The organism is Candidatus Bipolaricaulota bacterium, assembly GCA_035528115.1.
Lineage (GTDB): Bacteria > Patescibacteriota > Patescibacteriia > UBA11705 > DATKZF01 > DATKZF01.
Genome location: DATKZF010000003.1, coordinates 461,374 through 519,044, shown reverse-complemented (window position 1 = coordinate 519,044; position 57,671 = coordinate 461,374). Strand labels below are relative to the sequence as shown.

Sequence of the window (57,671 nt, the reverse complement as noted above, 5' to 3'; positions counted from 1 at the left end):
GACTTTTATGTCCGTTATTTCATGCAAATTGTTTGAAATATCCCAATAAATCACATATTCCGTCTTCTTATTGGCTTGCGGCGGCAGAGGCCCTGAGCCCAAGGCATTGCCCTCGGCGTCATAATACAAAGCCTTGATGCCCAATTTCAAATCGCTGTTCAAACCTATTTCGAGCGCTGAGCTGTCGATTGTTCGAGCTTCATCCGGAAAGGACAGGGTCGAATGGAATTTAAGCTTTTGCGCGGAAAGACTGTCATTTGAAAAATCGCTCAAAGCGCTCAGCTTGGCCACCGGGATTTTAAAATCAATGACTTTTTCGCTGTTGGCCTGCAAGCCGGAAAGGCTCCATTTTATTTCTTTGCCGTTTTCGATATTCGCCTTAACGCCGCCGGCGAAATTGGAATTTTGCCAATCCAGCACGTCCACGGGTGATTGCTCGATGATCAATTTCGCGGTCAAATTTTCAAATGACTTATCGCCCGTGTTTTTGAAAATAATACTGCCGGTTAAATCATTGCCGAAACAAGTGTTGCTGTTTTCCGTTTTGCCGTTGATGATCAAATAGGTGAAAATTTCTTCATCCGAAAGCCTGATGGAAAATCCCTCTTCTTTTTGCAAAAACTTATTATCGAGCTTGCCCGGATACAAAACCTGCAAAGAAAATTTTTGCTCAATTTCGACTTCGGCCAAATTCAAGTCTTCGCCGAATTTGCCCTCGACCGATATTTCTTGCTTGTCCGATTCGGCGCCGATGTTTTCTATCAGCCATTCGTTATTCGTCGCCTGGGGCTGACTGGACAGCATTTGAAAATCAGCCGGCGCCGATAGTTTCAAAATGAATTTATCGTAATCGTTCTCCGAATTGTTTTGATAAGAAATAACCAAATTGATTTTTTGCCCGGGCGCGGCCGTTTCCGGACTGGAAACCTCAGTGTCTATTTCCGCGGGCAGAAGCTGGGTGTAAAAATTTTCACCCGTGGAAAATTCGGAGCTGAAATTCTCCGGCTGATAGCTCAAAGTCACGGCCATTTTTTGTTCGGAATCAGCTCGATCAATAAGCTTACCCGTTAATTTTATTTGCCCGGATTCCCCCACTTTCAATTTGTCAAAATGCCAATTGGTGCCATCGGTCTCAGGTATTTTTTCGATCAAATCAAAACCCTGGGGCAATTTGATAAAAACATTGACGTCATCGATATCAATATTTCCTTTATTTTCATAATTAATCAGATATGAAATTTCCTGGCCGATAATCGCCTCGGACGGACCGAGAATTTCAATATTTATTTTATCTTCGGAAAATTGCTGGCGCTTGTTGAAAACGAAAAATCCGAACACGCTGGCTCCGGCGATAATAGCCAATCCGCACAATGCCGAAAAAATTATCATTCTTTTCCTTCTGATTTTTCTTTTTTCCATGATCTGCGCCAGGATTTGCTCTTCTTCCTTAACCTCACCGTCAATCGGCGCATTATTTTTAAACAATTCGTCCGTTTGCTTGTAAATCGAGGCTATCGATTCAATGGCTTTCGAAGGTTTGGAAAAAAAACTGAACCCATGCCTTTTTTTAGACTGTTTTTTTTCTTTTCTGCTGAATCTTCCCGATTTATCGGCCGACTCAACGGCTTCTTTGCCTTTGTCTTTTTTTTCTTCTTGATTGTACGATTTTTTATCGATCATAATTTAGTTTTTTTGAGGTTCGAATACCAAACCGATCATTTGATCGGTGTCCAGATCCGCGTTTAACGTTCCTTTTGATTTACCGTCCAAAATAAAATCCTGAGGGTATGTCCAAGTTATTTGTTGTTTGCCCGGCAATATCACCGAAGCGCTGAGCCGGCTTTTCGCGCCCGATTGTTTTTGAATCAGCAAAGAATAATAATTCGCTTCTTGATCTTTTTTGAAAAGCGAATTGAAAATCGCGCCGAGGCCCTCGGACTTTTCCGGCATGGTTAATTGCCAAGGCAGCATGTACGAAATTTCAATTTGCGACTCCTCGCCGACTTTAGTTTCCACCCAATCAGCGAACACGGTTTTGCCTTCTTCTTCGTAAATTTGCAAGCCGGATAATTTGTCCACGCCGATCAATCTTTCTTCATCGGACAAAAACTCGTCTTGCTTCGCGCCCGCGGCCAATGGAAAAAATTCTCCGGCATCAATTTTGGAAAAACCTGAGGAATTAATGATTTGACTGCCCTGAGGCACGTAAATTTTCAAATACACTCTGTTGGTCGCGTTCTCAAAAACATTGTCCGGCGAGCCGTTATGGCGTCTTTTAACGGTCAAATGATTGATAATGAATCCGCGATTGTCGATTGACGAAACCAATTCCATGTCTTGTTTGATCGCCCCGTCGGTTTTCTGACCGCCGATATTGGCGGCCACCACGGCCAGATAATCCATGGACGTTTCCTTTACCTCGCCCGCCCAATTGTAATCCATGACCGCCGTTTCCATCTCGGGATCGTCCAAATACATCATGATGTCCTTTTTCGCGAAACTCCGGTTCAAGGTTTGAGCGATGTTCATCAAATTATTTTCTTTGGCCTCAAAAATGGCTTCAAGAAATTTCGGCGCCATGTCGGACAAAATCTGCTTTGGCCTGTTTATCGACCGATCGTATTCGAGTTCCACTGATTTTTGAATCTCGTCAATAAAATTGTCGGCATTGATTGATTTGCCATATTCCGATAAATCGATCGGCGGCAAATACGCCAATAATTCCTCGATCAATCCGGCGTTGATCGCGATGACTCCGTCCACGGTCTGTCCGCCGGCCGCTTCGTAAAACCAGGCCATTTTTCGCGCGGAAGAAGGAAAATCGAAAAACCAATTCGAATCCTGAAATTCCCAACGATTATTGATCAATAAAAGGGGCTTTGGCGGGATGATTTTTTCCAGCAAGCCGCCTTGCAAATCATACGAACCGCCGCCGGGCATGTCGATATTCTTAATTTCGCCTTGATATATGTCCACCATCGCGTAACTGCCTATAAATCCTCCGGTCGGTCTGAGCTCGCGATCGTTTTGGAAAACCACCAAATATCTTTTTTTCTGCGAATCGCCGAGAACTTCCAGCAAAAAATCGGATAATGAATCTATCGTTTTCAAATCGGCGACGAATTTTTCAATCAATTCTTTGGCCTGTTCGAATTGTTCTTTGTTTTCTTCCGGCACCGCGTTCGGATTTATTTTTTTTATTTTTTCCGCGGTCTCCTCGGCGATCGGCAAAAGATTCGCGCTATCTTCCTTAATGCGGGCGATTTTTACCGTGATTGACGACGAGTCATTGTAAAAAAAATCGAATATTTCCGAGATCGATCGGCCCAAAACCGATAAATTTTCTCCCACGATCAATAAATTCTCGGCGTCTCCGAGAGTCTTGCCTTCGACGGGAATCATTTTCAAAATCGGTTGGAGCAAAACATTGATATCGTCCAATTGCTCTTTTGCAGAACTGAAATTGCCGCCGGCGCTACTGAAATATTGTCCCGCTTTCGCCAAATTTTTCCCGGCCGCGCTGTCCTGAGCCGTTTTCAGATCATTCAAACCGCCCGTGGCCAAGCCGATCACGCTTTCTTTAGTTTTATTCAATTTATAATAATTGCCGAAAGCTTGAATGGGACCGGCCACGATCAATGAAAAAACAATAAATCCGGCCAAAGCCTTTACCCAGCCGAGCGGCAAAATGAAAAGCTTGGGTTTGGTGAATTGCTCGCTTAATTCTTCTTTTAATAATTTGACCGGCGCGAAATCGTCGCAAGTATCGCGAGAAATCGTGAAAGAATCCGTCTCTTCCTCGATAATTTCTATTCTGTTTTTCAAATCAAGCAAATGCGCTGATACTTTCGGTTGAGGTTTATTGTAAACGAAAACATTCGGCCTGTCTTTTTTCTCCAAAGAAGCTTTATTTAAAATAAAATCAGCGCCGATGTCAGACATCGCTTCGCCGGCGATCAATTTGGCCAATTCTTTCGACGAATCTTTTTTGGCCAGCTCTGTCCGCTTGCTTGCTTTAATCGGCGAGACAGTCCTTTTTTTTGTCACAACCCTTTTTTTGGATTTGACCGGTTTTGTTTTGGCCGCGATTTTTTTCTTAACCGTTTTTTTCGCCGAATTTTTTTTGGCCGAAGCTTTTTCAACCGGTTTTTTTATTTTAGCTTTTTTGACTCCGGTTGTTTTTTTTATTTTGGCCGACTTTGCCATAATTATTTATTTTTATAAATCCGTTCGTAAACGTCCAGCGTCTTTCGAGCGCAATCTTCCCACGAATATTTTTTTATTTGTTCAAACCCTTTGGCAACCATTTTTGAACGCTTGTCATTGTCCGTTAAAACTTCGAATATTTTTCGCGCCATTTCATTTTCGTCTTCGGGATTGAAATATTCGGCCACGTCTCCCAAAACTTCGGGCAAACTGCTGGTGTTTGAAGAAACGACCGGCGCGCCGCAGGCCATGGCTTCAATGCCGATCAGACCGAATCCTTCGATGAACGAAGGAATGACATAAGCGGCCGCGGCATTGTAAAAAAGAGGCAATTCCTTTTCCGGAATGAATCCGGGCAAAACAATGTCCTTGGCCAGACCCAATTTTTCCCAAGTCTGGCGAACCTCCGGATAATGAGGATCTTCATTGCCGCCCAGCACCAATTGATAGTCCAATTTGTATCGCGTTTTAAGCAATTGAAAAGCTTTCAGCAGGCCCGGCAAATTTTTATGGTTTCTCCACACGCCAACGTAAAAAATGAAGGGCTTTTTTATCCCGTATTTTTCTTTCAACTTATTTATTATACCATGATTTTCAATTTTTCGAAAATGCTTTTTTACCCCCAGGTGAGTTACCAACAGCTTATCCTCAGGAACGTGAAAATACTTGATCACATCGTTTTTTGTGCTTTGCGACACGCAGATGACTTGGCGGGCTCTTTTGACCGAATTCTTGAAAATCAGCCGAAATCCGGCTCGCCGAAGCCATGACGACATGCGATGTCCCGGGAAGTGATAAGGGGTCACATCATGAATGGTGACCACGGACGGTTTGAAATAAAAAAGCGGAGAATTAAAATGCGGGAAATGGATGATATCGATTTTTTCCCTCATCAATTGAAAAGGCAAAATCAGCTGTTCTCCATAACCGTACCAACGCGGGGTGACTTTGGCTTTTTTAACGTTCGCATAAGGGATTTGATATTCGGAAAATTGCGGTTCTCTCAAAAACAAAACGTATTCGTTCTTTCGATCGATTTCAAAAAGCGCCTCGGTCAGATTTTTAATGTAATTGCCGATGCCGGTCTGCTGACTGCCGTACATTCGAGCGTCAATGCCTATGCGCATAATTTATTTAACAATAATGGGTAATAAGAAACCGGAAATTAGAAATTGGGGATGGAGAAATCTATTCCGAAGAATTAGGAAAAGATCTCTCCGCTTCGGTCGAGATGACAACAGCGTCGGCCTTGTTTCTCTGTTTTTCCGTCTCATGTTCTTTTGTTTCATGATAGGTGATCCCCGCCTTCGCTCTTAAGCTACGGCGGGCAGGCATGATACGTGCTATGTGCTCCATGATATGTGATCCATGAATTTGTCAATCCCGCCGTCCTATGCTAATTTTATCATATCAACCAAGGAGGACGCCATGCCAAGCGACATTATCCGAGACAGAACTCCGATCGACAAGTTGCGGGAGAGGCTCCCCCAACACTGCCGACCGGAAGCGCCCATCAGCTTCATCTGCGAAAACGGCCGCGAAGTGGCTGTTATCATGGGCATCAACAAATACAACGCCCTGGCCAACGGCAAGGAGAACGCTCATGCCGCGCAAACCTGAATTCAGTCATTCCCTGGCGGATCTCAGGCGTGGGTAGAACGAATCACGCCGGACTCATCTCCGCACATCTTCGCTGACGCGGACGACAACGGCGATACTTACCACCGCATGGTCGTCATGGGATTCAACACATACGAAGAATTCGCGCGCATCGCCGCGCAGGCCGAGCGCCCGCGACAATAGCTTCAGCCATGCTGTCGCTATTTTAAATTTATTCGCATAGCCAAGCTATTTGGAAGTTCATATCCGTAGCAAACGATTACACCCAAACATAGCTTGTCCTATTAGAATTAACTATCCGTAGCATTAATTTATCAATTTTAAAAATTTCTCCGCCGCTTCCGGCCACGAAAATTTCGAAGATTGCACGAACCCTTTGCCGATCAGACTGACTCTCAAATTTTTGTCTCGCAAAACTTCCTTCATGGCGAAAAACAAATCCACTATGCTGTAAGGATCGATCAACAGCGCCGCGTTCTCGCAAATTTCCGGCAACGAGGCCACATGGCTGGAAATAACCGGACATCTCGAAGCCATGGCTTCAATGGGCGGAAAACCGAAACCTTCGTAAAAAGACGGATAAACGAAAACATCGGCCAGCGCCAAAATATTGGGTTTGTCCGACGCCGGAATGTAGCCGATAAAAATTATATCTTTGGCCAAATCTGTTTTCGCGGCCAGCTCGAAAATCTTTTTGTACTTCCAGCCTTTGCCGCCGGCGATAATCAATTTGTGAGGCGCCTCGGTTTGCTTTTTGAGCATGGCAAACGCTTGGATGAGCGTTTCAATATTCTTTCTGGGCTCCAGAGTGCCCAAGCTCAAAATGTAGCGCTCGGGCAAATCGTATTTTCTTTTTATTTCTCCGTTTTTTGACTTGTCCAAATTAATATCAATGCCCGAATGAATAACCTCTATTTTATTGGGGTTCAAATTGTATTCTTGAATCAAATCTTTTTTAGTGTTGGCGGAAACCGAAATTATTTTTTCCGCGCGCTCGAAGATTCTTTTTGGCCTGACCGCCTTGTGCCATAATTTTTGTCTGGTTGAAAAAAAATACGGAAAAATTTCAAAAGATAAATCATGGCAAGTGACCATATATTTGCATAGCGGGGATACCGACAAAAAATTGATGTTGGGGAAAAAAAACTGATGAATTTTAGTCTTGCATTGAGTCTCGACCAGCGAATCCAAAAAAGGCCGGCCGAACACCCCTAGCGACAAATTCAAAAATTTATTGGGAATCTTGAATCCGCAGAGCGTGACGTTTTCAGCTTCCAGCTTTTTAATATGCCCCAAAAACGGCTCGCTTTGATTGTAAAATAAAAAATATTGATTATTGCGATCAATATCGAAAATCGACTTTAAAAGATTAAAAGTGTATTCTCCGACGCCGGTCAGCCGCTCCTCCAGGAGGCACCGAACGTCGATGGCGATGTTTTTCATATCGGATCGTTAATCCATTAGCGGCTGGCTGGAAATCAATTCTTTCATTTTATTCCTGAATATTTCCAAATCGAAATTTTGAGCGTGCGCTCTGATCGTTTCAGGGTCAAACGATTTTTCGTCAAAGCTCAGGACGCGATAAGCGAGATCTTCCCAATTTTGCCTGTCGAAAAAAATTCCGGTTTCATTGTCAATGACCGTGTCGAGCGCGCCGCCGGCTCGAAAAGCGATTACTGGACGGCCGCTGGCCATGGCCTCGATGCTGGTGATGCCGAAATCTTCTTCCTGCGGATTGATGAACGCTTTGCTGTCCGCGAAAAGTTCAGCCTTTTTAGAATCCGAAACTTTACCTAAAAATTCAATGTTGTTTTTGGCCAGTTTCATCAAATTCTTTTTTTCCGAACCGTCGCCGAATATTTTCAGCGGCATATTGAGTCGATTGAACGCGGTAATGGCCAAGTCAAACCTTTTGTACGGCACCAACCGGCCACCGGCCAAAAAATATTTTTTGGGCCGAGAGCTGATGAAAAATTTGGAGGTTTCCACCGGAGGAAAAATAACTCGACTGTCTTGTCCGTAATATTTTTTTATTCTTTGCGCGACCACATTGGAATTGGCCACGAAGACATCCACTCTGTCAGCGGCCATTCTGTCCCATAAGCGCAATTTGCTCAAGGCAATGGGCAGGAATTTTTTCACCAAGCTATTTTTTCTCAAAGTGTCCACGTATTTCTGGCTTTCAATCCACAAATACCTGGTGGGCGTGTGGCAATAACAGATGTGCTTGGCGGTCGGCTTGGTAATGACGCCCTTGGCGAAATCCGAACAGCTGGAGATGATCAAATCAAACTCGCTCAAATCGTGCTTTTCCGTAGCCGCGGGCATCCACATTAAAAACCATTGAAATTTGCTGACGCCAAAAGGCAATTTTTGAAGAAAAGACGTCCTGATTTCTTTATTGCCCCAAAAAGACTGAGTCTTATTTTTATTATGTACCAAGGTAAAAACCGGACTTTCCGGAAACATCTCGCACAAGGCGGCCAGCACCTTTTCAGCTCCGCCTTCCTGCACCAAATTGTCGTGAATAAGCGCTATTTTCATAATATTCAGAAAGTTTTTAGCACAAACATTATACCGCAATTACTCCAAAAATAAAAACAACTCCCAATGAGCATTTTTTTGCGAATTTTTACGCTTTTTTATGTTATAATAATACAGACACGTGCGCCCAGATCGACAGGAGGATTCAAGTGAGCTCCGAGGTCCTGAGGGTCTAGGAATGGACCCAGAAAAATCCGTTGTGCCGGGCAAAGTTGCCAATCGCACAACCGAAGCCGGAAAGGAGGCCTTAACCGGTACGCCGGAGAGACAATCTCTCTCCCGCTACGTGGCCGCCGAGTCGTCGCCCAAGGGCGGCTTTAGAGCGGGCAGCGCCGGCTTGTCCGGCGGAGGCTGGGAAAGGACCGCCATGGACATCCGCAAACGCGAAATCGCAAAGCGCGTGGCGATCGTCTATTGGTTGTGCGTGCTGCTGGCATTCAAAAACCGGTAGCCACCAGGGCTAAAACCCCAACCGATCTGGTGCCCGAAAGGTTCCAAGTACCGGCACTGAAAGGGGGCGGGAAAGGAATCTTTCACTGCGGCCTTTACCGAAATCGCAAATTCGGCGCGCGTCAATTCCGGGGATCGCCAAAGACGATTCCCGGACATTTATTTTAAATCGCTCCACATATTTTCAAACATGGTTTTCATGTTTTGCGCCACCAGTTCGTTTTGAATTAAAACGAATCTTTGCTCATCTTCAATATCGCCGAAAGCGACGTAATCTCCAAAAATCAAAACCTCCGATTTATCCGGCCACATGGCGTCAGGCGCGAGTTTGATTTTTAATTTGGAATTTTTACCGGTTAAGCCGTCCAATTCCTTCAAATATTTTTCATCGCGCTGGGGCACAATGGCCAAATAAGATTCATTGACGTTCTCCAGCATGGATTCCACATGCGCTCTGGGCAAATATTGGTGAAGCGACGTGATGTTGTAAATATTCTGGTGTTTTTTTTCAAAAATCTTTTTTCTGATTTCCAGCACGCCTTCGTAACCTTGATAAACTCCGGCCGCTTTTTCTTTCTTGCCTCCGGATTGAGTATAAAGCCAATTCAAATTAAGCATCACCTTGTCGATTTTATCGCGGCTTAATTCGGCTCTGGCCTTTTTCTCTTGAAGACTGGCCAGCACATGTTCCGGGTCTTTGGCTTGATAATAAAAAACATCTCCGACTTTATTTTTTAAGATCAATTCTCTGTCGGCCAATGAATCCAAAGCCACCAAAAAACTCCCGAGAACATCCGGCGAAGCGGCCAATTCGCTGATTTTCGCTTCTCCGGCCGACAACAATTTCAAATAAGCTTCGGCTTCTTTTTCGAAAAGTCCGAATTCCATCAATTGTGTTTTCAATTTGTGCATGTTATTCGCAGCCCATATTAATTATATTTTTTAGCGCCCTCCCAGGCCAGCGAAAAAAGAAGTTTGAAGCTTTCCGCAATTTTCGCGTTATTTATAATTATACCGTGCAATGTGTTTTTTAACGAAGCGATCGCGATTTTATTACCGTAAATGGTCACGTCGCTTTGAAACGGAAAATAATCGTAAGGCACGAACCTGCGCTCACGCAGGCGCGTGACATCGTCTTCGAAATACATTTGCCCCGCCTTTTTGGTGTAAATGATTTTAGACCTGATGCCTTCTTTAACTCTGAGCTTGGAATAATTTTTGTAAATATCGGGAAAAACGTCGAAGACTAAATCCAAACAATAAAAACCGAACATGACTTGCTCGCGACTGTATAAAATGTCCCTTTGCATTTCTTCCAAGCCTTCCAGTCCTTCAAAAAGTCTGATTTTGGGTTTTTCCAGAGAAATATTATACAAGGCCTTCAGCTCGGGCAGCATGTCGAAAAAGACTTGCTGCTGCTTTTTGATTTCTTCTTCTTTGGCCTCAATCAATTTGTAAAAATTTTCAGGCTTTTCCGCCACGAAAAAAATCTTGCCTTGCTTTTCATGGGAAACAATCATACCCCGCTCAATCAAATTGCGCACATGATTATAAGTGGTGGTTCTGTTGATTTCCGCGCTTTCGGCCAGATCTTGAACCGTGGCAAGTCCGAGCTGCAAAGCGGATACGTAGACTCTGGCCTCCTTGTCATTTAACCCCAGAGCTTGCAAATCTTGAATCAGTTGCATAATTTTCTAAAAACTTACAAAATATCAGTCAACTTTATTTTATCATAAATTTACGAAAACAAAGAACCGCCATGCAGAGACGCGCCATGACGCGTCTCTGCATGGCGGTTCCACCCAAAAACGGTTTTTTAAAAACCGTTTTTCAATTATTGAATAATAAATTTCAAAATCAAACCACGAAATTGATCAACCTATCCTTAACGAAAATCGTTTTCTTTATTTTTTTATCTTTAAGCGCCTGCTTGACCTTTTCCAATCCCAAAGCGTCTTCCTTGGCCTCATCTTCGGAGATGCCGGCCTCGGCCTCAAAACTCACTTTAAGCTTGCCATTGATCTGAACCACGATTTTCACTTTTTCTTCCACGATCTTATCCTTGTCATACTCCGGCCAAGCCACGGAACAAATCGATCTTTTCTCACCCATTTCACTCCACAGCTCTTCGGCCAGATGAGGGGCGAACGGCGAGAGCAAAATCAGATATTTTTTCCAAGTGTCTTTGGACACGACTTTTTTCTCTTCAAAATCATTGAGCAAAATCATCAGAGCGGAAACGCAAGTATTGAATCTCATTTTATCGATGTCCTCGGTGACCTTTTTTATGGTCTGATGCAAAAGCATCAAAGTGTTCGGATCATCTTCATGACCGTTGTTTTTGAACGCTTTGAAATTATAGACCCGATCCAAAAATCGGCGCGCGCCGTTAAGACCGCTGGTTGACCAGGAAATGGCCTGGCCGTACGGCCCCATAAACATTTCATAAACGCGCAAAACATCAGCTCCGTATTCTTTGATAATTCCATCAGGATTAATGACATTGCCCCTGGATTTGGACATTTTCTGGCCGTCTTCGCCCAAAATCATGCCGTGCGAGCGACGCGCCGCGTACGGTTCTGCAGTCGGCACTTGGCCAATATCGTATAAAAATTTGTGCCAAAATCGAGAATACAGCAAATGCAAAGTGGTGTGCTCCATGCCGCCGTTGTACAAATCAACGGGCAGCCAATATTTCAATTTGTCCGGATCGGCAAAAGCTTTATCGTTTTTCGGATCGCAATAGCGTAAAAAATACCAGGAACTGCCCGCCCAATTCGGCATGGTGTCAGTTTCCCTTCTGGCTGGGCCGCCGCATTTCGGACATTTGACGTTCACCCATTCTTTAATATTCGCCAAGGGAGACTCGCCGGTCTCAGTCGGTTTGTAATTATCGACTTTGGGCAAAACCACGGGCAAATCTTTTTCCGGGATTGGCACTTCCCCGCATTTTTTGCAAAAAACGATCGGGATGGGCTCGCCCCAATAATGTTGACGCGAAAAAACCCAATCTCTCAATTTATAATTGACCGCGTACTTGCCGGCCTCGTTTTTTTCCAACCAAGCGATCATTTTGTCTTTGGCTTCCTCGACCGTCAGACCGTTTAGAAAGTCGGAATTGATTAATTCACCCTCTCCCGTGTATGCTTGCTCGGTTATATTTCCACCTGTAATCACTTCCACAATCGGCAATTTATAAGCGGTCGCGAATTCAAAATCCCGCTCATCATGAGCCGGCACGGCCATGATCGCGCCCGTGCCGTAATTGGCTAAAACATAATCGGCGATCCAAATCGGCAATTCTTCTCCATTGACCGGATTGATGGCAAAAGCGCCGGTGAAAACGCCCGTCTTTTCCTTGCCGGTTTCGGTTCTTTCCAAATCGGATTTCTTTCTGGCCGCCAATTGGTATTTTTCGACCTTGGCTTTTTGAGCCTTGGCCGTTATTTTTGAAACCAATTCATGCTCCGGCGAAAGCACCACGTAGGTGGCGCCGAAAAGCGTGTCCGGCCTGGTCGTGAACACCGTTATTTTCTTATCCGAATCTTTGATTTTAAAATCCACTTCCGCGCCATAGCTCCTGCCGATCCAATTGATCTGCGCGGATCTGACGCTCTCGGGATAATCCACGGTGGACAAATCTTCAATCAAACGATCGGCGTATTCGGTGATCTTCAAAAGCCATTGCTCCATGTCTCGTCTTTCCACCTGATGGCCGCAACGCTCGCATTTGTTGTCTATCACTTCTTCATTGGCCAAACCGATTTTGCATGACGGGCACCAATTGATGGCTATTTTCTTTTTATAAGCCAAACCGTTTTCGTAAAGTTTCAAAAAAATCCACTGCGTCCATTTGTAATATTTGGGATCGGTGGTGTTTATTTCCCTTGACCAGTCAAAACTCAAGCCCAGACTTTTGATTTGCTGAGTGAATCTTTTAATGTTTTGCGAGGTGGCCAGCTTCGGATGAATGCCCGTCTTGATGGCGTAATTTTCCGTGGGCAAACCAAAAGCGTCCCAGCCGATGGGAAATAAAACATTATAGCCTTCCATTCTTTTCTTTCTGACAATGACATCCATGGCCGTGTAGCTTCTCGGATGACCCACGTGAAGTCCCTGGCCTGACGGATAAGGAAATTCTATCAGACAATAATATTTGGGCTTGTCGGTTTTATCAAAATCCAAAGCCTGAAAGACCTCTTTTTCTTCCCATAAGTCTTGCCATTTTTTTTCGATTTTTTGATGATTATACTTTTTCATAAGGTTACAAATTACAAATCCGTACAAATGTTACAAATGAATACAAATTTGTATTCATTGTTTAATAAAAATTAATACTCGTTTAGTATTCTTCTGAATTTTACTTTTGTGTCCGAAAATATCGCCAAGATGCCCAATTTCAAACCGGTTGACTGCAAATAATCATGTATTTGATCAAAATCTTTATTTGCGAATCGAAAGCCCTTTTTTATTTCCAGCACAATTTTCCCCTCTATTAAGAAATCAAGAAAATAATATCCAATCTGCTTTCCTTTGTAGAAAACGGGGACCTGTATTTCTTTTTCATACTTGAGATGACAGTTATCCAAATCCGACGCGATTGCCCGCGAAATAACTTTCTCGCTCACTTTGCCTCCAATCTCATTGTGCACGTCGAACAAAATTCCGACTATTTGATAACTCAATTCCGGATATATGACCTTATCATTAGGCATATTTGTAACCATTTGTGTTATTCGTCTTCATTTGTAATTTGTAACCCAACATTAACATTCTATCCCAATCAACCCTTTTTTTCAAGGCTTAAAACAATTTTAAAAGGACCCGATTTCGAGTCCTTGAGAGGCTAACAACTGTGCTTGCTAGCCCACGGCTTCTTCTTCGATGTCGACAACTGCGCGGAGATCGCGCCGGGATTTCGCCAAAAGCTCAAGCACTCGGCGACGAGCTTCGGCTTGATTCTTCTGGCAGGGATGGCGGGGATTCCTCAACGACTTCTGCTCGATCAATTCCACGCGCCGTCGAGTTTCCTCCGACATGTCCTTGTCCTTCAGCGGAGACTCATCGTCCTCGCCGATGCCGAACCGCATGCGCAGGATCTTTTCCTCCCGCGGCGTCAGCCTTCTGACCAGTTCATCACCGATCATGTCAAGGCGAAGCTCTCGGCCGCCCTGAAGCAGCATGGACTCGGGATCCGAACCTTGGCTCGGAATCTCCTCATCGAGCTGCGAGTGTCCATAGCTTCCCGGGAAAGCCTCCTCGAATTTTCTGTCATCGGACATCTGCCACCTCCACGCAAATTGTGAGATGTGAAATGACGTCGATATATTAACACCGGTTTTGTTTCTTGTCAAGTCCAAGCAACAGCAAATCATTAAAACAACTGCATTTTTTTATCTATTTCCTTAATCGGGGAAAACAAGCGTCGATGAAGGTCGCACAAGCCGAATTTGGCTATTTCGTCCATGTGCTCTCCTGTGCCATAACCTTTATGCTCTTTAAAATGATAATTGGGATATTTATTTTCCAGCTCGCTCATTTCAGCGTCTCTTTCCACCTTGGCCATAATCGAAGCCGCGCCCACGGAAATGAATTTATCATCGCCTTTAATCACGTTTTCAAAAGGCATGGGAAATTTCACTTTGGCGATGCGGTCAACCAACACATAATCGGGCATGATGCCCAGCCCCAATACCGCTCTTTCGACCGCCAGCAAATGAGCGTTTTGAAGTCCCAATGAATCGATTTCACCGGACTCGACCCTGCCGATCGCCCAGGCCACGCAATATTTTTTTATTGTTTTGGCGCAAATTTCTCTTTTTTCCGCGGTCAATTTTTTCGAATCCCCGACGCCTTTGAATTTTTTCAATTCGCCCAGCGGCAAAATCACGGCGCCGACAAACAAGGGGCCCGCCCAGGCCCCTCGTCCGGCTTCATCAATGCCGGCGATGAAGTGATATCCTTTTTTTTGAAGTATTAGTTCGTAATGCATTTAATGAAATTAGTGATTTGTTACGAATTACAAAATTCTATTTAGCTTTTAGGTTATTTGTTACGTATTACAATCGACTATTTAGCTTTCAAGCGATTGTTACGAATCACAAGATTCTCAGGCTTAAAACTATTGATGAATGTAATTTGTAACATATATTAATCGGCCTACTAGATAATTGTAATTCGTAACTATGCTTCATGATTCATGTTACAGGATTCTTGCAGCCTCTCCAGCGCCAAAACAAACGCCGCTCTTCTATAATCAATTTGATATTTTTCCGATCGCTCGATAACTTGCGTGAAATTATCAATCATCTTCGGTTTCAATTTTTCAAAAACCTCTTCGCGCGTCCATTTTTCATTATGCGTGTTCTGATACCATTCGAAATAGGAAACGGTCACTCCGCCGGCGTTGGCCAGGACATCGGGAATGACCTTAATGCCTCTTTCGAATAAGGCCACGTCAGCCTCGGGCGCGATCGGTCCGTTGGCTAATTCCAAAATCGCTTTGGCTTTTATCCTATCGACATTGTCTTTGGTGATTTGATTTTCCAAAGCGGCCGGAATTAAAAATTGGACATCAAGTTCAAGCAATTCTTCATTTGAAATATTTTGCGCGCCTTCGAAATTTTGGACCGAACCGTTTTTCCCTTTATGTTCAATGACTTTTGAAATATCCAAGCCGTCGGCTTTGAAAATTCCGCCTTGAGAGTCGGAAACCGCCACCACTTTTAAGCCGTCTTTTTCGCATAACTGAGTCATGACCGAACCGGCATTGCCGAAGCCTTGAATGGCCACGGTCTGATTTTGCGGCTCTCTTTGTTCCATTTCCATAAAATGCTTCAAGAGATAATAGCCGCCTTGAGCCGTGGCCGTGTCGCGTCCGGCCGAGCCGCCGGCTTCAATGGGTTTTCCGGTAATTACACCGGGAGTCGCTTCGCCTTTTATTTTCGAAAATTCATCAGTCATCCAAGCCATGATTTGCGGGGTGGTGTAAACATCGGGCGCGGGCACGTCTTTGTCCGGACCCACGTCATTATAAATCGCTCTTATATATGCTCGGCTTAAACTTTCCAATTCTTTTTCTGACAATTTCTTGGGGTCAACGGTCACGCCGCCTTTGCCGCCGCCAAATGGTATGTCCAAAACCGCGCATTTTATGGTCATCCAAAAAGACAAAGCTTTCACTTCATTCAAATCAACCTGTGGAAAATATCTGATGCCGCCTTTGTAAGGTCCGCGCCAATTATTGTATTGCACGCGATAACCGTCAAAAAACTTCAACGAACTGTCATCCATTCTCACGGGCAAATTCACCTCAATGGTCTTTTGCGGTCTTTTCAGCATTTCGTGAACATCTTTGTCCAAATTTATCGTTTGCGCGGCGTTATCGAGCTGCTTCATGGCGTTCTCAAAAGCGTTCATATTTAGTTACAAGATTTACAAGATTTTGCGTACGGATTGTACGAGATAAAATTTGTAATCTTTTCAATTAATTTTTTATTTAATATTTTAATCCACGCTTCCCATCAATTATCCCGGTTTTTTGAAGCCGTGTATTTCTACGTCTTTTTTGTTGATTCAATTAAACCAAATATTCCACCTGCGCTGCTTAATATGCCGGCAGTGATTCCACCGAAAATACCCCCGCCTTTTAACTCAAAAAGTATGATTAATCCCATGACTAGTGCTGCCACTGACCAATGAAATAGTTTTTCGGGCTTTTTCATTTTCTTTGAAGCTATCACCAAAACAATGCCTAAAACCATGGTTAGTAATAAAATTACTATTTGAAATGGATGTTTTAATGCGTCCATAAGGGCCTCTAAAATTGGTATGAGGAATTGCGGGGGTGTTTTTATTGATTGAATTACATTGAATAGAATAATCCAGGCCAGGATATTAAGTCCTCCCAGAACAAGGATGATTACTCCGGAAAGAAAAACCAATGATTGACTTACTGTTTTTTTCATATGAGTTTGGTGAATGAATAAAATGTTTCACAATTTCAGCTGACGTTTGCGTATAGCTGAAGTGCGAGGCGGTATAATATAGAGCGACAGCGACTCACCGCCGAAGCATTTACGCGAACGTTGGTATTACAATTTTTCGTCAGAACAGCACCAAGAGTGAGCCAGTTATATGCTGTTATATCGTGTTATAAAAACTACTAGAAAGAAAGGGAATTTAATATTTCTACTAGATCTTGTTCTTCCTGTTGGTTCAACCAATATTCTCGACGAAACATGACGTGTTTTTCATCAATTTTTATTATGTATTTGACTGACTCGAATCCTTGATACATTCTAGCTGGATAGTTTGGGTTGTCTGCGAAATACATCTCTTCTGCTAATTTCTCCGTGAAGTTTACCAGGTAGTCTTCCGTGTAATCCTCTGCTTTTGGTGGTTTACCGACATTGCCCCTCCTCTCGTATTCGTCAAAACTTTCGGATTGATAATCAAAGATTATAGTTCTATTGTAATCACCCTCAGGCTCAAAATAAACAGTGTGTTCCTCGTTTTCTTGTGTATATATTTCCCAATTTAATGGAAATTCAAAAGAAATATTTAATTCTTCGTCATTGTATGTGTTTGGTGCCTTTGTTTCATCCAAAACGACTCTTTGGACATCGGGGGTTTCATCCACTTGCATGACATTTTCATTATTCTGACTACAGCCGGTTAAGAGGAAGATTATGGTGATAAGTAGTATTGTCGCTTTCATAATAGTGAATTAGGTGTTTTTATAATGCCATATAACTCGTAATCATCCGTATTTCCATGACCTCTATTTTTTCTTCATCTTATAATCCCTCAACGATCCCTCATGTCCGCCTTTGGCCTTTCGCAAATAAGCGTAAGCGGACAAAGCCGCTTTGGCGCCTTCTCCCGCTGAAGTAACCAGTTGTTTGTATGGACTGCAGGTGACGTCGCCGGCCGCGAAAATGCCGGGCGCGCTGGTTTGGCAAGCTTGGTCAATGACAATCTGACCGCGCTCGTCCAAATCAACCAAACCTTCAATGGCCTTTGTCTGCGGGATCATGCCGACCTCCACGAATATTCCATTGATCGGCAGTTCTTCGACTTGGCCGCTCTTGGTATTTTCAAGCATGATTGATTTGACCGTTTTATCGCCCTTGATTTCTTTGACGTCCGTATTCCATCTCATTTCGATTTTACCTTGTTTTTCCAATTCAGCGATTGTGTCAGCCGCGACGGTTTCCGCTCGCTCACTGAAGCTGTCCTTTCTGATGATAATGTAAACCTTCTCCGCCAACCTGGCCAAATATTCGGCCGCGTCCAAGGCGGAATTGCCGCCGCCGGCTATGGCCACCGTCTTGTTTCGAAAAAGCGGGCCGTCGCAGGTGGCGCAAAAAGACACTCCCTTACCGACAAACTCCTTTTCTCCGGGAATACCCAGCCGCCGATGAGACAAACCAAAACACAGGATCACCGCGGTTCCTAAAAATTCTCCTCTGCCGGTTTTAACGGTGAAAAATTCTCCGGTTTTTTCTATTTTCGAAACTTCGTCAAATTCAATTTTAGCTCCCCATTTTTCAGCCTGGTTTTTAATTTTCTCCATCAGCGCCGGGCCCAAAATGGACATCTCTCCCGGCCAATTTTCAATCTCATCGGTAATCGCGGCTTGGCCGCCGATGTCTTTGGTCAAAACAAGGGTTTTCAGCTCTCTTCTGCCCGCGTAAATCGCCGCGGTCAGACCGGCCGCGCCCGCGCCGATTATTATGACATCGTATTGTTCGTTTTCCATATTTTATTTAAGCAAACTCTGCAATTTACCTTTTAAATCTTCTTTATTGTGCACTCCGTTCATGGTTTCTTTGACTTCGCCGTTCACAAAAATCATCAAAGTCGGAATGCTCATAATTCCGTATTTTTCCGCGGTTTTGGGATTGGCGTCCACGTCCATTTTGCCTATTTTAACGGCCTTGCCATCCATTTCTTGTTCCAATTCATCGATTATCGGGCCTTGCATCTTGCACGGGCCGCACCATTCAGCGAAAAAATCGACTAAAACCGGGCCTTCGTATTTCAAAACTTCATCTTCGAAATTGACGTCAGTAAAATGTTTTTCCATAAATTTTAGGTGATGAATAAAGCCATTTCATTATAGCAAACAGCGGCCTTGGCGAGCAAGTGCCGACTATAAGGCGAACAGAGCGGAAAGGCAAGCTTTCCGCTGGTTTAGGGAATAAAATGACCTAAACCAAAACAAAATTCAAATCCAACGAAAAACTCGCCTGTTGCCAGGCAAAACGCTCCGCTCTCAATTTTTTTAATGGACAAAAAAGCGGAAAGGTAAACTTTCCGCTATGGAGGAAATTAAATAACTTTCTTTTTCTCTATTTCCCGATAAACATCCAGCACATCGCCAACCTCGATTGGAGTTTGACCTTCAAATTGAATACCCGCTTCCTGGCCGGCCGGCACGTCCGCAACCTCTTGTTTACCCGCCTGCAACTGGGAAATTTTACCCAAGCCGACGAATTCATCTTTTCTGAAAACGGCAGCTGAGCTGCCGGCTTCGATTTTGCCGGAAATCACTTTGCCGCCGACGATTTGGCCCTTATCCGTCTTTTTGAACAATGCCAACACTTCCATCTTGCCCAAATTTTCCCTGACTATTTCAGGTTTGACAATTTCATTCAATTTATTTTTAACCTCATCGATCAATTCGTAAATAATTTTATAAATTTTAATTTCCACGCCTTTGTCTCTGGCCAAAAGTTCAGCCTCGGCCGTGGGTCTGACATTGAATCCCAAAAGCATGGCGCCGCTTGCCTCGGCGGCCAGCACATCGGACTCGGTAATATTGCCCAAACCTTTTTGAACAAAATCTATTTTAATTTCCTTGTTCTCAATTTTTTGCAAAGATTCGATAACCGCTTCCTCCGAGCCCAGTACGTCGGCTTTGATCACCACGTTCAATTTGGTGACGTTCGAAGTTGAATCATCTTCTTCTTGCGAAGGCATGTGCACGAATTCTTCCTGCTTTGACAACTTGAAATAATCCGCTTTGCGTTTCGATTTTTTCAAATCCATGACCGCTTCCACGATGTCTCCGACTTTGGGAGCGACTTTGAAACCAACGATCTGAACGGGCATGGACGGACCGGCCAAATCCGCATCTTTGCCGTTATAATTTTTCATGGCTCTGACTTTGCCGAAGTACGCTCCGTCAATCGATAAATTTTCTCCTTTTTTCAAAGTGCCGTTTTTAATCAATACCGTGGCCACGGGTCCCATGTTTTTATCGATATGCGACTCAATGATACTGCCCACGAATTCACCGCTCGGATTGGCTCTGATTTTATCCGCTTCCAAGTCGGCCACGAACAAAATTTTGTCGAGCAATTCATCAATGCCGATATTATTTTTGGCCGAAACCGGCGCGACAATAATTTTGCCGCCCCATTCTTCGGGTAAAAGATTATATTTGGTCAAATCCTGTTTGACTTTTTCAACGTTGGCGCCCGGCTTGTCTATTTTATTTATGGCGACCACGATCGTCAAACCCGCTTCCTGAGCTATTTTTATGGCTTCAACCGTCTGCGGTTTAATGCCGTCATCCGCGGCGATCACCAAAATGGCGATGTCCGCTATTTTCGCGCCTCTCGATCTCATGGCTGTAAACGCCTCATGACCGGGCGTATCGATAAAAGTGATTTGCCTGCCCTTTTTATTAACCTGATAAGCGCCAATGTGCTGAGTGATGCCGCCGGCCTCGCCTTCCATCACGTGAGTTTTGCGAATGGCGTCGAGCAATTTGGTTTTGCCGTGGTCAACGTGTCCCATGACCACGATTACGGGCGCCCGACTTTCGAGCGATTCTTTTTCCTTTTCGAAAATATTTTTCAATTTCAGATCCTGATTCAATTCAACTCCCGCATCCTCATCTTTTAAAATCGGAGTGTAGCCCAATTCTTCGGCCATGATGGCCGCCGTATCGAAATCTATTCTTTGATTGACCGAAGCCATGACTCCGTTTTTCATCAATTCCGAAATCACACCGGTCACCGGCAAATTCAAAATTTTAGAAAAATCACGCACCGTTAAAACCGGCGGAATTTCCACTTCTCCCTTGGGTTCCTCGTCCTTGGCCGCGTCCTTGTCCTTGCCTTTGAGGTATTGCTCTTCCTGCCGCATTTTTCTGTCATATTCGCGCCAAGCCACGATGATCTGCTGAGCCATTTTGTCATTGACTTTAATCGACTTTTTGCCCAAATCAAAACCAAGCTTCGGCAATGTTTCCAAAAGATCTCTGGTTCCCACTTTTAATATTCTGGCCAATTCGGCTACATTCATATTTTATTGAATAACATAAATAAGTTTAACAATTTTCAACGTTTCTGTCAATCAATCGCCAAGGTCATTTCAATGCCTTTTTTGGCATCAACTTGCGCGACTTTTTTCATAATGTTAGAATAAAAGCTGAAATCACCCATAAAAGACTGCGTCATTCACCAATACAGCATTAAAAATGTTTGGGTCAAGGCATGTAACGTCATGCAGAGGCCCTAAAATCTCTCTCCTCAACTCAATGCTCAATGTATTGGGTACACATTTTAAGTGCTCAACGGCAATGGCGCAGTCTTTTATATAATCGAAAAAAGTATGGAATATTTCTTCATCTTTGGAAAAACTCCGGCGATTTCAAAAGCCGAGCTGGCGAGCGTTCTGGCCAAGGCTGCGATAAAAACCGAACTTGTCTCAGAAAAAAATGACACGCTGATTTTGTCGTCTCAAAAAAAGATCGACCGACCGCTTTTCGAGAGTTTGGGCGGCTGCGTGAAATTCGGTGAAATAATCGACCGAGAAAAAAAGCTCGAGCCGGCCAAACTCGCCGTCTTGATAGAAGATTTATCATCAAAAAATAAAATGGTTTTCGGCTTGAGCGATTACACGGGAAAATATCTGAAGCTTTATAAGCTCGGCATAGAAATCAAAAAACTGATCAAAGAAAACAGGCCTTGCCGTTTTGTGCGAGCCGTGGGCAACGCTTTGTCATCGGTCAGCGTGGCCAAAAACAAACTGATTGAAGACGGCGTCGAGCTGTGTGTTTTCTTTGACGGAACCGATTTCTTGCTCGGCCGCTCCGCGGCCGTTCAAGATTTTGAAAGATGGAACCGACTTGATTTCGGCCGGCCGGAATTCGATGCCAAAATTGGCATGTTGCCCCCGAAAGTCGCGCAGATGGCCGTCAATTTATTGCCGGTCAAACCTGAATCGATTTGGGATCCGTTTTGCGGCTTCGGCACGATCTTGCAACAAGCGGCTTTGTCCGGCGTAAAAAAAATCATCGGCAGCGACATCAATTCGGAGACCTTGAAAAAGTGCGAAAAAAACATTGATTGGTTGAAACTGAAATTCAATATATCTTCCCAAATCATTATCGAAAGATTGGACGCTTCAATCGCGACCAAAAAGGATCTGCCCTTCATTCCGGACGCCGTGATTACCGAGCCTTTTTTGGGCAAGCCGCTGTACGGCAAGGAAAAAGAAAGTGAAATACTCCTGATGATCAAGGAATTAAAAAATTTATATTTGAAAGCATTCGATTCATTGAATAATATTTTGGCGCCCGGCGCGTTCATCGTCTTTATTTTTCCCAAAATTAAAACCAAAGAAAGAATTTTCAACGTCAATATCTCGGCTGAGCTTAAAAATTCATTTGACCGCCTGAATACCTGGGAGTATTTTCGACCCGGCCAGCATATTGAGCGAGTAATCACTCTCTGGCGAAAAAAATAATGCCGTTATTTAAATTCCTCTGTCGTATACAGCACAGTCGAAAAAACAAAGGACATAAAGAGCGGAAAGCTTGCCTTTCCGCTCTCCGCATTTTTTCCCATAAAAAAATTCCAAGGATTTTTAAAAACAAAAAAGGGCCAAAGCCCTTTTTTTATTGAATATTTTATTTTTTCTTTCTATTATATGTCCGTCTGGCCAAAGGTTTGACAACCGGTTTTCTTTTCTTCGCCGGAGTTTTTTTAACCAAATTTTTCATTGAATCGAATATTCTGGCTATTTTCGATCTGCCTCTTTTCAAAGCCAGCTCCTCGAATAATATGGCCCAGCAAGAAATCTGAAAAGTCGAATACCATGAGCCGAAGAAAAAGACCATCAACACCACCAAAACCACCCAGAGCGCGGCAATGACGATAACTCCCTTGGCGGCCGCGGCCACGCCGAGAAGCAAGGTCAAAAGTATCAACGGCGCGCTTAAAATAAACAGCGCGGCGATTAAAAGAATGGACAAGATCACCACGGAGCAAAACAGGATCAAAGCCATTTCCAAGTTGATCAAAAAATTATTAAAAAACAAACTCCAAGACAGCTTGATGCTGGAAAAAATCTTTTTTCCGCGCAAAACGATAAAGGCGGTGCCGTAAATGGTCAAATAATAAATTAAAAGCGAACCGAAAACCAGAATCAAAACAAACAATGCCGTCAAGATATAATCTATGGCATTTATGGAGCAAACCTTGATCAACAAGCTAACCCCGTAAGCGATCACGGCCAAAATCCCGAACAACGCCCCTTTGGTCACGATGTTCAAGCCCAACACCGGCCAAAAATGATCAATACCGTCTCTGAGCGCTCGTTTCAATCCGTATGGCTGCTTAACGTCGCTGGCAATGGCCGCTTTGATCAAACCGGCTTGGGAAATCACCGAAATGAAAATGAAAAACAACAGAAGCGAAACAAAGGCCACGGTCAAAAGCAACAAATAAGTAAACCCGGTCGCTCCGGAAGTCCACCACGTTTTCAAAAAGCTGACATTAAAAATATCGAAGATTCCTTGGCCGAAAAAATTCTTGGTCAATAATGAAAAACTCTGGCCGGAAAACCGACTGTTAAAACCGGAAATAATCGATTCATAGATGGTTTCATTGCTTAAAAACGCGGCAAAAAAACCCAAAAACCAGAGCCACTTTCTTTTCCAACTGATCTGCCAAGCTCTCCTTAATATGATTCTGTACAATGGCATATTTATTTTTATTTAATTTTTTGTTTTTATTCAAATTTTAAAATTAACTTGACGTCAAGTTAATTTTATTATATCAAAAGTTTTGCTTTAAAAAAAATAGTTATTAACAAGCGAATCAATTTGTCGCGAAAATAATGTTGGGCACGAAAGCCGATTCCAGATTATAATTGAAATCATCAACATAAACGCTCAAACCGACCGAAGGCCCGCCATCAAGATTGATAGCGATGGACAAATCCAATTCCGAGTTCGCCAGCCAATCGGCCAATTCATACAGACTGACAAAACCTTCGACCGCGATGATGAAAAATTCTCCGTTCTTGTTTTGCGCCAAGACCTGTCGTCTGGCGGTTTTACCACTATCGACGGCAATCAAGCTCGAGCCGTTATTGATCAGCGTGGGAAAAGTCTGCAAGGCGAAATCCGATTTTTCGTTTTCGGCGTAATTATTTTCAGGCAAATAACGCAAACTCGGCCGACCGTCCTTTATGGTCAGCATGCCCGTATAGCCGTTTTGCCCGTCACGGCTCGGTCTCCCGTATTCTTGGCCGTCAATCAACAAATAGCCGGTAGAACCGTTGTTTTCGTCGAAATAGCCCCCGTTGATCGCGACCTTGGCCTTTAGCGCTTTTTGCCAATCAGCCACGGTTTTGGGCGACTCAACATCTTGCGCGATCGCCCAGTCGAAATTGTCGCCGAAATATTTCAGCGCGGTCATGGTGATTTTGTCATCAAACAAATATTGTTTGATCGCCAAACCGGGCTCGATTTCCCGCCAATCTTCGAACTCGACCGTCTTGATTATCTTGGCGTCAAAATCCGTCGAAACGTCTTCGTTAGTCACCTGAACCGAGCAGGCGCCCAGGCCAACGCATAGCGCCAGCATCATTATTAAGGCTTTGATTCTTTTCATGTCAATTGAAAAGGCCGCCAAGTCAGCGGCCTTTTTCTATTATTTGTCTTGTTTGTTTTCAACGGCTTCTTTTGGCCCCATCAATTTTTCGAATTCTTCTCTTTCGATCGTTTCCTTTTCCATAAGATGCGCCACCAGTTTGTCCAATTTATCTCTATGGTCGTTTATAATCCGCTCCGCGCTTTTGATGGCGGCAGAAATCAGACCGTCAATTTCATGATCAATCAATTCAGCCACTTTTTCGCTGTAATTTCTTTGCTCCCTGATATCTCTGCCCAAGAAAACCAATTCTTCTTTTCCTCCGTAAATTCTGGGCACCAAATGATCGCTCATGCCGAATCGCGTGATCAAGTCGTGCGCCAATTCGGTGGCCTTTTGCAAATCATTCGAAGCTCCGGTAGTCACCTCGCCGAAAATGATTTTCTCAGCCGTGTGCCCGGCCAAAAAAATGGCCAAGTCCGAAATAAATTCCGATCTTTTATGAAGATTTTTATCCGCTGTCGGCAATTTCAAAGTATAACCGGCCGCCGAACCTCTGGAAATAATGGATACCTTCTGCACCGGGTCAGTGCCGGGCAAAAGATGCGCCACGACAGCGTGTCCGGCCTCATGATAAGCCGTGACATTTTTCTCTTCATCAGAGAGCACCCGACTTTTTCTTTCCGGTCCCAAAAGCACTTTTTCAATGCTTTCCAAGACTTCATCCATGCCGATTTGGGATTTGTCCCGTCGCGCCGTTAAAATCGCGGCTTCGTTTAATAAGTTGGCCAAGTCAGCGCCTGAAAAGCCCGGAGTTCTCTCCGCTATTTTTCTTAAATTGATATCTTTATCAAACGGCTTGCCGGTGGAATGAACGTTCAAAATAGCCTGTCTGTCTTTAATGTCCGGCAAATCAAGAATGACCCGTCGGTCAAATCTGCCCGGGCGAAGCAAAGCCGGATCCAAAACATCCGGGCGATTGGTGGCGGCCATCACGATAACATTGGTATTGGCGTCAAAGCCGTCCAGCTCGACCAAAATTTGATTTAAGGTCTGCTCTCTCTCGTCGTGCGAACCGCCCAGTCCGGCGCCTCGCTGACGTCCCACCGCGTCGATTTCATCCACGAAAATAATGCACGGCGCGCTCTTTTTCGCTTTTTTAAATAAATCTCGAACGCGCGACGCTCCCACGCCCACGAACATTTCCACGAATTCCGATCCGGAAATGCTCAGGAAAGGCACATTGGCTTCACCGGCCACTGCTCTGGCCAACAAAGTCTTGCCCGTGCCCGGAGGGCCCATCAATAAAACTCCTTTTGGAATCTTCGCTCCCAGATCAAGAAATTTTTTGGGATGCTTTAAAAATTCCACCACTTCCTCCAGTTCGATTTTGGCTTCGATAACTCCGGCCACGTCTTTGAAAGTGATTTTGTTTTTGCCTTGAGCGCTGAATTCTCTGGCCTGGCTTTGGCCGAAAGACATGGCTTTGGTGTTCGCTCCCTGAAGCTGCCTCATCATGAACCAAATAAAAGCCACGATCAATAAAAACGGCAGCAGATATGGCAAAATTGCCGAAGCCCAGAAAGCCCAGCCTTCCGCTTCAACCACTTGGATGTCAATGCCCGATAATTTTGCCGGGTCAATCGCGTAGTTATTGACGATATCCGAGAAAGATTCGGTCGGCTCTTTCATCAACTTCTGCAAATGACCGTCTTGCAAAGCGATATTGATATTATCGCCTTCCACGCCTATTGTTTTCACTTGACCGCTGTCTATTTCGGAAATGAGCTGAGACACCCCGATATTTTCCACCTCTTGCGAGGAAATATTGTACAAACTGAAGATGGCGGCGATAATGAAAAACACCACGATGAAAATGATAATATTTTTGGCGATGTTATTTTTCATACGTTCGAATTAAAAATAATTATCCGCTCGAATTAATTTAACCGGCCGCGAATTAGCGGCCGGAAATCACTAAGGTTTTTTCACGTAACCTGTTCCGGCCGGAATCAACCTGCCGATGATGACGTTTTCTTTCAAGCCTTCCAATCGGTCAACCTTGCCCGTGACCGCGGCGTTGATCAGCACTCTGGCCGTTTCCTGGAAAGACGCGGCGGATAAGAAGCTCTTGGTGGTCAACGAAACCTTGGAAATGCCCAAGAATATTTCCTCGCTGACAGCCAGTTTGCCGCCTTTTCTAACCTGCTGATTCGCCTCTTCCAATTCCGCTTTTTCCACGATCTCGCCTTCCAGCAAATAAGTGTCTCCCGGATCTTTGACGTAACCCCTGGAGAACATTTGCCTGGAAATGACTTCAACGTGTTTGTCATTCAATCTTTGACCTTGCGAAGAATAAATATATTGAATTTCGTTCAAAATGTATTCTTGCACCGCTTGCTTGCCTTTGAGCGCGTACAATTCATCCAAATTGATGCTGCCTTCGGTCAATTGATCTCCTTTTTTGACCGCTTGCCCGTCTTTGATCCAAAGGGTGGTGCCGGCCGGAATTATGTATTCTTTTTCTTTGGCCATCTCATTCGAAATCAGGATTTTATTGTCTTTGAGTTCCACCTTGCCGTCTCGCACCACTTTGACTTTTTTCTTGCCGGACAAGAAAAGCACTTCGCCCACTCTGACCTTGTCGCCATCTTTGACTTTCAGTTCGACGGCTGCCGGATCTTTGAAATTATAAGTATCAACTTCTTTATCTTGATAAGAAATTTTCACCACTCTTTCGCCGAACGCGGTCTGAGCGATGATTTCGCCTTTGGGACCCTGAATGATTCTGGGTTTTTCAATGATTGTCACCGCGCCGTCCACTTCGCTGAGCAAAGCTTTTTTCTTTGGCGGACGCGCTTCGAAAATTTCTTCAACTCGAGGCAAACCTTGAGTGATATCCTGTCCGGCCACGCCGCCGGTATGGAAAGTTCTCATGGTCAGCTGAGTGCCGGGCTCGCCGATGCTCTGAGCGGCGATAATGCCGACAGCGGTGCCCATATCCACGGGTTTGTTATAAGCCAAATCATAGCCGTAGCATTTTTGGCACAAGCCTCTGCTCAATTTACAACTAAGCACGGTTCTCACTTTCACCTTGTCCAATTCAATGTTTTCCAATTCTCTGGCCACGTCATGAGTAATGACCTCGCCCTTTTTGACTATGACCTCTCCGGTCTTGGGATCTTTGATATCTTCCATGATGTATTTGCCCGTAATTCTGGCAACCAAACTCTGGCCGATAACATCGCTTTCTTCCTTGGTGAACAGAGCGCCGCCTTTATCGCCGCAATCATCGGAAACGATGATCACGTCTTGGGAAACGTCCACCAATCTTCTGGTCAAATAACCGGCATTGGCCGTGCGCAGAGCCGTATCGGACAAACCTTTTCTGGCGCCGTGAGTGGAAATATAATATTCGAGAACGGTAAACCCTTCTTTAAAATTGGCTTTGACCGGCAATTCGATAATCTGACCGGATGGATTGGTCACCAAACCCTTCATGCCCATCATTTGAGTCAATTGCCCCCAGGAACCTCTGGAACCTGAAGTGATCATGGTATAAACCGGGCCGTCGGGATTCAAACTGTTTTGGCTGAGTTTGACCACTTTCTCTTTGATGTCAGTCCAAATCTCAATGACTTTGCTGTATCTTTCATCTTCAGTCAAAAGACCGGTTTCAAATTGCATTTGCACTTCATCGACTCGGCCGTTGCCTTCGGTAATCAATTCTTTTTTACCGATAAGATCCGGCAAATCGTCCATGCCCCAGGAATATCCTGATTTCGTCAATTGATCAAAACCCAATTCCTTGATTTTATCCAGCAGTTCGGCCGTCAGCTCAAAGCCGTAAATATCCAAAGTCAAGCTGACAATTTGTCCCAACTTTTTCTTATCGATCAATTCATTATAATACGGCAATCCGTCCGGCAAAATTTCGTTGAAAATGACTCTGCCCACCGTGGTCTCAGTCACTTCTTCATTCTTGATTTTAACCGCCAAATCAGCCGAGCTTTTGACCTTGACCAGAATTTTATCTTGCAGCCCTATTTTGCCCAAGGCATGCGCGATCTTGGCTTCCTTGGTGTCGCAGAAAGCTTTCGGATGATCATTGTCTTTAAAAGACGTGAGGTAATAACAGCCCCAGATCATGTCCATGGCGGGCACCGCCACCGGCAAACCCGTGGCCGGCTTTAAAAGATTGCGCGTTGACAACATTCTTTCCCTGGCTTCTTTTTTGGCTTCTTCGGTCAGAGGCACATGCACGGCCATTTGGTCGCCGTCAAAGTCCGCGTTAAAAGCGGAACAAACGAGCGGATGCAGTTTAATGGCCTTGCCCTCGATCAAAACCGGTTGGAACGCCTGAATGCCCAATCTGTGCAAGGTCGGCGCTCTGTTCAAAAGCACGTGCGCGCCCGAGACAACTTCTTCCAAAATATCCCAGACTTCGGGACGATCGGCTTCGATGAAGCGATTGGCGCTTCTGATATTATGAACGTATTCTTGTTTGATTAATCTGGAAATGATAAACGGCTTAAACAATTCCAAGGCCATTTTCTTCGGCAGACCGCATTGATGAAGTTTCAAATTCGGCCCGACCACAATAACGCTTCGGCCGGAATAGTCGATTCTTTTACCCAAAAGATTTTGCCTGAATCGGCCTTGTTTGCCTTTCAAATAATCGGCAATGGATTTCAAACTTCTTTTCTGGCCGGTGGAAGCGGTGGTGGTTTTTGTTTTTCTGGCGGAATTGTCTATCAAAGCGTCCACGGCTTCTTGCAACATTCTTTTTTCATTGCGACAAATAACTTCCGGCGCGCGCAGTTCCAGCAAACGTTTCAAACGATTGTTTCTGCTGATCACTCGACGGTACAAGTCGTTCAAATCGGAGGTGGCGAAACGTCCGCCATCGAGCGGCACCATGGGACGCAAATCCGGAGGAATGATCGGCACCGCGGTCAGAACCATCCATTCGGGTTGAATTTTATTGCGGCGCAAACTCTTCAAAAGCTTGACGCGATTGATCGATTTTTTCTGTTTGGTCGCTTTTTCTTTTTTAATTTCGGAATCCAGCTTTTTGATCAGCTGATCGAGATCCACCTTGAGCAATAACTTTCTGACGGCCTCGGCGCCAATGCCGGCGTCGAAAATGTGGCCGTATTTCAAAGACAAATCCTGATACATGCTTTCAGCCAGTATTTGCAAAGGCACCAAATCTTTCAATTCTTTCTGTGTTTGCTCGAAATTGCTTTCCAAATCTTCCAATTCTTTTTCTTTCCATTTGTTGAGTTCAATCAACTTCTTCTTTTTCTCTTTGTCGTTTAATTGAGCGGAGTTTTTGGCCGCGTTGACTTGCTGGCTGAATTGTCCGTCAATGCCTTTTTTCCTTGATTTGTATTCTTTTTTCAAATTTTCTATTTCTTCTTTTTTGCCTTCTTCATCAACGTCAATGACAATGAAGTTGGCGAAATAAACCACCTTTTCCAATTTCTGAATGGACATATCCAGCAGTAAACCGACTTTTGACGGCACACCGCGCAAAAACCAAATATGAGTGACCGGCGTGGCCAATTCAACATGCCCCATTCTTTCTCGGCGGACAATCGAGCGAGTCACTTCCACCCCGCACTTGTCGCAAACAATGCCGCGATAACGGATTTTTTTATATTTGCCGCAATAGCATTCCCAATCTTTACTGGGACCAAAAATCTTTTCGCAAAACAAGCCGTCCTTTTCCGGTTTTTGCGTTCGGTAATTGATGGTTTCCGGCCGAGTCACTTCGCCGTGAGACCATGATTTGATTTCTTCCGGAGAGGCGAGCTTCAACTTTATGGAATCAAAGTCTCTTATTTTTAATGCTTCGCTCATAAATATAGAAGTAATTATTAAATGAAGATTAAATTACTCGACCGGCTCTTTGGCGGTCTCGACTTGTTGATGCCTCTCGCTTCTGTCCCTAAACTCTTCTTCCTTTTCCAAGTCGATGGATTTTCCGTCTTTGAGCAATTCGACATCCAAGCACAGGCCTTTCAATTCTCTGACCAAGACATTGAAGGATTCGGGCACGTTCAGCCGCTTAATCGGCTCTCCCTTGATAATTGATTCGTAAGCTTTGGCTCTGCCCACAACGTCATCGGATTTAATGGTCAAAATTTCCTGCAAAGTGTGCGCCGCGCCATAAGCTTCGAGCGCCCAGACTTCCATTTCTCCGAATCTTTGTCCGCCGAATTGCGCTTTGCCTCCGAGCGGCTGCTGAGTGATCAGCGAGTAAGGGCCGATTGATCTTTGGTGAATCTTGTCTTCCACCATGTGATTCAATTTCAAAATGTAATTGATGCCGATCGTCACCTGATGCTCGAACGCTTCGCCGGTTTTGCCGTTATATAAAGTCAATTGGCCGCTTTCCGGATAACCGGCTTTGACCAATTCTTCTTTGATGGTTTTTTCCGTAATGCCGTTGAACACGGGCGTGGCCACTTTATAACCGAGCTTTTGCGCGGCCAATCCCAAATGGGTTTCCAAAACCTGCCCCAAGTTCATACGGGAGCAAATGCCCAGCGGCGTCAAGATAACGTCAATTGTCGTGCCGTCTTCGCTAAACGGCATGTCTTCCACGGGCACGATTTTGGAAATGACGCCTTTGTTGCCGTGACGGCCGGCCAATTTATCGCCGACCTGAATTTTTCTCAAATTGGCAATGGAAACCTGAATGGATTTGAGTACTCCCGGAGACAGTTTGTCGCCGTTTTCCTGAGAAAATATTTTCACGTCCACCACTTTGCCGTGCTCGCCATGCTCCAAACGAAGCGAGGTGTCGCGCACGTCTCTGGCCTTTTCTCCGAAAATGGCTTTCAGCAATTTTTCCTCGGCCGATAATTCGGTTTCGCCTTTGGGCGTGATTTTTCCGACCAAAATGTCGCCGGAAGAAACCACCGCGCCCACGCGCACGATGCCTTCGGCGTCAAGATTCATTAATTTGTCTTCGCTGATATTGGGAATATCCGAGGTGACCTGTTCGGGTCCGAGCTTGGTGTCTCGAATATCAATAATATGATTGTCGATATGAACGGAAGAAAATCTATCGAAGTGAACCAATTTTTCCGAAATGATCATGGCGTCTTCGTAATTGTTGCCTTCCCAGGCCATGTAAGCGATCAAGACGTTTTGACCCAGCGCCAATTCACCGTTTTCCGTTGACGGTCCGTCAGCCATGATTTGTCCTTTCTTAACCTTGTCGTCGATATTGATGATGGGGCGCTGATTGATTGAAGTCGAAGCGTTGGAACAGACGAATTTTTTCAATCGATAAAGTCTGATGTTGCCGTCCTTTTCCAAAACTTCTATTTTCGATGAATCGAGACCCACGACTGTGCCGTCTTTTTCGGCAATGGCCAAATGGCCGGAATCGCGAGCGGCTTTTTCTTCGACTCCCGTGCCAACCACCGGAGACTGCGGCACCACCGTGGGCACCGCTTGACGTTGCATGTTCGTGCCCATCAAAGCGCGCACCGCGTCATCGTGTTCCAAGAAAGGAATCAATGAGGTGGCCACGCTGACGATCTGATTGGGCGCCACGTCCACGTAATCTATTAAGTAAGTATATGACACTTCCGGATGTCCGTATTTTCGGACATTCGCTCTTTTTTTCAAAAACACGCCTTTGTCATCGACCGGTATGGTGGCCGAAGTGGTAATGGCTTTTTCTTCCTTCAAAGCGTTCAAGTAAATGACTTCATCGCTTAATCTGCTTTCCACTTTTTCCAGAATTTCATCCGGATCCAAACTTATTTTTTCCAATTCCGCGCCCAGCACGGACTGTCCTTTTTTGAATAATACGGCTTTGGTTTCCGGGTCTTTCAAATCCTTCTTTATAATATGTTCAACTTTAAAAAACGGCGTTTCAATAAATCCGTATTCATTAACCTTGGCATAGCTGGCCAAATGGCCCACCAGTCCGATGTTCGGACCTTCAGGCGTGGCGATCGGACAGATTCTGCCATAGTGAGTGGTGTGAACGTCGCGAACTTCAAAGCCCGCGCGTTCTCGAGAGAGTCCGCCCGGTCCCATGGCCGAGATTCTTCTCTTATGCTCCAGCTCGGACAAGGGATTGGTCTGATCCATGAATTGCGACAATTGCGAAGACATGAAAAATTCCTTGACCACGCCGATGACCGGCCGCGCGTTGATTAATTTCGCCGGGGTCATAATGGTCGGATCCATGGTGGTCATTCTGTCTTTGACGATTCTTTCCATGCGAGCCAAACCTATTCTGAATTTATTTTGAATCAATTCGCCAATGGCCCTGATTCTTCGATTGCCCAAATGATCGATATCATCGGCTTCTTGCTGGGTAACATTCAATCTGATGATTTCTTTAATCACGTTAGCCACGTCTTCGATGCGCAAAATTCTATTGACATCAATGTTTTCCAATTGCTCGTTGAATCTTTGATTTAATTTATATCGACCGACTTTGCCGAAATCATATCTGCTGAAATTGAAAAACATGGCGTAGATAAGCGACTTGGCGTTATCGGCAGTGGCCAGATCGCCCGGCCTTATTCTTTTATAAACTTCGATCAAGCCTTCTTCGATCGTTCGAGACGCGTCTTTGTCGATCGTCGATTGGGTGTAATTGATATCAGGATGAGTTTCGACGTCTTTGGTCAAATTCAAAATCTCTTGATCGGTCCCCACGCCGAAAGCTCGAAGCAATGCCGTGGCCGCCACTTTTCTCTTTCGATCGATCTTGACCCAAATCACGTTATTGGTGTCAGTCTCGAATTCCAGCCAAGCGCCTCTGTTCGGAATTATTTTCGCTCCGTAAAATGTTTTATTTTTTTCGCGCAGAAAATTGGAAGTAAAAAACACGCCCGATGATCTGATAATCTGCGAAACTATGGCGCGCTCAATTCCATTGATGACGAAAGTTCCTCGATCGGTCATCATCGGAAAATCGCCCAAAAATATTTCCTGATCTTCTTTGGTGCCGTTCTTTTTATTTTCCAGTTTGACCTTAACTCTCAACGGCGCTTCATAGGTGATATTTTTATCTCTGCTGGTGGTCTCGTCGAACTTGGGCTCGTCCAAATAATAATCTTCAAAGGAAAGTTCAAGCTGTTTGCCGGAAACATCTTGGATGGGAGACAATTCGCCGAACAACTCTTTGAGTCCTTCTCGAACAAACCAGTTGTAAGAATTTTTCTGAATGTCAATCAAATCCGGCATTTCATACCTGTAAGGAGCGGTGAAGAACTTTCGGCCTGACATGGTATTTAGTTTTTTAGACATAAAAATATTCCCCTTCCCCATGGAACGAGTTTGTTAATTTAAAATTTAATTGTTGTATATGAGTGGCTCTCCGCCATAATAAGATTACTTTTTTGCCTAAAATAAGGCTCCAGGCGGGTTTAAACGTATTCATATAATATCAATCCCCGCGGGTATTGTCAAGGGCAAGGCGCAGGCCACTGCATTTAGCTAAATTTAGACTAATTTCCGCCCTCCTCCGATCGCCAACTCCCACCTTATCCACAAAAAATTTGACAAATGTTTTTGGCGGGAGGTATTGAGGTTTTTTAGCTAATGCAAACTAATACTTTGGATTCAAATCGAGCATTTTAGGCGGTAAATAACAAAAAAAACTCCCGCGCGGAGGCGGGAGAAAAGAGGCATATTATATATAATTATTCGCCAATTAAATTTTTAATAATTTTAATCATTGTCTCTTTATCTTTTGGAGCGCTTTCGGCAATAAGCAGCGCCAGCGCCGTCAACGCGTTGTCATTGATTTTTCGCTCGCCGGATTTTTTGAAAAGATAATTTGACCTGTCCAGAAAATAAACAAATAAAAACGAAGCGATTCTTTTATTGCCGTCAAAAAAGGGATGGTCTTTGATCATTAAGTAAAGCAAATGAGACGCTTTGTCTTCAATCGCGGGATACAGCTCCTTTCTCGCGAAAGACTGATACAACCCGGAGATAATACCTTCAAAGCTTCCTCCCCGTTCATGCCCGAACAAGTCGCCGGCCTCTTTTTTGGCGATAAGTCCGTCTTTAAGTTTAACCGCTATATTGGAGCAATCGTTGTATCGCAGAATAAATTTCGTCCTTTTGCCTTTCTTTTCCGCCAGTTTTCCGTTATCGTATTGTCCAAGCAATGAAAGTGTTTTTGAGTAATCGGCAAGTAAATTTAAAATTTCCGCTTCTTGTCCTTTCAACAATTCCTTTTTTGAATGTTTTTGCAAAAATAAAACCGTTTCTTGAAGTTCTTTGAATTTATTTTGAGCTTCCAGCAGACGTTTTTCGTTTATGGCGTAACCCTTGATTAAATATTGTTTCAAGATTTTCGTGGCCCAATGGCGAAAATGGATGGCGCGGGGTGAATTCGCGCGGTAACCCACGGCTAAAATTACATCTAGGCTGTAAAATTCCACGGGTTTATCAGAATTTGCAATGTGCATTTTTTGCACATTGCTTGCTTTATCAACTTCTTTATCAGAAAAAATCTTATTGATATGCTTGGTGATAACCGATCGTTCTCTGCCAAACAGCAACGCAATTTCACTTTGTCCAAGCCAAACAGATTCATTTTTAAAATGAACCTTCAACTCCACCTCGTTTTTCGAGGTTGTATAAATCATTATTTCGCCCTTTGAATGATTTTTTTGTTTCATAAATAATTTTAACCGGCCAATACTTCCATTTTTCGTGATTTTGGGGAATGTGTCAAATAAATAATCGCGGCCGGCATTTTAAAAAAATCTCCCGCGCGGGGCGGGGTGGATGTTTTTGGCGGCAAACATTGAGGTTTTTTAGCTAGTGCAAACTAATACATAGGATTCAAACCGACCATTTTAGGCGATAAATAACAAAAATATTGTGCATCTCCTTGAATGATTTACCTGTCAATATTTGCCGATAACGTCGCAGATAGTCCAGCTGTTTGCAGGTTATAAAAATTCGTTGCGTAATATTGTTCTGGCAAATGTACATGTTTTTCTAAAAAACATTCCTCACACATAAATGCAACTTGTTGTGCAACAAAAAAAACTAATGAGCCGCAAATGATACATGTATAATACTTATTCATAAAATTTACCTTTTTTATAATCAATACAATTTTAATTATTATTCAACTTCCTCTATTGATATAGATGCAAATTCAACTCCATGGACATCCCTTGTTTTTGTATAATTATGGATGAAAGTTTTCAAAACCTCATGGGTTATTTGTCTTATGGCGGCTATGTCAGCTCCCCTAACCTTAATCTCATTTCCATTTTTAACGAAATTCCATCCGATAGAATTTTGGCGAGAGAATTTAACAAATTTTTCTTCTGCCATAGTATCCACATGAGCGCCCCCATCTTTGTTGGTTAAAAATAAAATTATATCCTTTCGTGTAAATTCATTTTTATTTAAATCAATAAAAACAGGATTTTTACTCCACCAATTTTCAAAATCTATTGATATATTCTTATTACTCTCAGAGGAGTCATCTAAAAATGGTTGGTATTTTAAATTAGTAACATCAATAACAATTAAACTGCAAAAAGAAGTAATTCCAGGATCATAATTGAATGAGGAATCAAAAAATTTTGTATGTAATAAATTCAAATGCTGCAAAAGCGATGTAGATTTTACAGTATTATGAAGTAATGTACGTAGATGTGTTGCCATTCGCTTTGCTTCTGATTCATCGCCATTATCAAATTCAGTGGCCGATTTTTCCAAAAAATTTAGTTGTTCTTGAAAATGTCTTTTCAAGTCGTCCTCATATTGTAAAATTTGTTTTTCCATATTATTATTTTGTTATTTATAGCGAAGATATTAGCATCATAATGCCTTGATTACATAGTTACTTTACTATTGCTACTTTTTTTGCAGATTGTTCCACGTTATTGCCTTCAACACATGGAAATCGCTGCATTTTTTTATATCTTTTTCAACTAAAATTAATAATGGTTTATCTTGTCTCATGAACAAAATATTCAATTTGTTTTGTGCAGGCAATCTTTGTTTATCTACTCGTAAAAAAAATTTATATCCTCCACCCAAAAAAATTACATTAAATCTGATTTTATCTATTCTTGTCAAGAATGGTTCTAAAATGGAATTTTGACCCGCGAAATCAAGATATCGTAAAATTAAAATATTAAATTCATTTAGTTTATCAACGTTTTCCATTGTTAAGATATCCTTTATTTTAGTTTCGTATGGCCCGAGGGAAACTCGTCTAAATAATTCGTGAGTAGTGATTGATGCACGCCACAGAACAGATAAAAAAAAGAATGATAATTTATCAAAAGCATACTTATCAATTTTATAGCCCTGTCCGTCAGCTATAAAATTTCCGGGATCAAATTCACACAACAATAATCGGCTTGCATAATCATCATAAACCCCCAAGCTATTATCACATTCTTTACAAAGGATCTTTTTATCATATATGCCTTTTGGGACCCTCTTTTTCCGAACATTGTTTTTACTTGATGCAAGCGCTAAAGAATGGTCATTGGTATTTTTATAGATGTAATTATAGAAAACTTTTGGTATGATATGTGCATTAACTAATACTTTCTCTTCCCCACATAATTTACATTTCATAAATTATTTTACAGCTTGTTCAATTGTTTTTATCTCAGACTCCCCCAACCCATAAAGCTTATACACCATCTTATCAATTTCATAATCCAGCGCCTGGATTTTTGTTTTGTTTATTTCGCGGGATTCTGTAGTCTTATTTAATTTAAGCAATTGGTCTACCAAGCGAACAATTGTGTTATACAAAGCTTTTTCTTCACTAATCTCTATTATCTTAATTGGCAATTGCATAAAAGCGTTTTTAGCTACGCTCAAATTTCTAAATGTCTTGGTGTAGATAAAATTTAATAATTTTGAATTTATAACACCTAATAAATACCTTAAATCATAACCATTTTTTATTTGATGAAGGATTAAGGCATCTTTAATATAATAATGTCGTAAATCCAATGTCGCAATTATTTTTTTTGCAATGTCAGTTATAATAATTTTTGTTTCATCGAATCTTTTTGGTTCTCCTGGCCGAGCGGTGGCTTTATTTTCTTTCATTAATTCTGGTGCGTACCAAACATACTCACCTTTGTAATCTATTAGATATCGATTAAAATCACTTCTTCTTAAAAGTTGTTTATAATTATTTTTATCTTTGGGTTTGAAAGTCAAAAATTTCTCATCATCTCCGGTTTTTATTCCATAGTAAAATTTCGCGACTTTTTTTAACGGGGTCGTTGCAACCTTTATTGAAAAAACCTGTTTATCTAGTAAAGATAAATCGAAAACTTTTTTGTGTGTTTTATTGAACAGCGTTTGTTTTATTGCACCCTCGAGTTTGAATGCGTTTTGAGATAATCCCCCTACAATTATTTTATTTCCCTTAGATTCATCTTTTTCAAAAACAAAAACAATCGTCGACACTTGCGCTCCACTAAAAACCTTTGCTGGAGGGTTAATCAACATTTTTATTTTTGTATTGTTTAGGATGAAAGTTCGTAGATTTTCGAAACTCTCTAATGATAGCCATGTGTTTGAAACTATATATGAAATTAGTCCGCCTTTTTTCGTGAGTTGTATTGCATTTTCAATGAAACATACGTAGATATCGGATTTTGCCTTGAATGAATAATAATTTTCCCATAAATATCCTTTTATACTTGTGTCAATTCTATGTGGTCTAATATATGGCGGATTTCCAATCACCGCATCAAATCCACCGTCTTTGAATATTTCACAAAAAGCGATTGTGTAATTGAATGGCCTAATTCTATTCAAATTCTTGAAATATTTATACAGGCTATCATTTACTTCTTTATTAATGTATCCCTCAAATATATTAATTTCGTTCAGAATTTCTTTTTTTTCATCATTAGAGATGGATTTACGAAACCGCTCCTTAAAATCAATTAATTTTTTTATTTCATCGTCAAACTTGTCAAACAGATTCAAATTATTTTCCTTTTCTTTTAACTTCTCCCCTCCAATCAAGGAATTGCCACAACGAATATTTAGATTCAAGTTAGGTAGCAAATGATCGCCTCTTAATTCGTTTGGCGTCGCGCCTTCAAGCGCCTTAATCATTAGGTTTAGCTTGGCGATTTCCACAGCTTTGGGATCTAAATCAACGCCGAAAAGGTTGTTTTGCAATATTTTTTTCTTTATTTCAAAACCTAAAAGCCCACCTTCCTTCATTACTCTCTTGTATGCCTCAAAAAACTCATCAAAAGCACGAATTAAAAACGAACCCGAACCGCAAGCAGGGTCCAAAACTCTAATTTTCTCTATATCCTCTTTTGTTTTAGCTTTTTTCAACAATTCACCCACTGTCTTTTTGACAATATAATCAACAATGTAATCAGGAGTATAGTATATACCTTGCGATTTTCGTTTATTTTTTTGTTTTGCCTTCATTACATCTTCTTTCTTCACGTTCCCCTTGGCTATCTCTCCCAGATAATTTTCATATACTTCCCCAATAATGTGAACACTAAGTTTGCTAAAATCGATTTCGTCTAATTCTTCTATAATAGGGATTATTACATCGTTGCTAATTTTAATTTCATCAATAGTATTTTGAGCAAAAAGCTCAGTGTTGAACTTCTCGTTCATTACCTTAAATTTCTCCTTCAACTCTTCGTACTTGGGCAATTTTGAAGATAATATTGCACGAAGATGATTTTCATAAACAATGCCCTTATCATGACAAATATCAATAAAAATCATTCGATCTAATATCTTCTGCGCCATTAAATCAACTTCCTCAAGGGTATATTTAGAATAATTTTTATTTATAAATTTTCGTAAATTCTCGCGCCAATTTTTTATCTTGCTGAAAAATTCTTTTTTTATTTTTTCTTGCTCTATATCTAGCTGTTCAGGATAATATATCGGATCAGGATCAATAATTCCATTCTTTTTAATTAAATTTTCTTTTGAAATTAAATTTAGAAATTGCATCCCCTCATCGGACAATAAATCCACGTAACTGCTCTTATCTGCGTTAGGCCATAACAAATCGTAAAAAGCATATTTCTTCTCTTTGTATAATCGACTATGATGAACACTGTACAATCGCCATTCAATAAAATTAGTCAAAATACCCCAGGCCACCCCTTCCGCTTTGCAATAATTAAATAGTTGCTGCTTAAAAGTTTTGTTGCCGTATGAGCCGTCAAGCATATCTTTTTTCTTGGCATCTTTTGATTCGATAACTATCAATTTTGAAGATCCTGATTTTAAAACAATATCAGGCTTTTTGCCTGTTTTTACGTCCTGACCGGTATTTATTGCCCAATGAGAGCTGTCCCAGCCGAGAACCTCCATTAATTTAATAGTAAAGCTGGTTTGGATATCTTCTTCAGACCGTCTCTGACCATCTTGCTCTTTAAAATTTTTAACTAAATGTCTGATTTCTATTTTAAAATTTCCTGTCATATTATTAACTTATAACTTCGGCTGATATATTTTGACCTTTTTTGATAGGTTACTATTTGTTGATTTTCCTCAAAACCTCCCTCGCCGCCTCCCTCTCATCCCACGGCATCTTTTTATTATTCTTAACCACAATCGCCTGCTCCGCGCCTTCCATTATCGATTAGTATAGAGGCATATTTTCCATTTAATTACCCCCAACATACCACATCCACCCCCAAAAATCAACCAAAAAACGCGCGAAATCGCGCGTTCTGTGATTGAGATAACGTTTGCGGCTCATCGTCCACCGAAGGCGAGAAAACGACATTTACCATAGGCGCTGTTAGACCATACGTTTATTTTTTCTTACGAAATGGTTCAAATTTCAAATAAACAATAACAGCTATTGAAAACAACAATAATCCCCAACTAAGCATAAAATTTCCTAAAGCGATGATTGACTCTTTTAATCCAAAAAATGAAAAACCTATCACAGAGACTGTTAGGGCTGCGACGATTCCAATGTAAATAAGATATTTTGTGATTGGTTTTTTGACATCCTTTTGAAAGATTCTTAACAAAATTGTTGTCCATAATCCGGTTACCCCCAATAAACCCAGTATAGCAATCAGCCATAGTAAGCTGCCAAATGCGCTATTAAAAAGAGGGATCTCGCGTATAAAACTTACAGCAAACATCGCATAAAATCCGCTTATTGCCAACAATATTAAGCCAAATATATTTTTAAATATTTTCATACATAATTGGTTAATGTTTAAGTGAACCTTTTGGCCAACTACCTTTTATATTTAACTCCCTAATTAATTATTCCCCCGCCTCCTCAAACACTCCCTCGCCACCTCCCTCTCATCCCACGGCATCTTTTTATTGTTCTTCTTTGCGTAGTTATCTTGTCGCTATATCCGGTACTTATCAATTTTAACAAGTCCATTACTTAAGCAATTTAAAAATATTGCTGTAATCATCTGTCCATAGGTCAGCAGCGCTGATATCTATTTTTTCAGCGAAATCATCGGAACTGTTATTCAAGTTTTTAATCAAATTTTCATTCTTGCTTAGCAAAATCCACAGGGCAGTCGCGGTATTTTGGTCTATATCACCATTTGAAGCAATAATCTCGGCATCGAGGTGGTTATATTCGGCCAGTTTTAAAACTACCGGCGTCAAATCAATATAAAGGCTGGAAATATTCAAGGCAATCACTCCGTCATTATTAAGATGTTTTAAATATATGTCAAATGCTTCTTTAGTTAAAAGATGAACTGGAATCGAATCATTGGTAAAAGCATCAATGATTAAGATATTATAATTTTGAAAATTTTCTCGCTCAAGCGATAGCCGTGCGTCCCCCTCTGCAATATCTATAGTAGCCTCTGAATTTTCCACGTAAGTGAAATATTTTTTGCTGATGTTTGTAACTTCGGGATTAATCTCATAAAACTTGAAATAATCCCCGCTCTGTCCATAAGCTGCAATGGTGCCCGCGCCCAACCCGATTATGCCGACTCGCTTCGGCTTGTCTTGATAGCGATCAAGAAGAAGGCCGACACCGCTTTGGTGGCCATAATAGCTTGTGGGATTTTTTTGTTTACATTCTTCAGTCAATTGCGAGCCGTGAAGAATATTGCCTGATATTAACTCTCTCCTGGGCGAGCCTTCACCGGAGGAATTAAATGACTCCACCGTTAACATACCATAAAAATTCCTGGATTTTTCCAGCACCTTCGAATCGCCTTGTGGATTATCATAAATCATGGCTCCGAAACAAAAAATAGAAAAGAATACTATTAATGCAACAAAAATATAATTTTGCGGTTTCCCTGAAAATTGAAATTTTTTATCAAATTTGTAAAGAGTGAATTGTATTTGGCCTGAACCGGTTTTAACTATTTTCCAATGCCAGCTTGCCTCTTTTAAAATAACAATTAACGTGATAATCACACAAACAACAATTATTAGAGGGAGTTCCGCATAGGTATTAAAAATTAAAGGAGCAATAATGCCGGCAAAAATGCCTCCCGCAATGCCACCCGCCGCGATAAACAAATAAAATGAGGTTAAATAATCAGAGACAGGTTTTAATCTAACCAATTCGTGATTGCAAGCAAGGCAAAATAAAAATAAAATGAACAAATACGTGATTAGATGCGAAAAAAGATGATTAAGTCCAATAAAGAGGAACAGGCATATAACGCACAAAATTAAAAAATTTGGGAATAAATTATTGCGCCGCTTTTCATTCTCGGCTCTTGAAAAAGCAATAACAAAGGTTATTAAATACAAGCTAAGCGTAGCCACCCAGAGAAAAGGGATCACGGAAATATCATGTGAAATTTTCTCAGTAACGGCTAAAAGCAAAATAGAAGTGGATGTTGCCAGAATCAGCCAGTACAATTTCATTTTTATTGTCGGCTTTTCAGTATTTCGGATAGAAATGACTTTTTCAACTATTATTTTTTTCTTCCTAAATAAAAACAAACCCGAGAATAGACATAAAACTACGAACAGAATGAATCCGACTATCCAAAAGTTTGCTTGAGCGCTTATAGGCATTAAAGGCTCAAATAAAAAAGGGAAGCTCAAAAGCGCGAGTAGAGATCCGGCGTTTGATATCGCGTATAATTTATAAGGGGACTTTTCAATGTTTTGTTTGCTAAACCAGCTTTGGAGCAGGGGAGAAGTTGAAGAAAGGATAATGGCGGGTAAGGCCACGGACGCACTTAATAAAAGCAGGATGAGAAATACAGGGTTGTCGCCGACAGTCGGTTTCCATATCGCTTCCGGCAGAATTGACAATGAAATGGCGGCAATGATTAATAACGCAACGTGAACCGTTATTTGTTTTTTATTTGATAAGTATTTCGTGATTAAATGAGCATACAAATATCCCAGAAACAGTATTGCCTGAAAAAAAAGCATGCAAATCGTCCAGACAGAAGCGACGCCGCCAAACCAAGGCAAAATGTGTTTGCTGATGAGTGGCTGGATTTGAAAAAGCAAAAAAGCGCTGATAAAAATTGTCAAACCATATACTGAATAGATTAAAATATTCATTTTTGGTTTTGGTTTTGAATTTAACATTTTTATGAATCAATGCAAATTAACACCGCCTCCTCAAAACCTCCCTCGCCGCCTCCCTCTCATCCCACGGCATCTTCTTATTGTTCTTCACCACAATCGCCTGCTCCGAACCCTTGCCGGTCAAAACCACCAAATCCCCGGCGCCGGCCAAATTCATGGCCTTGGCAATGGCTTCTTTTCTGTCCAATATCTTAAAAAGATTTTCATTCAATTTTTTCCCAACCCCGATCGCGCCGGCCGCCACTTCATCAATTATTTTTTGAGGATCATCATCGTACGGATCTTCATTGGTGACAATGACAATGTCCGCCTTTTCGCCGGCCATCTTGCCCAAAATCGGCCGACGGGCCACATCGCGTCCGCCCCCGCACGAACCCAAGACGTGAATCAATTTATTTTTTTGCATCAAATCAAGCGTCTCATATAATTTCGCCAAGCTGTACGGCTCGGGCGCGTAATCGACAATGACCGAAAACGGCTGACCCTCATCTATCAATTCCATGCGTCCGGGAATGACTTTCGCGGCCTCGAGCGCGGCTTTTATTTTTTCCAAATCAAGTCCTTCGTTCAAACCGATGGCGATCGCGGGCAAACTGTTGTAAACATTGAACTTGCCCAGCAAACGCAAATTTATTTCAAGGCCTTTAACGGAAAACGAGGTGCCCAAAGTCGAGACTTTAATATTTTCCGCAAAAACGTCGCTTAATTTGTCTTGGGCGCTGAAAATCAATTTTTTGTCAGCCGGAAAAGACAGGAAATAATCGGAGTGCTCGTCGTCTCGATTGACGACCATGACTTTTTTGATTTCTTGACCGTTAATTTTCTTTCGCGGCCGCAAAGTCAGGAATTTGAAAAATTTGCCTTTGGCTTTTTTGTAATTTTCAAAACCTCCATGAGCTTCGATGTGCTCCGGAGTTAAATTCGTAAAAATAGCGTAATCGAAATTAATGCCAAAATGGCGAAATTGCTCCACGCCTTGCGAAGAAACTTCCACCACCGCGTATCGGCAACCCGCGTCAACCATTTTTTTCAAAAGTTTTTGCAATTGAAAACGGCCGAGCATGGTCATTTTCGTTTTGTTGAGCCATTCTTTGTCGCCGATTTGAAATTCCGAAGTGGAGGTGTAACCGACTTTGGCGCCTTCGCTCGCCAGGGCCTTGGCGATCAATTTTACGGTCGATGACTTGCCGTTCGTGCCGGTCACGCCGATGACAATCATTTTTTCAGAAGGATTGCCGAACGCAAAACGCGCCACAATCGCCAAAAATTTGTGGTAAAGCGATAAAACGCTTTTGGGAATGAATTTTTTTATTAGAGACTTCATATATATAAACTTATCATGGGCGATGAGGAGAGGCAATAGGCGTAGTAGCTTGTAGCTTATTAGCTTATTAGGTGGATTTAAGCCGCCGCTTATGATTCTACCGCTGCTTTGTGGATTCCCGCCTGCCTGCCGCCTGCCTGCCGGCAGGCAGGGTAGGCAGGGAGCCCCGAAGGGCGGAATGGAGAAATCCCTCATTGATTACAAAAAGGGATCTCTCCACTACGGCATGCCCCGAGCGAAGTCGAGGGGTCGAGATGACAACGATGGGTGGCCGGAGAGGCAATAGGCGGTGGTAGCTTGTAGGTTTTTAGGTTATTAGAAAGGCCAACAAGATACTAAGAACCTACCTCCCTAAAAACCTAACAACCTAAAAAAAACCCGCCTTTATCTTTATATGAAATAATGCTATTATAAATCAACGATATTAACCAACCCCTGAAAATATGCATCGAAAAGAAAAATTGGACAGTCTTTTAAGCCAAGAAATCGCGGAAATCATCTCCAGGCGCCTTGACGCCCCGCTTGACTTTTTGATTACCATTGCTAATGTTGACAGTTCCCCCGACCTGGAAAGCGCAAAAATCCATTTCAGCGTTTTGCCGGACTCCAAGGAAAATGAAGCCAAAAAATTCCTCATTTTAAGAAGCGGGGAAATTAAAAAATGGCTGGCCAAGGGAACAAGGTTTCGAAAAATCCCCAAATTGCGTTTTGTTTTCGAAAAAACGGAAAAAAAGGCGCGGGAAATCGAAGAAATTCTTAATGAAATCAAAGATGAAAATACTGGAAAAGAAAATTTTGGACAAGATTGACGAAAGCCGAGATGTTTTAATCGTCTGTCATAGAAATCCTGACGCGGACACCATCGGTGCGGCCGCGGCTTTTTTTTATCACTGCCAAACAAAGAAAAAAAACGTCGTCTGCTTTTGCGCGGATTTGACGCCCGAGTCATTGAAGGAAACACGACTGGTTTTAATCAATTCGATTCTTGAAAACGAATTAAACAAATTCCAAACCATTGTTTGTCTTGATTGCGGGGAAATCAAACAAACCGGCATTGCCGATTTAATAATGAACAGGGACAAAACCTCGACTTTGATAAATATCGATCATCATTTCACCAATAACAATTACGGCGATATCAATATCGTTAAACCCGAAAGCTCCTCCACTTCCGAAATCGTTTATCGATTATTTAAAAACAATCTAATCAAGCTGGACAAAGGATCGCTCAATTCGCTTTTGACCGGCATTATCTCGGACACCACCTTTTTTTCCAACGCGGCCACCACGCAAGCGAGCATGGAAATTTCCTCGGAATTAATGAGCCGAGGCGCCAGAATAAAAGCGGCCTTGCAAAGTTTATGGAAAAACAAAAACTTCAAGACTTTAAAATTTTGGGGCAGGGTCTTTTCCGGTTTGAAATACAATGAAAAATATAAAATCGCTTTCGCGGCCGTTACCGAAAAGGATTTGGCGGACAACTTCGTCGATGATGACTCGGTCAACGGCATTGCCAATTTCCTGATGAATTTGTATCAGCCGAACATCATAGTTGTTTTGAGAGAAACCGGGGAGGGAAAAATAAAAGGCAGTATCCGCACGACCAAAGACAATATCGACGTTTCCAAATTGGCCATGGCCCTCGGCGGCGGCGGACACAGACGCGCATCGGGATTCACCTTGGACGGAAAAATAATCAAAGAAGACGGACATTGGCGCGTGGTATAAACCGACGGCGGCGATCCGCCGCCGGTTGGTAGAGACGCGCCGTGGCGCGTCTCTACCATGACACGCGCCAAACAAAAAAATCGGCCGGGCGGCCGATTTTTTATTTATTAAAAATTATTTTTCCTCAATCGGCATTTGCACGAACGCGATATTGGCCACGCTGTCCCCGGCCGCCTTAAATCGCATAATGCGAACGCCCTGCGTGTCGCGACCAAGGCTCGGAATGGAAGTGAACGGGATTCTGATCACCTGACCTTTTTGAGAAATGATAATAATGTCTCGTTCTTTGCGATCTTTGGGATCAACCACTTTGCCGAATATCGCTTTGCCGTTCTTTGAAGTGACCTTAGCCGTTCTGATACCCGAACCGCCTCTGTTTTGAACTTTATATTGCTTGATTGACGTTCTCTTGCCATAACCCAGTTCCGTGGCCACCATCAATTCATAACCGGCTGACAACTTGGCGTCCATAACGTCCATACCGATCACTTTGTCCTCGCCTTTGAGACGAATACCGCGCACGCCGGCCGCGGAACGCCCCATGGCTCTGACGTTTTTCTCATCGAATCGAATGGACTGGCCGTTTGAGGTCACCAAGAAAACTTGGTCCGCGCCGGAAGTCGGCTTGACCCATTTCAATCTGTCTTCGTCTTTCAATTTGATGGCGATCAATCCGGATCTTCTGACATTGGCGAAATCGGAAAGCGGAGTTTTTTTAATCAAACCTTTTTTGGTCACCATCATCAAATATTTGGTGCTCGCCAACTTTTCCATGACCAAGACAGAAGAAATTTTTTCTTGCGGCGCCAATTGCAGGAAATTAACAATGGCCTGGCCTTTGGTGGTTCGGGCGCTTGGCGGCACGTCGTATGACTTGAGCTGAAACACTCGTCCGCGAGTGGTGAAGAACAATAAATTATTGTGCGTCATGGTGGTGAAGAATTGCTCGACCACGTCCTCTTCTTTGGTGGCCAAACCGATCACGCCCTTGCCTCCTCTTTTTTGAGACTTGAACGTTTCCGGCGGCACTCTTTTTATATAACCGTCTCTGGTGATCACCACGATCGTCGATTCATTGGGCACCAAATCTTCTTGCGCGAATTCACCCACCCCGCCCGGCACGATTTGCGTGCGCCTCTCGTCCCCGTATTTTTCTTTAATTTCCAACAGTTCGTCTTTGATAATGCCCGAAATCCTCTTATCGGAACTTAAAATGGCTTTCAATTCTTTAATCAAGGCCATTTTTTCCTTCAATTCTTCCAAAACCCTCAAACTCTCCAAATTGGCGAGATTTTGCAATCTCATTTCCAAAATGGCAATGGCCTGGCGTTCGCTGAGTTTGAATTTTTTAATCAAACCGATTTTCGCTTCTTCCTTATCTTTGGACTGTTTGATCAATTTGATGACCGCGTCGATATTATCAAGGGCGATTTTCAATCCTTCCAAGATATGCGCTCGATCTTCCGCCTTGCGCAACTCGAATTCCGTTCTTTTTCTGATCACGATCCGGCGGTGAGAAAGATATTCGCCCAAAATATCTTTGAGCGTCAACACCTTCGGCTGAATGCCGTCAACCAACGCCAACATATTGACGTTGAAGGCGCTTTGCAATTGTGTCAATTGAAACAAACGATTCAATATTTTTTTCGGATAAGTGTCTTTTTTCAATTCGATAACGATTCGAACGCCTTCTTTCGACGATTCGTCTCGTAAATCCTTGATGCCTTCCAATTTTTTGTCCTTGACCAAATCCGCGATTTTTTCCAAAAGAGTGGCTTTATTGACTTGAAACGGCATTTCGGTCACCAAGATTCGAAATTGACCGCTTTTTTCTTCGACGATTTCGGTCTTGGCGCGCATCACGATTTTGCCTCTGCCCGTGGCATAGGCCTGCTTGATTTCACTGCTGTCGAATATCAAACCGCCGGTCGGAAAATCCGGTCCGGGAATGAATTTAATAAGGTCTTCAACGTAAGCGTCGGGATTTTCAATCAAATACACCAAACCGTTGCATAATTCCGTTAAATTGTGAGGCGGAATATTGGTGGCCATGCCCACGGCAATGCCCATCATGCCGTTTAAAAGCAAATTCGGCAGCTTGGCCGGCAAAACCAAAGGTTCTTTTTGCGTGCCGTCGTAATTTGGCACGAATTCCACGGTTTCCTTATCAATATCAAACAGCAATTCTTCGGCCACCGCGTCCAATTTGGCTTCCGTGTACCTCATGGCCGCCGCGCGATCTCCATCCATTGAGCCGAAATTACCTTGGCCTTTGACCAACGTATATCTCATGGAAAAATACTGAGCCAGACGAACCATTGATTCGTACACGGCCACGTCGCCGTGCGGATGGTATTTACCCAGCACTTCGCCGACCACGGTCGCGGATTTTCTGAATTTGCCCGAGTATTTCAACCCCAACGTCCACATGGCGTATAAAATTCTTCGATGAACCGGTTTCAATCCGTCGCGCACATCCGGCAATGCTCTGGAAACGATGACTGACATCGCGTAATCCAAATAGCATTTTTGCATTTCTTCAACCAATGATTGAGGGATCAATTTGCCCGCGACAGGTTCGCTCTGGCCACCCTCGTCAACCGGTTTGATTTTCATGTCTTTCTTTGGCATAAATAAAAAAATTATTGCCTAACCGTTTTTTTATTATTGATTATTCGGCTCGAGCGGTTGCGGCAAACTTTTTATGTCCGACTCGCTCTCCAGTTTGTTTTTCAATTCATCGATCGCCTGCTGTTGACTCTGTTCCTTCTTTATATAATCCGTAAAAATTTGATAATCCGACACGTTGGTTTTTATCTGATCGAAATCTTCCTTGAATTTATCGGAAATGCTATCGATGCTTTTTTGATTGTCGCTCTCGCTCAATTTCACGGCGATATCGTTGAAACTGATACGCGTATTGATCAGCCAAACCGCCAAAAAAGCCAAGCTGAATATGGCCACGAAGAACCACAAAAACAATTCACGCTTGTTTTTTCGACTGATTTTTTTGGACGGGGTTTCTTCCTGATGTTCTATCAATCCTTGCATGATATTATTATCCAAGTCTTCCTCGGACACTGGCTCCTCCGGCGTTTCCCGCTCAACGCGATCCGAAGACTCGTCGATTATCGAGTCTGTTTTTTCTTGCTCGGCCTCTTCAAAATAATCCGCTCCATCGGCCGGCTGTCTTTTCTCTTCCGCATTCACGTGAATGTTTACTGGAATTTTACGCTCCCCCCTGTTCATATTATTTTTCCAAAATTATAATTTTGATCTCTTCTACCGGCAAAGCCTTTTTGGATAATTTTATCTTTTTCTCAGTCTCGGCCGCGCCGCCCATTTCTTTTCGAAAAGCGTTGACGCTGTCCAAATCATAATTCAAGTTTTCTTCGCGATAATGCATGGGAATAACGATTCTCGGGTCTATTTCGCGCACCACTTTGGCCGCGCCCGCCGCGTCCAGCGTATAAGTGCCGCCCACGGGAATAAACAATACATCAACATCTCCCAATTGATCCAATTGCTCTTCGGTCAGCTGGCATCCCAGATCTCCCAGATGCGCCACGGTCATGCCTTCGACGTCATATCTATAAATAATGTTTGATCCGCGCTTTGCGCCCTCTTCATTGTCATGCCAAGAATTAAAACCGGTGATGAATACCTTTTTTATTTCATATTCTCCCGGCTGAGTGATGACAAACGGGATATTTTCGAGATTTCCGGAAACAGCCGCGCTGTTTGAATGATCTTTATGATCGTGGCTGACCGTGACGATATCCGCCGACATTTTCGGCACCCGAAGTCCGATACTTTTATCGTACGGGTCGGTGATAATCACCAATTCCTTACCCTCGAATTTGCAGGTCAATTTGAAGCAGGAATGCCCGAAAGATGAAATATTCATAAAATCTTTGAGTGAATTAACTGGGTTTAATTTATCATATTTTTTCAAGAAAGTAAATATTTGGAGTGAGCTTGTAGGTGGCTTTATGCTTTAATTTCACCTAATAAGCTAACAAGCTACAAGCTACCTCCTTTGCCTCAAAACAGCCCTTCTTGACACCCCCTAAAAATCTGCTAAACTATTACCATCTTATATTTGAAAGGAGACATTTACATGTCTATCGCAACAGAAGCCAGCGAATTCGACAATTTGCTGCAAGACAACAAAGCGTTCACCCAGATTCCCAGCGTCGGGGATTTGATTAAAGGAGTGGTTATAAATTCGTCTCACAAGGAAGTCCTGGTGGACGTAGCCGGCCTGACCACGGGCGTTATTCGAGGCCGAGAATTATACGGCGGATTCGAAACCTTAAGCGAGCTTCAGCCGGGCACTGAGATCGAGGCCACGGTCATGGAACTCGAAAACGAACATGGCCAGATGGAGCTTTCACTGCGCCATGCCGGTTTTCAAAAAGCTTGGGAAACATTGAAAGAATTCATGCGCGAAGGCAAGATAGTGCCCGTGAAAATCACGGACGCCAATAAAGGCGGTTTGCTCGCCACATTGAATCACGTTTCCGGGTTTTTGCCCGTTTCGCAATTGGCGCCGGAACATTATCCGAGAATTCAAGGCGGAGATAAAACGAAAATTCTGGAAAAACTGAAAACTTACGTGGGTTCAAAATTCGAAGTTAAAGTTTTAACCGTTGACGAGAAGCAAGAGAAACTGATCGTTTCGGAAAAAGCGGCTTGGGAAGAAACCCAAAAAGACACTTTGGCCAAATACAAAGTCGGCGACGTGGTGGAAGGAAAAATCACGGCGGTCACCGATTTCGGAGCCTTTGTGGAATTCGGCGAAAACCTCGAGGGTTTGGTGCATATTTCCGAATTAGCTTGGCAGAGAATCGATGATCCCAAGGAATTGTTTAAGGTGGGTCAACCGATCAAAGCCGAAATCATCAATATCGACCGCTCGAAAATCTTCTTGTCCATAAAGAAATTGCAAGAAGATCCTTGGGACGGTATCGAAGACAAATTCAAAGTCGGCGATGTCGTGGAAGGCACGGTCTTAAAGACCAATCCTTTCGGACTTTTCGTGGAACTCGCCGAAGACATTCACGGCTTGGCGCACATTTCCGAATTGACTGACAAGCAAATTTCCGATCCTTCCGAAATCGCCAAACCGGGCGACAAGCTGAAATTCAAAATAATCTCGCTCGAACCCAAAGATCATCGACTGGGATTGAGCTTGAGAAACGACAGGCCTGAAAAAAAGGAGCCTGAAGAAAAAAAGCCGGAAGAAGAAGATAAAAAAGAATAGACCAATATTGATAATAGATAAAGGATCCCGCATTAGAAAACGCGGGGTTCTTTTTTTGTCTTTCGCAATGAAAAAATTCGGGAATTCTCACTCTTTACAAAAATTGGCTATTATGATAAGCTTCAAACAGAATTAATAAGCCAAATGATAGAATCGTCGAAAAATCGAAAGTATTGGCGCAACAAATTATTCCCTAAAATTAGCTTAAATTACCAACTCAAATGATATTCGCAAAGCTAAAAAAGCGACTCTCAAACAACCTGTTCTCAGTCTAGAGATCGAAGGGAATTTTTACAATCCAAACTCTTGATTTTTCCGCCGGTCGGAAAAATATGCTTTATATTATTATCGGTGTAACCGCTATCTGCCTTGGCTTTTTGAGCGGTTATTTTATTAGAAAGGCCATTGCCGCCAATCAAGCCAGGGGCGCGGAAGCAAAGGCCGAAAACATGCTCAAAGAGGCCAAGACCAAGCAACAAGAAATCTTGTACACGGCCAGGGAAAAGGCCATTCAAATCATCGACGAAGCCAAAAAAGAAGAAAACAACCGCAGAAAAGAATTGAAAGAACTGCAAAACAGATTGGAAACCAGGGAAAATTTGTTCGACAAAAAACTTTTGGACCTGGAAGCCCAAACCACCAAATTGCAGGACAAGGCCAAAGAAATCGACGCGGCCAAAGAAAAAATTAAAAAAATCCAGGCCGATCAAATCGAAAAACTCGAAAAGATCGCCAACATGAACAAAGAGCAGGCGCAAAAAGTTCTGCTCGCCAATGTGGAAAGAGAAGTCAGCGACGCTCTGTCCAGCCGCATTAAAAAACTGGACGAGGAAGCCTCGCTGGAATTGGATCGCCAAGCAAAAAAGATGCTGGCCAATGTGATTCAGCGTTGCGCCGCCAGTCAAGCCGTGGAAATCACCACGTCAACGGTCTCTCTGCCTTCTGACGAAATGAAAGGCAGAATCATCGGCCGAGAAGGCAGAAACATCAGAACCTTCGAGCAATTGACCGGCGTGGAAATCGTGGTTGATGACACGCCCGAAGTGATCACCGTTTCGTCTTTCAGTCCGATCAGACGCGAGGTGGCGAAGCGAGCTCTGGAAAAACTGATCATTGATGGACGCATTCATCCGGCGAAAATCGAAGAAGGCATTGCAGAAGCCAAAAGAGAATTGGCGCTGGAAATAAAAAAAGCGGGCGAAGAAGCTTGCTATCAAGTTGGCATTGCCGGCCTCGACCCGAAACTGGTCCAGATAATCGGCCGATTGAAATACAGAACGAGTTACGGACAAAACGTCCTGCAGCACTCCATGGAAGTGGCTCACCTGTCCTCGCTTTTGGCGGAACAGCTGGGCGCTGACGTGACCGTGGCCAAAAAAGCGGGCTTCTTGCATGACATCGGCAAAGCCGTGGATCATGAAATCCAAGGCACTCACCCCGAGATCGGCAGAGACATTGCCAAAAAATTCAATCTGCCCGAGGAAATAATCATTCCGATTCTGACTCATCACGAAGATAAACCTACCACCTTGGAAGCGATTATCGTCAAAGCGGCCGACGCCATCAGCGGCGCCAGACCCGGAGCCAGAAAAGACACTTATGAAAATTATTTGCAGAGATTGGAAGAGCTGGAAAACATTGCCACCAAATTGGAAGGCGTGGAAAAAGCTTATGCCATTCAGGCCGGCCGAGAAATTCGAGTTTTCGTCCAGCCGGAAGTGATCAATGACATTGACGCTCACAAAATCGCTCAGCAAATAGCGAAGAACATTGAAGACGAGCTTAAATATCCGGGTGAAATCAAAGTCACTGTGATTAGAGAAAACAGAGTGATTGAGTACGCGCGATAAACGTCATGGAGCATGGAACATGAATCATGGATCATGAAACAATTAGCTTCAATAAAAAACCGCCACACCTGTCTGTCATTCCCGCGAAAGCCTGCCGGCAGGCAGGCGGGAATCTCAAAGCAGTGGCGGTTTTTTTTGAGTGCGATGAGGACGTTAATCATTGTCCTTTTTTAATCGCGTCATCACTTTTGTAAATAAATCACACGGGATGGACTTCCCAAACTTTGGCGGACAAACGCAATTAAATGTTCCTGCTCTCTCATAATTTTCCGACTTGAACCAAATATCTCTCAACGATTCGCTCCAAATATCACCCAATAAAGTTCTATCATCGCCCGGGCATCTCAAAACCTTGCCTGTTAATGTCACATACATGCCGCAAGCGACCTGATTGCATGGATGACCGCCGGCATAAGGAGCAATGCCCTCATCCTCAAGCTGCTTCATTGTAATTATACCTTTTTCAAGATTGAATTTATAAATTTTTACGTACAATTCAATCAATTCTTCTGGGGAGGGGGTAATTTTATGCCACTCAAATTCTTTGGCACACCTGCCGCTTATCATTGTCGGACAAACAATAACATACATATTTCTAATTCTGCCCCATTTGTATATTTCAAAAATTTCCTCGTAATTATCATTGGTGATCGGGTTCGCGGCCAGACAAAGTTTTGTTGGGTTGTGTTTATTAAAACCCGCCTTAGCTAAAAGTTCTAAAGCGCGATTTCTTTTCAAAGTATAACCCTTGATATTACCTATCATTTTATCTTGAATTTCTGTATCAAAGGAATTAAAACCCAATAAAATGCTGGCGTTTACTTTCTTCAATTCTTCAACTAATTCTTCACCGGTGGAAATGCCATATTGAGAATACCATTTTTTAACCTCATTATCGTCGCCAATAACATGCCCTTTTGTAAAAATAAGCGGGATAATATCCAATTTTTTTAGTTCTCTCAAAAATTCCAAAAATCTTTTTTCTTGAAAAGGTTCACCGGCCCCGAGAAATTTAACAGATTTCAACCCTAATTTTTTGCCCTCTTTGACAATATTCACTATGTTGTCGTAATCAATTATCTTGTTTTTGCCAAAATCAACATTATTGTTTTTTCTAAAACAATGTGGGCAATTAAGATTACAAAAACTTCCAAAATCAATATCTAATGTTAAAAGCTTTCCAAAATTATCTTTCATTTCATTTTGGGAAAAAGCCCAGCCGTTAACATCATTAACAAAATTTTGAGGGAATTTATTTTCGTAAATTGTGGAAACATTTGGTTCTATTCTCATATTATTGCACCTAACTAACTTCTATAGCCACCTCAATTCATTCTACGAACAAAACCCCTCCCAGTCAACCTCACCTCAAGCAAAAAGCCATCACCTGTCTGTCATTCCCGAGAAATTCTGCCGGCAGGCAGCGGTGACGGTTTTTTTATATAAAATTTTTATTCAGCAATATATTCCTTCGCGTGTCTTAAAATTTTATTGACCACGAAAACAATACCCATGAAAAACAAAGTGAAAATAAGAAAATTTGATATAAACCAGGGGAGAGAAAAAGAGTCTACGGCTAATTTCACCGCCGTGACCGGATGGAGTATTCCATCCCAAACATTAAATCTGGTATATAATCCGAAAACGCTGGCGAATGAAGCGTAAGCGCACAGGGCAAGAATGCATAGCTGTTTTTTGATTGATTTTGAGTAAAGAGATGAAGCGACTTGAACAACGGAAAAAACGAAAATCATCACTCCGCCAAAAGCATATATAAAAGTGGGGATTAACGACCATGCTCGCTCAAGGCACATCTCGGTATAAAAAATATTTTCAGGCAATCTGCATAATTCCGCCACATGCCTTATTTCCGATATTGAATAAATCGTATAAGGGATGAATATTGTCCATAAAATCAAAAAAATAATTTTGGGCAAATTAAGTTTTTTTTGTTTGGCAATCAGAAAGCCCAGCAATAAAGGGAAGGCGATAATAAAAAAACGCAATAAGGTGACGCGAACGGAGATGGGAAAGGCCGCGTCCGAATATAAATTTCGCTCATGCAAAAAAAGAGACGAAAGCAATCCCGCAAGAGAAAAAATTAAAACTTTTCTTTTTGAAATATCCATATTTTTATTTGATTACGCATTGCTTTTCAGAATACGAATTTTTTGGGAAAGAATTTATCCTTTTCATTTTAAGAAATCTGCGATATTCCCGGAACGTTGGCGCTCGAAAGATACGACAATACTCCGTTCTTCTTTCTTTCACTAGCGTCTCTTCCCGTTCTCCTATAAATGATTTTATTTTTTCAGGCAACAATCGTTCCATTTCAACCACCTGCTTTATTTTTATTGTTCTGAGATTTTCAAATTCATCACATTCAATTTTTTTGTCCGCCAAAACGAAAAAATTGTCGAATTGAGAAGAGCGCCGAACAATGCTTACGCCAACTCTATCCTTGTCCCCGATCGCAAAGGCCCAAAACCCGCCCGAATCCCCCAAATATTCCGGAGGCGAACCCCAGACGATTTGAAAAATCGGTCCTTTAAATTTTCGATAAAAATGATGCGACAATCTAAACGCATCCAAAAGAATCACCAAATCCGTTTCAGCCAAATTTTTAATTAACTCGTCTTCCGAAAAGCGCCGCTTAACTTCAATTCCCTTCCATGAAGGGACCGAACCGCGATAATTAAGCCATAATGATTTGCCGATGAAATTTTCGTATTTCCTTTGCAGTCGTAAATACATTGCAAGAGCGACATTCCCAATCAAAACCATAATTCCCCTATCGGAAATACGCTTCATTATCCATGGTATCCAATCCTTAACGGGTATTTTATATTTAAAAAAATTTGTATCGGAAAAATTATTTTGTATTGCTTTGCAAAGAGCCGCGTCAGTCGCTTTTTTCCCCGCGATAATTCCGATTTTAATTGAATTATTTTTCATATTATCCCTTTGGCTGTTATAATTCATCCTACAAACAAAACCCCTCCCAGTCAACCGCTTGGCGATAAATCACAACTCAAAAAGCGCCCCTTTCGGAACGCTTTTTTCATATCTACCTTATTAGTAACCATTTGTAACATTCGTACAAAATTCGTAATTCGTAACCCTTACGCCCAAAGCTTGATAATCAACCCCACAATCAGCAACGCCACAATATTCAAAACTTTAATCATCGGATTAATGGCCGGGCCCGCTGTGTCCTTGTAAGGATCGCCCACTGTATCGCCGGTCACCGCCGCTTGGTGCGCCAGAGAACCTTTGCCGCCGAAATGTCCTGACTCAATGTATTTTTTGGCATTGTCCCAAGCGCCGCCGCCGGTGGTCATGGAAATGGCCACGAAAAGTCCGGTGATAATGCTGCCGACAAGCAGTCCGCCCAAAGCGTGCGGTCCCAAGATAAAGCCGACCAAAATCGGCACGAGCAATGGAATCAACGCCGGTAAAATCATTTGCTTTAACGCCGATTTAGTCACGATATCAACGCAGGTTGAATAATCGGGTTTGGCTTCTCCGCTCATGATGCCTTTTATTTCCCTGAATTGTCTTCTGACTTCTTCAACCACCTTGCCCGCGGTCTTGCCCACCGCGCTCATGGCCAAGGCGCCGAAATAATACGGCAATAAGCCGCCGATAAATAAGCCGACCAAAACTTTCGGGTCGCTCAATAAAAATTGAAAATTCGTACCGGTGCCTTCGGAAAGAGCGTGAGTGAAATCCGCGAATAAAACCAGCGCGGCCAAACCGGCCGAACCGATGGCATAACCTTTGGTCACCGCTTTCGTGGTATTGCCCACCGAGTCCAAGGCGTCAGTTGTTTTTCTCACGTCTTCGGGCAATTCCGCCATTTCCGCGATGCCGCCCGCATTATCGGTAATCGGTCCGTAAGCGTCAATGGCCACCACAATGCCGGTCATGGAAAGCATGGCCATGGCCGCGATCGCCACGCCATAGATGCCGGCCAATTGATAAGCGCCGAGCACGGCCGCGGCAATAACCAGAATCGGCCAGACAGTCGATTTCATGGATACGGCCAAGCCGGCGATAATATTGGTGCCATGTCCGGTCTTTGAAGCCTTGGCGATTGATTTGACCGGAGAGTATTTTTGAGAAGTGTAATAATCGGTAATAACCACCAGCGCGCCCGTGACCGCCAAACCGATCAGCGAACATAAAAATAAATTAATGATTGAAAATTCGGTATTGTCTCCCATCAGCCAAGA

General features: G+C 42.8%; 44 protein-coding genes (2 of these 44 only partly in view). 7 read left to right on the top strand and 37 right to left on the bottom strand.

The features are described 5' to 3' along the window. The 3 genes in view from VMX18_04500 to VMX18_04490 are tightly spaced (at most 3 nt apart) and all read right to left on the bottom strand, a layout consistent with a single transcriptional unit that may run on beyond the window. Positions 1–1,680, bottom strand: the 5' portion of a protein-coding gene (locus VMX18_04500; GenBank protein ID HUT22621.1) for a hypothetical protein. It extends 333 nt beyond the left edge of the window; the window shows 1,680 of its 2,013 coding nt (coding positions 1–1,680); its start codon is at positions 1,678–1,680; its stop codon lies beyond the left edge, outside the window. Positions 1,681–1,683: 3 nt separating this feature from the next. Continuing rightward, entirely contained in the window at positions 1,684–4,206 is a 2,523-nt protein-coding gene (locus VMX18_04495) for a DUF4012 domain-containing protein (protein HUT22620.1), read from the bottom strand. A gap of 2 nt (positions 4,207–4,208) precedes the next feature. Further along, the gene (locus VMX18_04490; protein ID HUT22619.1) at positions 4,209–5,333 is read right to left on the bottom strand and encodes a glycosyltransferase family 1 protein; all 1,125 of its coding nucleotides are present in this window, start codon (positions 5,331–5,333) and stop codon (positions 4,209–4,211) included. Positions 5,334–5,574: 241 nt separating this feature from the next. Between VMX18_04490 and VMX18_04485 the strand changes: the two genes are divergently transcribed. Beyond that, complete coding sequence (locus tag VMX18_04485) at positions 5,575–5,826, top strand: hypothetical protein (protein ID HUT22618.1); 252 nt, start codon at positions 5,575–5,577, stop codon at positions 5,824–5,826. Between the two features lie 306 nt (positions 5,827–6,132). Here the strand turns inward: VMX18_04485 and VMX18_04480 are convergent, their stop codons facing one another. Together VMX18_04480 and VMX18_04475 are read right to left on the bottom strand one after the other, a co-directional pair. After that, positions 6,133–7,269, bottom strand: a complete 1,137-nt coding sequence (locus tag VMX18_04480; GenBank protein ID HUT22617.1) for a glycosyltransferase family 1 protein — start codon at positions 7,267–7,269, stop codon at positions 6,133–6,135. A gap of 9 nt (positions 7,270–7,278) precedes the next feature. Next, the gene (locus tag VMX18_04475) at positions 7,279–8,370 is read right to left on the bottom strand and encodes a glycosyltransferase (GenBank protein HUT22616.1); all 1,092 of its coding nucleotides are present in this window, start codon (positions 8,368–8,370) and stop codon (positions 7,279–7,281) included. A 178-nt stretch (positions 8,371–8,548) separates the two neighbouring features. Here VMX18_04475 and VMX18_04470 point away from each other — a divergent pair, with 178 nt between their 5' ends. Further along, positions 8,549–8,821: a hypothetical protein gene (locus VMX18_04470; GenBank protein HUT22615.1), complete on the top strand. Its 273-nt coding sequence runs from the start codon at positions 8,549–8,551 to the stop codon at positions 8,819–8,821. A gap of 158 nt (positions 8,822–8,979) precedes the next feature. Here VMX18_04470 and VMX18_04465 read toward each other — a convergent pair whose 3' ends face one another. From VMX18_04465 to infB, 12 genes are all read right to left on the bottom strand, one after another. Further along, positions 8,980–9,732, bottom strand: a complete 753-nt coding sequence (locus VMX18_04465) for a hypothetical protein (GenBank protein HUT22614.1) — start codon at positions 9,730–9,732, stop codon at positions 8,980–8,982. A gap of 17 nt (positions 9,733–9,749) precedes the next feature. After that, positions 9,750–10,508 (bottom strand): helix-turn-helix domain-containing protein, encoded by a 759-nt coding sequence (locus tag VMX18_04460; protein ID HUT22613.1) that lies wholly within the window; start codon positions 10,506–10,508, stop codon positions 9,750–9,752. Between the two features lie 169 nt (positions 10,509–10,677). After that, positions 10,678–13,080: a leucine--tRNA ligase gene (leuS, locus tag VMX18_04455; GenBank protein ID HUT22612.1), complete on the bottom strand. Its 2,403-nt coding sequence runs from the start codon at positions 13,078–13,080 to the stop codon at positions 10,678–10,680. A gap of 71 nt (positions 13,081–13,151) precedes the next feature. Continuing rightward, positions 13,152–13,535, bottom strand: a complete 384-nt coding sequence (locus VMX18_04450) for a GxxExxY protein (GenBank protein HUT22611.1) — start codon at positions 13,533–13,535, stop codon at positions 13,152–13,154. Positions 13,536–13,682: 147 nt separating this feature from the next. Continuing rightward, positions 13,683–14,195: a hypothetical protein gene (locus VMX18_04445; protein HUT22610.1), complete on the bottom strand. Its 513-nt coding sequence runs from the start codon at positions 14,193–14,195 to the stop codon at positions 13,683–13,685. Beyond that, a complete protein-coding gene (locus VMX18_04440; GenBank protein HUT22609.1) occupies positions 14,195–14,812 on the bottom strand; it encodes a ribonuclease HII in 618 nt (205 codons plus the stop codon). The genes VMX18_04445 and VMX18_04440 overlap by 1 nt, the downstream gene beginning before the upstream one ends. Positions 14,813–15,003: 191 nt before the next feature. Further along, positions 15,004–16,239, bottom strand: a complete 1,236-nt coding sequence (locus VMX18_04435) for a Glu/Leu/Phe/Val dehydrogenase (GenBank protein ID HUT22608.1) — start codon at positions 16,237–16,239, stop codon at positions 15,004–15,006. 137 nt (positions 16,240–16,376) lie between these two features. Continuing rightward, on the bottom strand, positions 16,377–16,787 hold the full coding sequence (locus VMX18_04430) for a hypothetical protein (protein ID HUT22607.1): 411 nt from the start codon (positions 16,785–16,787) through the stop codon (positions 16,377–16,379). A gap of 197 nt (positions 16,788–16,984) precedes the next feature. Continuing rightward, on the bottom strand, positions 16,985–17,539 hold the full coding sequence (locus tag VMX18_04425) for a hypothetical protein (protein HUT22606.1): 555 nt from the start codon (positions 17,537–17,539) through the stop codon (positions 16,985–16,987). Between the two features lie 63 nt (positions 17,540–17,602). Then, complete coding sequence (gene trxB, locus VMX18_04420; protein ID HUT22605.1) at positions 17,603–18,583, bottom strand: thioredoxin-disulfide reductase; 981 nt, start codon at positions 18,581–18,583, stop codon at positions 17,603–17,605. A gap of 3 nt (positions 18,584–18,586) precedes the next feature. Further along, on the bottom strand, positions 18,587–18,910 hold the full coding sequence (trxA, locus tag VMX18_04415; protein ID HUT22604.1) for a thioredoxin: 324 nt from the start codon (positions 18,908–18,910) through the stop codon (positions 18,587–18,589). 245 nt (positions 18,911–19,155) lie between these two features. Next, complete coding sequence (infB, locus tag VMX18_04410) at positions 19,156–21,138, bottom strand: translation initiation factor IF-2 (GenBank protein HUT22603.1); 1,983 nt, start codon at positions 21,136–21,138, stop codon at positions 19,156–19,158. 309 nt (positions 21,139–21,447) lie between these two features. Here infB and VMX18_04405 point away from each other — a divergent pair, with 309 nt between their 5' ends. Next, positions 21,448–22,584: a hypothetical protein gene (locus tag VMX18_04405; GenBank protein HUT22602.1), complete on the top strand. Its 1,137-nt coding sequence runs from the start codon at positions 21,448–21,450 to the stop codon at positions 22,582–22,584. Positions 22,585–22,747: 163 nt separating this feature from the next. Here the strand turns inward: VMX18_04405 and VMX18_04400 are convergent, their stop codons facing one another. The 13 genes from VMX18_04400 to VMX18_04340 all read right to left on the bottom strand — a co-directional run bounded on the left by VMX18_04400 (position 22,748) and on the right by VMX18_04340 (position 44,592). Beyond that, on the bottom strand, positions 22,748–23,824 hold the full coding sequence (locus tag VMX18_04400) for a hypothetical protein (protein ID HUT22601.1): 1,077 nt from the start codon (positions 23,822–23,824) through the stop codon (positions 22,748–22,750). Positions 23,825–23,939: 115 nt separating this feature from the next. Further along, positions 23,940–24,737 (bottom strand): phosphodiester glycosidase family protein, encoded by a 798-nt coding sequence (locus VMX18_04395; protein ID HUT22600.1) that lies wholly within the window; start codon positions 24,735–24,737, stop codon positions 23,940–23,942. A gap of 39 nt (positions 24,738–24,776) precedes the next feature. Then, the gene (gene ftsH, locus VMX18_04390) at positions 24,777–26,624 is read right to left on the bottom strand and encodes an ATP-dependent zinc metalloprotease FtsH (protein HUT22599.1); all 1,848 of its coding nucleotides are present in this window, start codon (positions 26,622–26,624) and stop codon (positions 24,777–24,779) included. Between the two features lie 69 nt (positions 26,625–26,693). Further along, positions 26,694–30,581 carry a DNA-directed RNA polymerase subunit beta' gene (rpoC, locus tag VMX18_04385; protein ID HUT22598.1) on the bottom strand — a complete coding sequence of 1,296 codons (3,888 nt, stop codon included), beginning with the start codon at positions 30,579–30,581 and terminating at the stop codon, positions 26,694–26,696. Between the two features lie 33 nt (positions 30,582–30,614). Further along, positions 30,615–34,004, bottom strand: coding sequence for a DNA-directed RNA polymerase subunit beta (locus tag VMX18_04380; protein ID HUT22597.1), 3,390 nt, complete (start codon positions 34,002–34,004; stop codon positions 30,615–30,617). 395 nt (positions 34,005–34,399) lie between these two features. After that, positions 34,400–35,389 carry a virulence protein RhuM/Fic/DOC family protein gene (locus VMX18_04375; GenBank protein HUT22596.1) on the bottom strand — a complete coding sequence of 330 codons (990 nt, stop codon included), beginning with the start codon at positions 35,387–35,389 and terminating at the stop codon, positions 34,400–34,402. A 224-nt stretch (positions 35,390–35,613) separates the two neighbouring features. Next, complete coding sequence (locus VMX18_04370) at positions 35,614–35,805, bottom strand: hypothetical protein (protein ID HUT22595.1); 192 nt, start codon at positions 35,803–35,805, stop codon at positions 35,614–35,616. Positions 35,806–35,843: 38 nt separating this feature from the next. Then, the gene (locus VMX18_04365) at positions 35,844–36,515 is read right to left on the bottom strand and encodes a hypothetical protein (protein HUT22594.1); all 672 of its coding nucleotides are present in this window, start codon (positions 36,513–36,515) and stop codon (positions 35,844–35,846) included. 72 nt (positions 36,516–36,587) lie between these two features. After that, a complete protein-coding gene (locus tag VMX18_04360) occupies positions 36,588–37,322 on the bottom strand; it encodes a hypothetical protein (GenBank protein HUT22593.1) in 735 nt (244 codons plus the stop codon). Between the two features lie 3 nt (positions 37,323–37,325). Further along, positions 37,326–40,187, bottom strand: coding sequence for an N-6 DNA methylase (locus VMX18_04355; protein ID HUT22592.1), 2,862 nt, complete (start codon positions 40,185–40,187; stop codon positions 37,326–37,328). A 335-nt stretch (positions 40,188–40,522) separates the two neighbouring features. Next, positions 40,523–40,924, bottom strand: coding sequence for a hypothetical protein (locus tag VMX18_04350; protein HUT22591.1), 402 nt, complete (start codon positions 40,922–40,924; stop codon positions 40,523–40,525). 193 nt (positions 40,925–41,117) lie between these two features. Further along, positions 41,118–43,268: a fused MFS/spermidine synthase gene (locus VMX18_04345; GenBank protein HUT22590.1), complete on the bottom strand. Its 2,151-nt coding sequence runs from the start codon at positions 43,266–43,268 to the stop codon at positions 41,118–41,120. Positions 43,269–43,287: 19 nt separating this feature from the next. Further along, a complete protein-coding gene (locus VMX18_04340) occupies positions 43,288–44,592 on the bottom strand; it encodes a UDP-N-acetylmuramoyl-L-alanyl-D-glutamate--2,6-diaminopimelate ligase (GenBank protein ID HUT22589.1) in 1,305 nt (434 codons plus the stop codon). Positions 44,593–45,035: 443 nt separating this feature from the next. On the opposite strand from VMX18_04340, the gene rbfA reads away from it, so the two are divergent. Both rbfA and VMX18_04330 read left to right on the top strand, forming a co-directional pair. After that, positions 45,036–45,401 (top strand): 30S ribosome-binding factor RbfA, encoded by a 366-nt coding sequence (gene rbfA, locus VMX18_04335; GenBank protein ID HUT22588.1) that lies wholly within the window; start codon positions 45,036–45,038, stop codon positions 45,399–45,401. Continuing rightward, positions 45,364–46,320, top strand: coding sequence for a bifunctional oligoribonuclease/PAP phosphatase NrnA (locus VMX18_04330; protein ID HUT22587.1), 957 nt, complete (start codon positions 45,364–45,366; stop codon positions 46,318–46,320). The genes rbfA and VMX18_04330 overlap by 38 nt, the downstream gene beginning before the upstream one ends. A gap of 114 nt (positions 46,321–46,434) precedes the next feature. On the opposite strand, the gene gyrA is transcribed toward VMX18_04330, so the two are convergent. The 3 genes from gyrA to VMX18_04315 are packed head-to-tail and all read right to left on the bottom strand — an operon-like array spanning position 46,435 to position 50,227. Next, the gene (gene gyrA / locus VMX18_04325) at positions 46,435–48,951 is read right to left on the bottom strand and encodes a DNA gyrase subunit A (GenBank protein HUT22586.1); all 2,517 of its coding nucleotides are present in this window, start codon (positions 48,949–48,951) and stop codon (positions 46,435–46,437) included. 33 nt (positions 48,952–48,984) lie between these two features. Next, positions 48,985–49,569 (bottom strand): hypothetical protein, encoded by a 585-nt coding sequence (locus VMX18_04320; GenBank protein HUT22585.1) that lies wholly within the window; start codon positions 49,567–49,569, stop codon positions 48,985–48,987. Position 49,570: 1 nt separating this feature from the next. Then, positions 49,571–50,227 (bottom strand): MBL fold metallo-hydrolase, encoded by a 657-nt coding sequence (locus VMX18_04315; protein ID HUT22584.1) that lies wholly within the window; start codon positions 50,225–50,227, stop codon positions 49,571–49,573. 213 nt (positions 50,228–50,440) lie between these two features. Between VMX18_04315 and VMX18_04310 the strand changes: the two genes are divergently transcribed. Together VMX18_04310 and rny are read left to right on the top strand one after the other, a co-directional pair. Next, positions 50,441–51,586, top strand: a complete 1,146-nt coding sequence (locus VMX18_04310) for a S1 RNA-binding domain-containing protein (protein ID HUT22583.1) — start codon at positions 50,441–50,443, stop codon at positions 51,584–51,586. Between the two features lie 332 nt (positions 51,587–51,918). Further along, entirely contained in the window at positions 51,919–53,436 is a 1,518-nt protein-coding gene (rny, locus tag VMX18_04305) for a ribonuclease Y (GenBank protein ID HUT22582.1), read from the top strand. A gap of 153 nt (positions 53,437–53,589) precedes the next feature. Here rny and VMX18_04300 read toward each other — a convergent pair whose 3' ends face one another. The 4 genes from VMX18_04300 to VMX18_04285 form a co-directional block, all read right to left on the bottom strand. Then, positions 53,590–54,729 (bottom strand): radical SAM protein, encoded by a 1,140-nt coding sequence (locus VMX18_04300; protein HUT22581.1) that lies wholly within the window; start codon positions 54,727–54,729, stop codon positions 53,590–53,592. A 158-nt stretch (positions 54,730–54,887) separates the two neighbouring features. Continuing rightward, entirely contained in the window at positions 54,888–55,565 is a 678-nt protein-coding gene (locus VMX18_04295; protein ID HUT22580.1) for a DUF1361 domain-containing protein, read from the bottom strand. A gap of 4 nt (positions 55,566–55,569) precedes the next feature. Next, the gene (locus VMX18_04290; GenBank protein ID HUT22579.1) at positions 55,570–56,391 is read right to left on the bottom strand and encodes a hypothetical protein; all 822 of its coding nucleotides are present in this window, start codon (positions 56,389–56,391) and stop codon (positions 55,570–55,572) included. 167 nt (positions 56,392–56,558) lie between these two features. Beyond that, positions 56,559–57,671, bottom strand: partial view of a sodium-translocating pyrophosphatase gene (locus tag VMX18_04285; GenBank protein ID HUT22578.1) — the 3' portion only. The gene runs 897 nt beyond the window's last position; only the last 1,113 of its 2,010 coding nucleotides appear in the window; the start codon falls outside the window, past its right edge; it ends in the stop codon at positions 56,559–56,561.

Excerpts from the sequence above, each read along its gene's own strand:
- VMX18_04495 (HUT22620.1), bottom strand. The coding sequence starts at position 4,206 with ATGGCAAAGTCGGCCAAAATAAAAAAAACAACCGGAGTCAAAAAAGCT.
- VMX18_04490 (HUT22619.1), bottom strand. The coding sequence starts at position 5,333 with ATGCGCATAGGCATTGACGCTCGAATGTACGGCAGTCAGCAGACCGGC.
- VMX18_04485 (HUT22618.1), top strand. The coding sequence starts at position 5,575 with ATGAATTTGTCAATCCCGCCGTCCTATGCTAATTTTATCATATCAACC.
- VMX18_04480 (HUT22617.1), bottom strand. The coding sequence starts at position 7,269 with ATGAAAAACATCGCCATCGACGTTCGGTGCCTCCTGGAGGAGCGGCTG.
- VMX18_04475 (HUT22616.1), bottom strand. The coding sequence starts at position 8,370 with ATGAAAATAGCGCTTATTCACGACAATTTGGTGCAGGAAGGCGGAGCT.
- VMX18_04470 (HUT22615.1), top strand. The coding sequence starts at position 8,549 with ATGGACCCAGAAAAATCCGTTGTGCCGGGCAAAGTTGCCAATCGCACA.
- VMX18_04465 (HUT22614.1), bottom strand. The coding sequence starts at position 9,732 with ATGCACAAATTGAAAACACAATTGATGGAATTCGGACTTTTCGAAAAA.
- VMX18_04460 (HUT22613.1), bottom strand. The coding sequence starts at position 10,508 with ATGCAACTGATTCAAGATTTGCAAGCTCTGGGGTTAAATGACAAGGAG.
- leuS (HUT22612.1), bottom strand. The coding sequence starts at position 13,080 with ATGAAAAAGTATAATCATCAAAAAATCGAAAAAAAATGGCAAGACTTA.
- VMX18_04450 (HUT22611.1), bottom strand. The coding sequence starts at position 13,535 with ATGCCTAATGATAAGGTCATATATCCGGAATTGAGTTATCAAATAGTC.
- VMX18_04445 (HUT22610.1), bottom strand. The coding sequence starts at position 14,195 with ATGATTTGCTGTTGCTTGGACTTGACAAGAAACAAAACCGGTGTTAAT.
- VMX18_04440 (HUT22609.1), bottom strand. The coding sequence starts at position 14,812 with ATGCATTACGAACTAATACTTCAAAAAAAAGGATATCACTTCATCGCC.
- VMX18_04435 (HUT22608.1), bottom strand. The coding sequence starts at position 16,239 with ATGAACGCTTTTGAGAACGCCATGAAGCAGCTCGATAACGCCGCGCAA.
- VMX18_04430 (HUT22607.1), bottom strand. The coding sequence starts at position 16,787 with ATGAAAAAAACAGTAAGTCAATCATTGGTTTTTCTTTCCGGAGTAATC.
- VMX18_04425 (HUT22606.1), bottom strand. The coding sequence starts at position 17,539 with ATGAAAGCGACAATACTACTTATCACCATAATCTTCCTCTTAACCGGC.
- trxB (HUT22605.1), bottom strand. The coding sequence starts at position 18,583 with ATGGAAAACGAACAATACGATGTCATAATAATCGGCGCGGGCGCGGCC.
- trxA (HUT22604.1), bottom strand. The coding sequence starts at position 18,910 with ATGGAAAAACATTTTACTGACGTCAATTTCGAAGATGAAGTTTTGAAA.
- infB (HUT22603.1), bottom strand. The coding sequence starts at position 21,138 with ATGAATGTAGCCGAATTGGCCAGAATATTAAAAGTGGGAACCAGAGAT.
- VMX18_04405 (HUT22602.1), top strand. The coding sequence starts at position 21,448 with ATGGAATATTTCTTCATCTTTGGAAAAACTCCGGCGATTTCAAAAGCC.
- VMX18_04400 (HUT22601.1), bottom strand. The coding sequence starts at position 23,824 with ATGCCATTGTACAGAATCATATTAAGGAGAGCTTGGCAGATCAGTTGG.
- VMX18_04395 (HUT22600.1), bottom strand. The coding sequence starts at position 24,737 with ATGAAAAGAATCAAAGCCTTAATAATGATGCTGGCGCTATGCGTTGGC.
- ftsH (HUT22599.1), bottom strand. The coding sequence starts at position 26,624 with ATGAAAAATAACATCGCCAAAAATATTATCATTTTCATCGTGGTGTTT.
- rpoC (HUT22598.1), bottom strand. The coding sequence starts at position 30,581 with ATGAGCGAAGCATTAAAAATAAGAGACTTTGATTCCATAAAGTTGAAG.
- VMX18_04380 (HUT22597.1), bottom strand. The coding sequence starts at position 34,004 with ATGTCTAAAAAACTAAATACCATGTCAGGCCGAAAGTTCTTCACCGCT.
- VMX18_04375 (HUT22596.1), bottom strand. The coding sequence starts at position 35,389 with ATGAAACAAAAAAATCATTCAAAGGGCGAAATAATGATTTATACAACC.
- VMX18_04370 (HUT22595.1), bottom strand. The coding sequence starts at position 35,805 with ATGAATAAGTATTATACATGTATCATTTGCGGCTCATTAGTTTTTTTT.
- VMX18_04365 (HUT22594.1), bottom strand. The coding sequence starts at position 36,515 with ATGGAAAAACAAATTTTACAATATGAGGACGACTTGAAAAGACATTTT.
- VMX18_04360 (HUT22593.1), bottom strand. The coding sequence starts at position 37,322 with ATGAAATGTAAATTATGTGGGGAAGAGAAAGTATTAGTTAATGCACAT.
- VMX18_04355 (HUT22592.1), bottom strand. The coding sequence starts at position 40,187 with ATGACAGGAAATTTTAAAATAGAAATCAGACATTTAGTTAAAAATTTT.
- VMX18_04350 (HUT22591.1), bottom strand. The coding sequence starts at position 40,924 with ATGAAAATATTTAAAAATATATTTGGCTTAATATTGTTGGCAATAAGC.
- VMX18_04345 (HUT22590.1), bottom strand. The coding sequence starts at position 43,268 with ATGTTAAATTCAAAACCAAAACCAAAAATGAATATTTTAATCTATTCA.
- VMX18_04340 (HUT22589.1), bottom strand. The coding sequence starts at position 44,592 with ATGAAGTCTCTAATAAAAAAATTCATTCCCAAAAGCGTTTTATCGCTT.
- rbfA (HUT22588.1), top strand. The coding sequence starts at position 45,036 with ATGCATCGAAAAGAAAAATTGGACAGTCTTTTAAGCCAAGAAATCGCG.
- VMX18_04330 (HUT22587.1), top strand. The coding sequence starts at position 45,364 with ATGAAAATACTGGAAAAGAAAATTTTGGACAAGATTGACGAAAGCCGA.
- gyrA (HUT22586.1), bottom strand. The coding sequence starts at position 48,951 with ATGCCAAAGAAAGACATGAAAATCAAACCGGTTGACGAGGGTGGCCAG.
- VMX18_04320 (HUT22585.1), bottom strand. The coding sequence starts at position 49,569 with ATGAACAGGGGGGAGCGTAAAATTCCAGTAAACATTCACGTGAATGCG.
- VMX18_04315 (HUT22584.1), bottom strand. The coding sequence starts at position 50,227 with ATGAATATTTCATCTTTCGGGCATTCCTGCTTCAAATTGACCTGCAAA.
- VMX18_04310 (HUT22583.1), top strand. The coding sequence starts at position 50,441 with ATGTCTATCGCAACAGAAGCCAGCGAATTCGACAATTTGCTGCAAGAC.
- rny (HUT22582.1), top strand. The coding sequence starts at position 51,919 with ATGCTTTATATTATTATCGGTGTAACCGCTATCTGCCTTGGCTTTTTG.
- VMX18_04300 (HUT22581.1), bottom strand. The coding sequence starts at position 54,729 with ATGAGAATAGAACCAAATGTTTCCACAATTTACGAAAATAAATTCCCT.
- VMX18_04295 (HUT22580.1), bottom strand. The coding sequence starts at position 55,565 with ATGGATATTTCAAAAAGAAAAGTTTTAATTTTTTCTCTTGCGGGATTG.
- VMX18_04290 (HUT22579.1), bottom strand. The coding sequence starts at position 56,391 with ATGAAAAATAATTCAATTAAAATCGGAATTATCGCGGGGAAAAAAGCG.